The organism is Faecalicatena orotica (assembly GCF_905197545.1).
GTDB lineage: Bacteria > Bacillota > Clostridia > Lachnospirales > Lachnospiraceae > Faecalicatena_A > Faecalicatena_A orotica.
Genome location: NZ_CAJJZH010000002.1, coordinates 633,679 through 675,962, shown reverse-complemented (window position 1 = coordinate 675,962; position 42,284 = coordinate 633,679). Strand labels below are relative to the sequence as shown.

Annotated in this window: 47 protein-coding genes and 1 pseudogene (1 of these 48 running past the window's edge); 5 read left to right on the top strand and 43 right to left on the bottom strand. The window is 43.3% G+C overall.

Going from position 1 to position 42,284, the window contains the following annotated elements; translation table 11 throughout:
- Positions 1-174: 174 nt before the first annotated feature.
- From ispD to ABIN22_RS06740, 10 genes are all read right to left on the bottom strand, one after another.
- Entirely contained in the window at positions 175-879 is a 705-nt protein-coding gene (gene ispD, locus ABIN22_RS06785) for a 2-C-methyl-D-erythritol 4-phosphate cytidylyltransferase (protein WP_118622490.1), read from the bottom strand.
- Positions 880-927: 48 nt separating this feature from the next.
- The gene (tsaD, locus tag ABIN22_RS06780; protein WP_109733961.1) at positions 928-1,956 is read right to left on the bottom strand and encodes a tRNA (adenosine(37)-N6)-threonylcarbamoyltransferase complex transferase subunit TsaD; all 1,029 of its coding nucleotides are present in this window, start codon (positions 1,954-1,956) and stop codon (positions 928-930) included.
- A gap of 30 nt (positions 1,957-1,986) precedes the next feature.
- Positions 1,987-2,892: a ribonuclease Z gene (locus ABIN22_RS06775; RefSeq protein WP_118622488.1), complete on the bottom strand. Its 906-nt coding sequence runs from the start codon at positions 2,890-2,892 to the stop codon at positions 1,987-1,989.
- A 1-nt stretch (position 2,893) separates the two neighbouring features.
- The gene (locus ABIN22_RS06770) at positions 2,894-3,127 is read right to left on the bottom strand and encodes a hypothetical protein (RefSeq protein ID WP_109733959.1); all 234 of its coding nucleotides are present in this window, start codon (positions 3,125-3,127) and stop codon (positions 2,894-2,896) included.
- A gap of 65 nt (positions 3,128-3,192) precedes the next feature.
- Entirely contained in the window at positions 3,193-4,386 is a 1,194-nt protein-coding gene (gene tsaB, locus ABIN22_RS06765) for a tRNA (adenosine(37)-N6)-threonylcarbamoyltransferase complex dimerization subunit type 1 TsaB (RefSeq protein ID WP_118622486.1), read from the bottom strand.
- Positions 4,387-4,447: 61 nt separating this feature from the next.
- Positions 4,448-4,876 carry a tRNA (adenosine(37)-N6)-threonylcarbamoyltransferase complex ATPase subunit type 1 TsaE gene (gene tsaE / locus ABIN22_RS06760; protein WP_109733958.1) on the bottom strand — a complete coding sequence of 143 codons (429 nt, stop codon included), beginning with the start codon at positions 4,874-4,876 and terminating at the stop codon, positions 4,448-4,450.
- A gap of 19 nt (positions 4,877-4,895) precedes the next feature.
- Complete coding sequence (locus ABIN22_RS06755) at positions 4,896-5,402, bottom strand: YcxB family protein (RefSeq protein WP_346907495.1); 507 nt, start codon at positions 5,400-5,402, stop codon at positions 4,896-4,898.
- A gap of 8 nt (positions 5,403-5,410) precedes the next feature.
- Positions 5,411-6,589 (bottom strand): phosphoribosylaminoimidazolecarboxamide formyltransferase, encoded by a 1,179-nt coding sequence (locus tag ABIN22_RS06750; protein ID WP_346907493.1) that lies wholly within the window; start codon positions 6,587-6,589, stop codon positions 5,411-5,413.
- 14 nt (positions 6,590-6,603) lie between these two features.
- Entirely contained in the window at positions 6,604-7,317 is a 714-nt protein-coding gene (locus ABIN22_RS06745; RefSeq protein WP_346907491.1) for an IMP cyclohydrolase, read from the bottom strand.
- 161 nt (positions 7,318-7,478) lie between these two features.
- Positions 7,479-8,834, bottom strand: a complete 1,356-nt coding sequence (locus ABIN22_RS06740; protein ID WP_346907489.1) for a hemolysin family protein — start codon at positions 8,832-8,834, stop codon at positions 7,479-7,481.
- Between the two features lie 167 nt (positions 8,835-9,001).
- On the opposite strand from ABIN22_RS06740, the gene rpoN reads away from it, so the two are divergent.
- From rpoN to ptsP, 4 genes are all read left to right on the top strand, one after another.
- Positions 9,002-10,342 (top strand): RNA polymerase factor sigma-54, encoded by a 1,341-nt coding sequence (gene rpoN, locus ABIN22_RS06735; protein WP_346907487.1) that lies wholly within the window; start codon positions 9,002-9,004, stop codon positions 10,340-10,342.
- A gap of 86 nt (positions 10,343-10,428) precedes the next feature.
- Positions 10,429-10,848 carry a PTS sugar transporter subunit IIA gene (locus tag ABIN22_RS06730; RefSeq protein ID WP_346907484.1) on the top strand — a complete coding sequence of 140 codons (420 nt, stop codon included), beginning with the start codon at positions 10,429-10,431 and terminating at the stop codon, positions 10,846-10,848.
- Positions 10,849-10,870: 22 nt separating this feature from the next.
- Positions 10,871-11,146 (top strand): HPr family phosphocarrier protein, encoded by a 276-nt coding sequence (locus ABIN22_RS06725; RefSeq protein ID WP_118622476.1) that lies wholly within the window; start codon positions 10,871-10,873, stop codon positions 11,144-11,146.
- 13 nt (positions 11,147-11,159) lie between these two features.
- Complete coding sequence (ptsP, locus tag ABIN22_RS06720) at positions 11,160-12,815, top strand: phosphoenolpyruvate--protein phosphotransferase (RefSeq protein ID WP_346907482.1); 1,656 nt, start codon at positions 11,160-11,162, stop codon at positions 12,813-12,815.
- Between the two features lie 51 nt (positions 12,816-12,866).
- Here the strand turns inward: ptsP and ABIN22_RS06715 are convergent, their stop codons facing one another.
- The 22 genes from ABIN22_RS06715 to ABIN22_RS06610 form a co-directional block, all read right to left on the bottom strand.
- Positions 12,867-13,634: an SDR family NAD(P)-dependent oxidoreductase gene (locus ABIN22_RS06715; RefSeq protein WP_346907480.1), complete on the bottom strand. Its 768-nt coding sequence runs from the start codon at positions 13,632-13,634 to the stop codon at positions 12,867-12,869.
- 15 nt (positions 13,635-13,649) lie between these two features.
- Positions 13,650-14,828, bottom strand: a complete 1,179-nt coding sequence (locus tag ABIN22_RS06710) for an MFS transporter (protein ID WP_346907478.1) — start codon at positions 14,826-14,828, stop codon at positions 13,650-13,652.
- 62 nt (positions 14,829-14,890) lie between these two features.
- Entirely contained in the window at positions 14,891-15,367 is a 477-nt protein-coding gene (locus ABIN22_RS06705; protein WP_346907476.1) for a PTS sugar transporter subunit IIB, read from the bottom strand.
- Entirely contained in the window at positions 15,364-18,138 is a 2,775-nt protein-coding gene (locus ABIN22_RS06700) for a sigma-54-dependent transcriptional regulator (RefSeq protein WP_346907474.1), read from the bottom strand. Before ABIN22_RS06700 ends, ABIN22_RS06705 begins: the two co-directional genes overlap by 4 nt.
- A 284-nt stretch (positions 18,139-18,422) precedes the next feature.
- Positions 18,423-19,280, bottom strand: a complete 858-nt coding sequence (locus ABIN22_RS06695; protein WP_346907472.1) for an aldo/keto reductase — start codon at positions 19,278-19,280, stop codon at positions 18,423-18,425.
- Between the two features lie 29 nt (positions 19,281-19,309).
- Complete coding sequence (locus tag ABIN22_RS06690) at positions 19,310-20,074, bottom strand: SDR family NAD(P)-dependent oxidoreductase (protein WP_346907470.1); 765 nt, start codon at positions 20,072-20,074, stop codon at positions 19,310-19,312.
- A gap of 32 nt (positions 20,075-20,106) precedes the next feature.
- Positions 20,107-21,003: a class II fructose-bisphosphate aldolase gene (locus tag ABIN22_RS06685; RefSeq protein WP_346907468.1), complete on the bottom strand. Its 897-nt coding sequence runs from the start codon at positions 21,001-21,003 to the stop codon at positions 20,107-20,109.
- A gap of 35 nt (positions 21,004-21,038) precedes the next feature.
- Complete coding sequence (locus tag ABIN22_RS06680) at positions 21,039-21,581, bottom strand: hypothetical protein (protein WP_118622458.1); 543 nt, start codon at positions 21,579-21,581, stop codon at positions 21,039-21,041.
- A 52-nt stretch (positions 21,582-21,633) separates the two neighbouring features.
- The gene (locus ABIN22_RS06675) at positions 21,634-22,038 is read right to left on the bottom strand and encodes a PTS sugar transporter subunit IIA (protein WP_118622456.1); all 405 of its coding nucleotides are present in this window, start codon (positions 22,036-22,038) and stop codon (positions 21,634-21,636) included.
- A gap of 36 nt (positions 22,039-22,074) precedes the next feature.
- Positions 22,075-23,706 carry a PTS system mannose/fructose/sorbose family transporter subunit IID gene (locus ABIN22_RS06670; protein WP_118622454.1) on the bottom strand — a complete coding sequence of 544 codons (1,632 nt, stop codon included), beginning with the start codon at positions 23,704-23,706 and terminating at the stop codon, positions 22,075-22,077.
- A 90-nt stretch (positions 23,707-23,796) separates the two neighbouring features.
- Entirely contained in the window at positions 23,797-24,855 is a 1,059-nt protein-coding gene (locus ABIN22_RS06665; protein ID WP_346907466.1) for a 2-hydroxyacid dehydrogenase, read from the bottom strand.
- Positions 24,856-24,903: 48 nt separating this feature from the next.
- Positions 24,904-25,392: a PTS sugar transporter subunit IIB gene (locus tag ABIN22_RS06660; protein ID WP_118622450.1), complete on the bottom strand. Its 489-nt coding sequence runs from the start codon at positions 25,390-25,392 to the stop codon at positions 24,904-24,906.
- Positions 25,393-25,422: 30 nt separating this feature from the next.
- Positions 25,423-26,313 carry a class II fructose-bisphosphate aldolase gene (locus tag ABIN22_RS06655; protein WP_346907464.1) on the bottom strand — a complete coding sequence of 297 codons (891 nt, stop codon included), beginning with the start codon at positions 26,311-26,313 and terminating at the stop codon, positions 25,423-25,425.
- A gap of 201 nt (positions 26,314-26,514) precedes the next feature.
- Positions 26,515-27,372 carry a class II fructose-bisphosphate aldolase gene (locus tag ABIN22_RS06650; protein WP_346907462.1) on the bottom strand — a complete coding sequence of 286 codons (858 nt, stop codon included), beginning with the start codon at positions 27,370-27,372 and terminating at the stop codon, positions 26,515-26,517.
- 22 nt (positions 27,373-27,394) lie between these two features.
- Positions 27,395-28,342: a phosphotriesterase family protein gene (locus tag ABIN22_RS06645; protein WP_346907460.1), complete on the bottom strand. Its 948-nt coding sequence runs from the start codon at positions 28,340-28,342 to the stop codon at positions 27,395-27,397.
- Positions 28,343-28,359: 17 nt separating this feature from the next.
- On the bottom strand, positions 28,360-29,325 hold the full coding sequence (locus ABIN22_RS06640) for an aldo/keto reductase (protein ID WP_346907458.1): 966 nt from the start codon (positions 29,323-29,325) through the stop codon (positions 28,360-28,362).
- A gap of 161 nt (positions 29,326-29,486) precedes the next feature.
- Complete coding sequence (locus tag ABIN22_RS06635; protein WP_346907456.1) at positions 29,487-30,200, bottom strand: GntR family transcriptional regulator; 714 nt, start codon at positions 30,198-30,200, stop codon at positions 29,487-29,489.
- Between the two features lie 75 nt (positions 30,201-30,275).
- Positions 30,276-31,727 carry a PH domain-containing protein gene (locus tag ABIN22_RS06630; protein WP_346907454.1) on the bottom strand — a complete coding sequence of 484 codons (1,452 nt, stop codon included), beginning with the start codon at positions 31,725-31,727 and terminating at the stop codon, positions 30,276-30,278.
- A gap of 62 nt (positions 31,728-31,789) precedes the next feature.
- A complete protein-coding gene (locus tag ABIN22_RS06625) occupies positions 31,790-32,179 on the bottom strand; it encodes a GntR family transcriptional regulator (protein ID WP_346907452.1) in 390 nt (129 codons plus the stop codon).
- A 238-nt stretch (positions 32,180-32,417) separates the two neighbouring features.
- A complete protein-coding gene (locus ABIN22_RS06620; protein WP_243099462.1) occupies positions 32,418-32,969 on the bottom strand; it encodes a CarD family transcriptional regulator in 552 nt (183 codons plus the stop codon).
- Between the two features lie 124 nt (positions 32,970-33,093).
- Positions 33,094-34,008 (bottom strand): carbohydrate kinase family protein, encoded by a 915-nt coding sequence (locus ABIN22_RS06615; RefSeq protein ID WP_346907450.1) that lies wholly within the window; start codon positions 34,006-34,008, stop codon positions 33,094-33,096.
- Positions 34,009-34,033: 25 nt separating this feature from the next.
- Entirely contained in the window at positions 34,034-35,023 is a 990-nt protein-coding gene (locus tag ABIN22_RS06610) for an AraC family transcriptional regulator (protein WP_146203329.1), read from the bottom strand.
- A gap of 147 nt (positions 35,024-35,170) precedes the next feature.
- Here ABIN22_RS06610 and ABIN22_RS06605 point away from each other — a divergent pair, with 147 nt between their 5' ends.
- A complete protein-coding gene (locus ABIN22_RS06605) occupies positions 35,171-35,431 on the top strand; it encodes a hypothetical protein (RefSeq protein ID WP_346907447.1) in 261 nt (86 codons plus the stop codon).
- Between the two features lie 70 nt (positions 35,432-35,501).
- Here ABIN22_RS06605 and ABIN22_RS06600 read toward each other — a convergent pair whose 3' ends face one another.
- The 11 genes and pseudogenes from ABIN22_RS06600 to ABIN22_RS06550 all read right to left on the bottom strand — a co-directional run.
- A complete protein-coding gene (locus tag ABIN22_RS06600; RefSeq protein ID WP_346907445.1) occupies positions 35,502-37,460 on the bottom strand; it encodes a hypothetical protein in 1,959 nt (652 codons plus the stop codon).
- Between the two features lie 98 nt (positions 37,461-37,558).
- On the bottom strand, positions 37,559-37,723 hold the full coding sequence (locus ABIN22_RS06595; RefSeq protein ID WP_346907443.1) for a hypothetical protein: 165 nt from the start codon (positions 37,721-37,723) through the stop codon (positions 37,559-37,561).
- Between the two features lie 194 nt (positions 37,724-37,917).
- A complete protein-coding gene (locus tag ABIN22_RS06590) occupies positions 37,918-38,610 on the bottom strand; it encodes a response regulator transcription factor (RefSeq protein ID WP_346907441.1) in 693 nt (230 codons plus the stop codon).
- A gap of 209 nt (positions 38,611-38,819) precedes the next feature.
- A pseudogene (locus tag ABIN22_RS06585) lies at positions 38,820-38,980 on the bottom strand (DUF2442 domain-containing protein); the annotation flags it as partial.
- A gap of 246 nt (positions 38,981-39,226) precedes the next feature.
- Positions 39,227-39,952 carry a hypothetical protein gene (locus tag ABIN22_RS06580; RefSeq protein ID WP_346907439.1) on the bottom strand — a complete coding sequence of 242 codons (726 nt, stop codon included), beginning with the start codon at positions 39,950-39,952 and terminating at the stop codon, positions 39,227-39,229.
- Positions 39,953-39,969: 17 nt separating this feature from the next.
- Positions 39,970-40,785 (bottom strand): endolysin-like domain-containing protein, encoded by an 816-nt coding sequence (locus ABIN22_RS06575; protein WP_346907437.1) that lies wholly within the window; start codon positions 40,783-40,785, stop codon positions 39,970-39,972.
- On the bottom strand, positions 40,782-41,117 hold the full coding sequence (locus tag ABIN22_RS06570) for a hypothetical protein (protein ID WP_055062292.1): 336 nt from the start codon (positions 41,115-41,117) through the stop codon (positions 40,782-40,784). Before ABIN22_RS06570 ends, ABIN22_RS06575 begins: the two co-directional genes overlap by 4 nt.
- The gene (locus ABIN22_RS06565) at positions 41,110-41,475 is read right to left on the bottom strand and encodes a hypothetical protein (RefSeq protein ID WP_346907435.1); all 366 of its coding nucleotides are present in this window, start codon (positions 41,473-41,475) and stop codon (positions 41,110-41,112) included. The genes ABIN22_RS06570 and ABIN22_RS06565 overlap by 8 nt, the downstream gene beginning before the upstream one ends.
- Entirely contained in the window at positions 41,472-41,840 is a 369-nt protein-coding gene (locus ABIN22_RS06560) for a hypothetical protein (protein WP_003506207.1), read from the bottom strand. The genes ABIN22_RS06565 and ABIN22_RS06560 overlap by 4 nt, the downstream gene beginning before the upstream one ends.
- A gap of 48 nt (positions 41,841-41,888) precedes the next feature.
- A complete protein-coding gene (locus ABIN22_RS06555; protein ID WP_004605281.1) occupies positions 41,889-42,203 on the bottom strand; it encodes a hypothetical protein in 315 nt (104 codons plus the stop codon).
- Positions 42,193-42,284: the 3' portion of a hypothetical protein gene (locus ABIN22_RS06550; protein ID WP_346907433.1), read on the bottom strand. It continues 88 nt past the right edge of the window; the window shows 92 of its 180 coding nt (coding positions 89-180); the start codon falls outside the window, past its right edge — the gene reads right to left on this strand; its stop codon occupies positions 42,193-42,195. The genes ABIN22_RS06555 and ABIN22_RS06550 overlap by 11 nt, the downstream gene beginning before the upstream one ends.

Below are 42,284 nucleotides of genomic sequence, written 5' to 3'. Positions count from 1 at the left end.
GACAAACGGTTTTCAAGACCGCCTCGTTATGACCACTTCGATACCTCTCCATATTCTTATCAGTCTTTATCACTAATAAGCTCTGTTGTTCTGTCTGCTCTCGCGACAATGGTTATTCTAGCATATACATGAAATATATGTCAACACCTTTTTTACATTATTTTCATATTATTTTCACTCTTGGCTGCGGGCAATCATGACTTCTGCTATATCCAGGTCTTCTGGTGTTGTTATTTTTATGTTTTCATAAGAACCGCAGACCAGTTTAATCGGGTACTTCAACATCTGCTCTACCACCATCGCGTCATCCGTTACATTGATATAGGATTCCCGCATCAGCATAGAATATGCACCTTTTATTAAATGATTTTCAAAAACCTGAGGTGTTTGTATCATCCACAGGCTTTTCCTGTCCGGCGTGTTTTTCACAAATTCATTGTCATCCACCACTTTTATGGTATCTTTCACAGGCATGCCGACTACACAGGCCTTATGATGAATCACCTCCTGAAAAACCCTCTCTATAATCTCATGATTGACAAACGGGCGCGCACCATCATGGATGAAGACATATCCCTCTTCTTCCATCTCCTGTACTCCATTCCATACCGAATGATATCGCTGTGCACCGCCAGGCAATATCTTGGTAACCTTCGGGATCTCATATTTTTCTATGATCTCCCGACGGCAGTATTCTTCTTCTCCCGGCCCCGTAATCAGATAGATCTCGTCTATCACATCTGAATATGCAAAAGCCTTTAACGAATAATATAAGACCGGTTTTCCGGCGAGTTCGAGATACTGCTTATGTACTTTTGTCCCCATCCGTTTTCCCTGGCCTGCTGCCAGTACGATTGCTGTACAATGTGCCTTTTCCATATTCTCTCCTCCTCATATCAATGCCGGGTTCTGTATTCAGACCTCTGGTCAGCGTTCTCCAAGCTTCAGATTAGGTACCGCGTTTAAATCCCATCCGTGCCTTGTTCCTGCAAGATATTCGTAATAAGCCGCCGCACCGATCATAGCTGCATTATCCGTACAATAAATGGGCGACGGATAGTAAAACTGAATATCCCTCTCTTCACACGCTTTCTTCATCCCTTCTCTCAGGGCGCTGTTTGATGCCACTCCACCCGCAATCGCGAACTTATACATCCCGTATTCTTCCACTGCATGCATAGACTTTTCTACCAGAACGTCCACGACCGCCTTTTGAAAAGATGCGGCAATGTCCGCGGGATTATAAGTCAGGCCCTTCATCTGGCAGCCATTAATATAGTTCAGGACCGCTGACTTCAAACCACTGAAGCTGAAATCATAAGGTGCACCGTCTATGTTTGCCTTTGGAAAATTAACGGCCTCTGCATTCCCCTCTTTTGCCAGCCTGTCGATTTTCGGCCCCCCCGGGTACCCAAGGCCAATTGCCCGGGCAACTTTATCGTAAGCTTCCCCGGCAGCATCGTCTCTTGTTCTGCCGAGTATTTCATATTTGCCATATTCCTTGACACATACCAGATGGGTATGCCCCCCAGATACGACAAGACAAAGAAACGGAGGTTCTAATTCCGGATGTTCTATATAATTTGCCGAAATATGTCCCTCAATATGGTGCACACCGATTAAAGGCAGTTTCCTTGCATATGCAATCGCTTTTGCCTCTGCCACCCCCACAAGAAGTGCGCCGACAAGCCCCGGCCCATATGTTACCCCGATTGCATCTATGTCATCCAGAGTCGCCCCTGCTTCTTTTAACGCCTCCTCAATGACCTGATTTATCTTTTCTATGTGCTTTCTGGACGCAATTTCAGGCACGACACCGCCGTACAGTTTATGCAGCTCGATCTGTGAAGATATCACGTTAGACCGAACCTCCCGTCCATTATTGACAACCGCTGCGGCAGTCTCATCACACGAGCTTTCAATTGCCAGTATGTTTATACTTCTGATTTCTTTCATAAAATGCACCTCTGCTTTGGATGTTTCTTTTTACTCAAATGCCAGTTCTACAGACATCTTATCTTTCCCGGGTTTCGCATCCGGGAAAATTTTCCTCACCTCGTCCATGTACTCCTCCGGCCTTGTAAGCGAGGGACTGTAGTGCGTCAGCCACAATTCATTCACTTCCGCATCTTTTGCAAGCTGCGCCGCCTCATAAAAAGTCATGTGCCTGTACTCTACCGCCTTGGCAGCTTTTTCTTTTTCACCGTACATGCCTTCACATATAAACAGGTCCGAGCCTTTTGCATTTTCCCGGATAGAGTCAGTCGGTCTTGTATCTGTCGTATAAGTAAGCTTGATTCCTTTTCTCGGCGGACCAAGTACCATATCAGGCGTCATAAGCTTTCCATCTTCTTCTACGGATTCACCTTTTTGCAGACGGCTCCAATATTTCTGCGGCACCCCCTGCTCTTTTGCCCGTTCTACGTCAAACTTTCCTGCCCTGTCAATCTCCAGGGTATATCCGTAGCACAAAACGTTATGATTTACTTTAAACGCTTTTAAACGGTACCCATTCATTTCAAATGTCTGGGAGGCACCTTCAATCTCCACACACTTGATTGGGAAAGGCAGTTCCGGCGCAATCACCCTCAAAGAATTAACTACCCTTTCCAGACCTTTCGGCCCGATCAGGGTAAGGGGTTCCCGGCGGTCAGCATTCCCCATCGTCAGGAGCAGTCCCGGCAGGCCACTGATATGGTCCCCGTGATAATGGGTAAAACAGATCACGTCAATCGGCTTGAAACTCCAGCCCTTTTCTTTAATCGCAATCTGTGTCCCTTCTCCGCAGTCTATCAGCAGGCTGCTGCCATTAAACCTTGTCATCAGTGCAGTCAGCCACCGATAAGGAAGCGGCATCATCCCGCCGCTCCCGAGTAAACATACATCTAACATATTATCCCTCTATTTCTGCCGGCACCATAAACGAACGGAGCAGTTCGTCATAACAGGTTTCGCAAAGATCAAAGGAATGCTTCTCCCCGTCTTTTTCAGAGAAATATCCCCATGTGTAATCCACGCTGAATACGCCTTCTTCCGCCCGTCCATTTATAACCGGTATTTCTTTGCCACATTTATTACAAATAATTTTATTTACTTCTTTTGTTTCTTTCATCTGATACTGGCGCATACAAATTCCTCCTGTGTTGTGTGCTTTTGCTACGCCTTCATTATAACGGCCCGGCAGGCACTTTCCTAGTGGGAAGTGCTTCCAAGCTCCCTGCTCATCAGTACTGCATCCTCTTCCGGGTCTGTATAAAACTTCTGGCGGATGCCATCCTCTGTAAACCCTTCATCCTCATAGAATGAACGGGCCTCCATATTGCTTTCCCTCACATCCAAAAGCAGTTTATTGATTTTTCTTTCCTCGCAGATATTTTCCAGTGCCAGCATCAAATGGCCGCCAGCGCCCTGACGCCTCATCTCTTTGTCCACGGCAATACGGGCGATTTCCGCCTCTCCTGCCGCCTCGTAGGCAAGCATATATCCGACAAGCCTTCCGGCCTTTTCTGCCGCGATGCAGATCGTATTCGGAAGCTTGATTGTCTCCAGCACACTTTTCTCACTCCATGCGTCCGCAAAGACCTGATGTTCCATTTCTGCTACAGCCGCCGCATCCTCGGCACGAAGTGTCCTGCATTTGAGTTCCGCATTCTTTTCTTTCTCGGCACGTTCCCTCTCTGCCTGTGAGACTCGCAGGTAATCCGGCTGGTGCTCCATCGCACTTTCAAACTTCCCGGCCTTGAAATACTTAATCCCCAGGGCCCCTACAACTGCCGCGCGCTGACGGTTCATATAAGAAGGCGCAAAAGAATAAGGCACCTGAATATACTTATCAATCGTATCCCGGTAAACAGGCACACCGTCCCCTAAAAATACGACCGGCCTCCCGTAAGTATTCAGCCGGTGTATCAGATCATCGATGGAAACCGCCATCTGCATACGCATTACCTGAAATACCGGTTCAACCCGCCTTGTCCCTTCTTTTTCCCCTGCTTTTCTGGAAAATGTATAAAGCCCTGTATAGACCTGGTTTCTTCTGGCATCCATAATCGGGCAGATAATATCTTCACATCCGTACACCTGATAAGCCAGTCCGTCCGCCGTTGGAATATGGATCAGCGGCTTATCAAGTGCCAGTCCTAATCCCTTTGCCGTGGCAGAACCAATCCGAAGCCCGGTAAAAGACCCCGGTCCCCCGGCAACTGCAATTGCATCTATCGTCGAAAGATCCAGCTCAACCATCTTTGCCACCGCATCGATCATCGGCAGCAGAGTCTGTGAATGGGTCTTCTTGTAGTCTATGGTATATTCTGCGACTGTCCTGTCTTCCTCCACGACTGCCACAGTCGCCGTCAGCCCGGAGCTGTCAATTGCCAATACCCGCATAATTAATTTCCTCTCTATAATACAGACATACCGGTGCTGATTCCAACACCGGCATCCTTTTTCATGGTAGTTCTTCTATCGTAATTCTTCTGAACTCAAATCCCTGTTCCAGATCTTTTTCAATAATAATCTCCGTACGCTTTTCGGGCAGTATCTCCTCAATCAGGTTCGCCCATTCGATCAGGGAAACTCCCTCTCCCATCACGTAATCTTCGTATCCGATCTCATCCATTTCTTCAATGTCACCGATACGGTATACATCAAAATGATAGAACGGCAGACGCCCTTCTTCATATACCTGTACAATCGTAAACGTAGGGCTGCTCACGGGTTCCTCTATCTCCAGTCCCTGTGCAAATCCCTGTGTAAATACAGTTTTCCCTACTCCAAGATCACCGGTCAGTGTATACACCTGCCCCGGTTTTGCCTTCTGCCCCAGCCTTACTCCGATCTGGAATGTCTGCTCGGGACTCCTTGTTTCCAGTACCATGTCATATCCTCTTTCCAGTTTAGTTTACCTGACGGATCCGCACCTTATCAGGCGGCATATGGGTGGATATCACCTCTGCCACCGCCGCCCACTGTTCTCCTATCTGCGCCCTCGGGAAAATGACCGCACGAGTCTTATCCATATACAGTACCAGTGCCTGATTCGTAGATACAGCTCTCTGGAATTCTGACCAGGAACTCTCATTTTCAGATCCATACTGGGTTACCTTCACCCCGCTGTCCGTCAGTTCATAGTAAAGTGGTTCCTTAAATACAGGTGAAGCCTCAACCTGGCGTCTTGCCCGCATCCACAGCATAACAGGGGGATATACGATCATAAAGACCGCAAGGGCAGACAGAAGGACACCACTTGCAGTATTGCCGCCTTCTGCCTGTCTGATTCCCATCAGAAAAATCACTGCACCGCAGAGTACCCCCACAATTCCCGGGAGGTGTGTATAATTGTGATGCAGCATAAAACTGTACATAGTCTGCGTTGTCATTCGTATTTCAAACTTTACTGACATGGCATATCCTAGTGGTGGAACAGACGCAGGCCGGTAAAGGCCATAGCCATCTGATACTTGTTGCACACATCAATTACGTTATCATCTCTCACAGAACCACCCGGCTGTGCCACATATTTCACGCCACTCTTATGGGCACGCTCGATGTTATCCCCGAACGGGAAGAATGCATCAGAGCCCAGTGCGACATCTGTCAGCTTATCCAGCCATTCACGCTTCTCTTCCCTTGTAAATACTTCCGGCTTTACTTTGAATGTATTTTCCCATACGCCGTCAGCAAGAACATCCATGTATTCATCCCCGATATACAGATCAATCGCATTATCCCTGTCGGCACGTTTGATACCATCCCTGAACGGAAGCCCCAGAACCTTCGGGCACTGGCGCAGCCACCAGTTATCTGCCTTCTGCCCTGCCAGCCTCGTACAGTGGATACGGGACTGCTGTCCTGCACCGATTCCGATTGCCTGTCCTCCCTTTACATAACACACGGAGTTAGACTGTGTGTATTTCAGGGTGATCATAGAAATAGCAAGGTCTATCTTTGCTGATTCCGGTATCTCTTTATTCTCTGTCACTACATTTGCAAAAAACTCATCATCAATTACGAGTTCATTTCTTCCCTGCTCAAATGTGATTCCATATACTTCTTTGCGTTCTAACGGAGCCGGAACGTAGTCCGGGTCGATCTGGATTACATTATAATTGCCTTTTTTCTTCTGCTTTAAAATCTCAAGTGCTTCCGGTTCATACCCCGGGGCAATGACGCCGTCAGAAACTTCCCTCTTGATCAGTCTTGCCGTATCAGCATCACATACATCAGACAATGAAATGAAGTCCCCAAAAGAAGACATCCTGTCGGCGCCCCTTGCTCTCGCATATGCACATGCCAGAGGGGATAATTCTCCCAGATCATCCACCCAGTAAATCTTAGCCAGCGTCTCGTCCAGAGGAAGTCCTACCGCTGCCCCTGCCGGGGAAACGTGTTTAAAAGAAGTAGCCGCCGGAAGCCCGGTTGCTTTTTTCAGTTCGCTTACAAGCTGCCAGCCATTGAATGCATCCAGAAAGTTAATATATCCCGGACGTCCGCATAACACCTTGATCGGCAGTTCACTTCCGTCCTCCATGTAGATCCTGGAAGGTTTCTGATTCGGGTTACAGCCGTACTTCAATTCTAATTCTTTCATTTGTCTTTTGCTCCTTATTGATTTTTATTTACAATCTTTGTCTCATAACTGCCTGATTCAATATCAATATAACGTACAAAGAGGGAAACTTTGTTATCCTCGTTCAGGCTGTTCCATAACAGGTCTGTAAATGCCCCGATATCATCCGGAACAGAGATTAGTTTCGGTTCTCCCTCAAAACTCGGCAGCGGATTTCCGTCACACATATATGTATGGATAAAATGCCCTTCTCCTGCAGCCGGATTTTCATATGCAAATGTATAGCGGTTACAGCTTTCCGGATTTCCATTGTTGCTCTTTAATATCGACATGGCGTAGTTATAATTGCCATTCTCAAGATGCATAATTCCTGAAATCCTCGGTGTATAATTAGGGCCATCCGGCTCAAATTCCCTTGAGCGCAGGCTCTGTTCAAATGTCATCTGCTTATCCATACTTTCATAGATGGTGTCTGTCTGGTCCCCGTTCGTCACGATCGTCTTGTTCCCCAGAACACGCACCGGTGCATAGATAATCAGGCTTGGGTCTGTCAGTTTGGACTCGTCAAATGCCTGTGTCCTGATTCCTTCTCCATCCTCCACAAAAACCCGGTTACGGCTGTTCTCACTGCGTCCCATGATAAAATAAGCAGTCACAGCTTTTTTGCCGTCCTCACTCTTACCGATGATGATTCCTCTTCCAGGATAAGAGTTGCCCTTTAATTCCTGCTCGATTGATAACATTTTCATAAGATGGCTCTCCTTTATCTTCCATGTTTTTTCTAAATACAGCTTTATTATACCCGCGAACTAACGTAAGTTCAATAACTAAGCAGAGATTTTTCATTTCGCCTGCGGACTTTCCGGTTATTGTTAAAACCGGTCCGGGCATGATATCCCTCCGCAGCATTTTACGATAAGGAATCCTGATCCGTCTCTAAAGTACCTTCCGGGGATGCAGGAAGGACCGCCCTAGCCTTGCTGATACGGTTCCCCCCGACTTCTTCTATCGTAAACTCAACCCCGCCGGCAGTAAGCTTTTCCCGGCTGTCTTTATCCGGAATATATCCCAGCTGCTCGATCAGGTAGCCCGACAATGTATCATAATTTTCCGTCTTCAGTTTCAATCCCAGTTCTTCATTAATATCATCCACCAGCGCACCGCCGTCCAGCAGATACTCATTTTCACCCAGCATGATAATCTCCTGCACGACTTCCTCGTATTCTTCATTGATTTCTCCCATGATCTCTTCTACAAGGTCCTCCACAGTAACAATACCGGAAAATCCGCCGTATTCATCTACAAGAACAGCCATATGCCTGCGTTGTTTCTGGAGTTCACGGAATAATTCATCCGCATCCCTTGTATCCGGAACAAAAAATGGCTTTCTCATTAACTTTCTGATGTCCAGATTATCCCATCCGTTTTTATGAACCTCGATCATGACATCCTTTACATGCAGGATTCCTATAATATTATCGATGTTACCTTCATAGATCGGAATTCTGGAATGTCTGGATTCCAGCACCTCGTCCGCCAGCGTGACAAACGGTTCTTCCACATCGAGTGCATAAACATCGCGCCTCGGCACCATAACCTCACGTGCGCTTCTGTCATCAAATGAAAAGACGGAATTGATCATCTCACGTTCTTCATCCTCAAATGTTCCATTTTCATTTCCCGCCTTCAAAAGAGCTTTGATTTCCTCTTCTGTCACCGCCTCCTCCTGGTCTTCCGTCTTCATCCGCAGGAGCTTAAGCACTCCCTTCGTTGAGACAGAAAGCAGCCTGATAAACGGGGAAAGTATCTTTGAGATGTAATGGATAGGCATTACAGTAAACATACAGAAAGTCTCCGCCTTCTGCAGTGCAATCCTTTTCGGCACAAGCTCCCCGAACACAAGGTTGAAGAACATCAAAAGTAAGGTCACCCCGTTTCTGGCGATGGCCGTGCTGTAAGGTATGTGGATACTATCGAGCCATCCCGCAAGTACCGGGGCAATCCCCGCCGCTGCAGATGCACTGGAATAAAATCCCGCAAATGTAATCGCTACCTGAATCGTTGAAAGAAACTTCGTGGAATCCTCAAAGAGGCTCTGAATCACAACCGCCTTCTTATTACCCTCCTCCGCCAGACTCCGGATCCTGTTCTTGTTCACAGAAACCACAGCCATCTCGGCCCCGGCAAAAAATGCGTTCATGATAGTGAAAAATAATAAAAGTAACAATTGAAAAATAACCGTGTTCCCGTCAGGGTCTGAATCCATAAAAAATAACTCCTCCTAAAATGTTTTTAGAAGGAGTATATCATGAAGTTGGCCGTCTTGCAAGCGCTAATTCATTAACCTGTATCCCCCTATCCTTATGATCTTTACACTTGTCATGCTTTCTCACTGTATGCTACTATTTACTTATTAGAATAGGTGGTGTTTTTATGAATTTAAATTTGACTTTACAGCAGCGTCAGCAGATGTCTCAGGCGCAGATTCAGTCACTGGAAATTCTGGCTATGGACAGCATTGAGCTGAATCAATTTTTAAAAACTGAATATTTAGAAAATCCATTGTTAGACCATAGCGAAGAACCATACGGTGACAGCATTGCAGAACCTTTATCTGCTTATTACGGAACACAAAACAGCAGTGGTGCAGCAGGTTTCAGCTCTGTCGATGACGATGATGACCACTCACGGGATTTTGCCGCCCCGAAAGAGAATCTGCTTCGTGATTATCTTTTAAGCCAGCTAGACAGCAGACTTTATAGCAGGCAGGAATGGGGACTTTTTATTTATCTCATTGAATGTCTGGATGATAACGGCCTGTTTACCATGCCTGTCAAAGAAGCTGCCGAAAAAACCGGTGCTTCCGAATCACTGGTCCGGCAGTGTCTCGTTACACTGCAGCAATTAGAACCCTATGGTATCTTCTCCGCTGATCTCAAAGACTGTCTTCTCAGGCAGCTTGATGCATTGGATATGAATACCGAAATCCTGACACTTATGATCCGCTGTCATCTTCAGGATATAGCAGATGGCAAAATAAGTAACATATCCCGCAATCTGCATATTCCCACAATAGAAGTCCGCAAAAATATAGAACTAATCGCGCGGCTGAACCCACATCCGCTCTCAGGTTTCCACTCCGGTGAAAACAGCTTTATTATTCCTGACATCATTCTCAAAAAGGAGTCCTCTGACTGGTCCATTCAGCTGAATGATTCCTGGATTGAAAACTATCAGGTCAACGACTATTACCTTAAGATGATGGAGACTTCGACAGACCCTGATTTAATTACATATTTTAAGAGCAAACTGACCCGGGTACAATTTATTCTGGACAGTATCGAGCAGCGCCGAAAAACGGTTATTTCTATCACAAACGTAATTTTGGACATACAGTTGGATTACTTTGAACACCATGCGTCCCTCGTTCCAATGACCATGTCCGATGTTGCTGAAAAAGCCGGAATTCATACTTCTACCGTAAGCAGGGCTGTAAAAGGAAAGTACCTGCAATATCCGGGCGGCAGCATTTTTATGAAAAATTTATTTACTGCACCTGTCTCTTCCCATGAGCAGGGTAATATTACGTCTGCTCTGGTAAAACAATATATCAAAGAATATATTGCTGCCGAAAATAAGAAAAAGCCTTATAGTGACCAGGCACTAGCGAAACTGTTAGAAAATCAGGATATAAAAGTTTCCCGGCGTGCAGTTGCTAAATACCGTGAGGAACTGGGGATTAAGGGCAGTTTTGACCGACGCAGTTACCAGTGAGTATTTTGACTCACTAACTTGGCATGATTTTTGCGAAATAATAAATTGAGGCTACATATACAAATGTGGATCAAAAGGAGCAGCATATGAAGAGAACCTTTATTTTCATCTTAACGCATGGATTATGGGGACAGGAACTTATAAAAAGCACGGAAATGGTAATAGGCGGGCAAATAAATGATATTAAAGCCTTTTCCCTTATGCCTGACATGTCATTAAAAGACTATGAAGAGTCAATCTCGAAAACAATGGCTGATTTATCAGGATATTCATTCTTATTCCTCGTTGATATTCTTGGAGGCACGCCCTATAATATTGCGGCCTGCTATACACATGAATACGGCGCCGAAGCACTCTCCGGATTAAGTATGGATTTATTGATAGCGGTTTTGGATCTAAGGGAACAGTATCCCTGTACTAAACTTCCAGAACTTTTAATCTCCAGATTTCAGGACAAAGACGGACATGTCGCTGATTTAAAAAAGCTGCTTCTGGACTCAGACTAATATCAGCTAAGGAGGTACTACTATGGTAACCGAAAAAATTACTGTACTGAATCCTTCCGGTCTTCACGCAAGACCTGCAAGTAATTTTGTACAGACTACAGGACAATTTAAAAGCACAGTCCATTTTTCGAAAGGCGGTAATATATATAATGGAAAATCTATTCTTTCTGTTCTTTCAGCCTGTGTAAAATACAAAGATGAGATTGAGCTGCAGATTAACGGATCAGATGAAAACAAGGCTCTTGATTTCATCTCGGCTGCGATTAAAAATGGCCTGGGTGAAGAGATAAAAGGTTAGGAGGGAATGCATTATGTTAAAGGGCCTGAAAATATCTTCCGGAACTGCATTAGCTAATGTCATTGTTCTTAAAAAAAGTGCACTACTGGTTCCGGAATATACAATTACAGATGTGGAACAAGAGATTTCGAGATTTAACCATGCACATACCTGTGCTTTAGAAGAAAATCGCATTCTCTACGAAAAGGCATGCCAGACACTTTCTAAGGAAGATGCTGCAATTTTCCTTGCACACAAAGAAATACTGGAAGATGAATTTTCCCTCGTCATCCCAATCACGGATGCAATCCGTAATAATCACTGGAATGCGGCAAAAGCAACAGACTTTCAGTTCAATCAGATTATCTCCATGTTTGAGAACATGGGGGACGAGTATATGAAGGCCCGTGCCCTTGATGCAAGGGATATCCGTGAACGCCTGTTAAGACATCTGCTTGGAATACAGAACACTGATTTGAATAACCTTGAAGAAAACCATATTATTGTTGCCTATGAGATTACGCCTTCTGATACAGCACGCATGAATCTCGACAAGGTAGCCGGATTTATCACTGAAACAGGTGGTCCTGCCTCACACTCTGCTATTATAGCCAGAAATCTGGGCATACCGGCTGTAAGTATGATTCCTGATGCAGTACATGTATTACGCACCGGGATGCAGGTACTTTTAGATGGCACAAATGGAACCGTTGAAACAGAAGTTACTGAGGAAACCATAAACCGTTTTCTTAAAGCTAAGCAGGAAGAAACCGAGCTGCATGCACTTTATAACACCTATAAAGGTAAACCTACAATTACAAAAGACGGACATCAGCTGTCTCTTTTTGCCAACATCGGGGTTCCAAAGGATGTCGATAAAGTGTTAGATGCAGACGCAGAAGGAATCGGATTATTCCGCAGCGAATTTTTATATATGGACAGCGGCACTCTACCCGACGAAGAAACTCAGTTTGAAGCATATAAAGCCGTTTTAGAAAAAATGAATCCCAAACCGGTCATTATACGAACACTGGATATCGGAGGAGATAAAGAATTGCCTTCATTAAACCTAAGTAAGGAAGATAATCCTTTTTTAGGTTATCGTGCCATCCGGATCTGTCTTGACAGAACGGAATTATTCCGCACACAGCTTCGAGCTTTAGTAAGAGCAAGTTCTTATGGAAATCTGCAGATTATGTTTCCTATGATATCCAGCTTAGAGGAACTAAGGGCAGCGAAAGCGGTTTTGAATGAGGTTAAAACGAGCCTGAGTAAAGAGGGATTCAGCTACAGTGCACAAATCCCTGTAGGGATGATGATAGAAGTTCCGGGTGCTGCTGTTATGGCAGATGATTTTGCAAAAGAGGTTGATTTCTTCTCTATCGGAACAAATGACCTGACCCAGTATACACTTGCTGCCGACAGGGGCAACCCAAAGGTCGCCCACCTTTATAATCCACGCCATCCCGCAGTTCTGTCCCTGATCAGGTATACTATCGAAGCCGCCCATAAAAATGGCATTCCCTGCGGAATCTGCGGCGAATCTGCCGGAGATACAAAGCTTCAGCCCCTTTTCATCAGATACGGGATTGACGAACTCTCTATGTCTCCGACATCCATTTTAAAGTCCAGAATGGAAATCAGCAAATTAATCTACACCGACTATAACACAGGTTCCTATTTTTCATAATTCTAAAAATGGTATGTCAGCTAATCTTGTCTGACATACCATTTTTATACGCTATATTAATGTCCCGCCCGTACAATCAAGCAATGCCCCATTCATTATATTCCGCACGGCATCCGAGCATAGAAAAGCTGCGGCAGCGCCGATATCTTTAGGGGCAGCGAACTCCCCCGAAGGAAGTATTCTTCTTTTCTCTTCCGTTCTGGGATCTCCATTCCGATAATTCCGTTCTGTCTTCACATAACCGGGGATAATCCCATTAACCCTGATTCCTTTCGCTGCCACTTCTTTTGCCAGTGAACGGGTAAACACCGCAAGCCCGCCTTTTGCTGTCGCATAAGCACTATTATATATGCTGCTGGACAAAAAAGCGGACTTGGACAATACATTTACTATACTCCCGGACTGCTCTCTGATAATCAGCCTTTTTACAAATTCCCTGGACATAAAAAAAGCACTGTTTAATGTCCCTTCCTGACTATGCCGCCAGTCATCTGTCGCGATATCCTGAAAAGGAGTCTGGCGCACACGTGTATCTGCTGCATTATTTATAAGAAAACATGGTTCTGCCCCTTCGTCATCAAGATAGTTAAATAATCTCTTTACCTCCTCTTCCACACTAGCATCTGCCTTAACCGTCATGACGTTCACGCCATATCGCCTGTACAATGTCTGTGCTTCCCTATTGGCCCCTTCTTCGTCCGAACGGAAGTTCATAACAATATTACACCCTTCTTCTGCAAAAACCTTGCAGCATCCCAGCCCTATTCCTTTAGACCCGCCTGATATAATCACCATTTTTCCTCTTAATCCCAAATTCATATGCAGCCACCTTTCTTATAATTCTACTGCCTTTGTCATGAAAAAAGCTAATACACAAACTGCTGCGCTAAAACATGCTCCTAGTATAAATAGCATAAAATCATTGCCACCGGCTATCGGAGAAATAATATAACTGGGAATAATTACCGCCCCCAGTAATTGAAACGTTGAAATAATCCCCCCGGCCGTACCGGCCCTTTTTGCCCCGATTGCAGATATCCTTACGGGAAATGACATAAAAAGCGGCAGCAGTCCCCCTATACATATCCCCGTCATAAAAAGTCCTGCTGTAAGTACTGCCCCTGCCGGTAAGATATAAATTGAAGCACTTAAAGCCGCCCCTATGAGAGAAAGCACAATAATAACCGGCCTTATCCGCCCCACTTTATCTGCAAATACAGGCACCAGTATACATCCGGCCAGATATCCTATTGAAACCACTGAAGCCGTCGCTCCTGCGGATACAGACGTCATACCTTTATTCTCGAGTACTGTCGGAAGGTATGTGCTAATTACCATATAATTTCCAAAAGTACACATTATACCTATACTCCCTAATATAATATCGCGATTCATAACCGCCGTTTTCAGGTATGATAATGTATCCCCCTTTACACCATCCTCCATAGAAAGCACATCTTTTCTCTCCCTCATAAAAACTTTCCAGCAGACGGCAGTAACACTTGTGAGTATACCTGCCAGAATAAATGCAATTTTCAAGGATGGCAGCATTGCTGTTGTTCCCGTTCCAATTGTCATACCCAGCGCACTAACTGCTAAAAAAATCCCCACCGCCAGTCCTGTCTGTCTGACAGGGAACCATTCCCTGAAAATTTTTGCATTCGTTGCGTTTACAAAAGTGGCTGCAAATCCCGGACATAGCATACAAAGGTACAGCATTACATATCCTTTTGCAAAAATTCTGAGCCACAGTCCCGCCGCTGCAAGAATCAGACAGATTAAAACAATCCTTTTGGCACCTATTTTGTCAACAATCATGCCCGCCGGAAGACTACACAATATAGCAGGGACCATTGGTGCAGAAAACACCGTTGCATACTGCTGACGGCTTATCCCATAAATATCCATTATCTTCTGAGCCATCGGAGCCATCTGGTATTGGCAGTAACAGGCGCTGAGACCACACATACAGACCAGAATTAATATTACATATCTATATCTTGTTTTCTCCATATTTACCTACTTTCTAAAAAAAGGGAGCTTCCTTTACTTGTATGGAAACTCCCTTCTCTTGCTTATTTTATTATCCTTCCCAAATAGACTTTCTCACTGTCCGGTACCATCTGAACATACACACTGCTTCCCTTTTTTAAATAGTATTGAATCAGCTCCTTTTCTGAATGGTCCATATAAACATTTTCACATATTTCTTCCTTTCCCAGTGAATAAGGCATACGTGCAATATTAATCTTTTCAAATAAAATGCCTTTCTTTTCCAGACAAACTAATGTAGAAACCGTCCTGACCAAAATCATTGGTATATATTGAAATACTTCTTGTGAAAGAAACCGGGCCCCGTCCTCACATCCATACACATCCAGATTACATTCCTTCGGAAGCGACCTTTGCATGACACTAATCAATATAGGGTTCTCCATAATTGCGTCATCTATAATAATTACCCTTTTACTTTCATGTTTCTCCAGCCATTTAATCAGAACCTGGCCATGAATCAGCCTTTCATCAATTCTTACATATTTCAAGTACCTCATGATTTTCCCTCCCCATTTAAGAGTTCTACTATATAAGCCTTCTCGGTAAATGGTACCTCAATCCGAAACATCTTTTCTATCGTCTCTAATGTCTCACCTACTACTTTAAATTCCTCAGAATGATTTCGTTCATATTCTTCCACTTCATGGTATGGTAATATCTCTTTTCTAAGGAGCCGTTCTATCATACAGGCTACATGGATTGTATAGCGCACAATACGGTTTTCCTGATCTTTTATATCCAAACGTTTTTCGCATTGGTAAAATCCTTCAAGTATCATAGGCATAATCTTTTCAGCGTCCAAAAACTCCAGAAGTTCACGCATTGCAGCTGTAAGAACATGCTCATCAACAGCTCTGCCTTTCTTTTCAGAATAATTTTTCCCGGCATTTTTACCACTTAATATCCGCTCTAACCGTTCAATCCCGGAACCTATTACAATCTCATCTACAGAAATATAAGGTACTGCCCCCAATTGAATATCCGCCGTTCCTACAACTGCAAGAACCTCCTTTTCCTGATATCCTCCTAAAAAAATACCTTCTGCATCTTTTCCATCGATCCCAATACAACAAATTTCAATAGGGTCCTCTTCCTCTATACCTGTAATGGCCTTTACCATCTCTGCAATTTTTTTGGCGGCCCCCATTCCTGATATGCACGTTACCAGAATAGCTGCTCTGGTTTCACATGTTTCTGTGTTTTTCTGTCTCTTGTTCTCCTCTACCATACGTACCATCATCTGATCCAGATAATCTGCTACTTCTTCTATTTCTGAATCTTCTGAAGTACATTTGCGAACCGCTTCCAGTACTGTCAGTGTAGAGACCATCCCTACAGACTTTACAGGAATGCCCGTCTCCTCCTCCAGCCTTTCTGCAAACATATTCAGTGATCCCATATCCACCATTAAAAGCACCCCGCGCCCCTCATTCACACGAGTTACCATCTGTGCGGCTTTCCTGTATACCTCTTCCACATCTTCACTCAGCGGCATGTTAATAAACTTACAGTGACTGGTATCCAGAAGTCTGTTTGCGGCATCAGCTATACTTTGGGCAGTATTATCTCCGTGGGCAATTACTATGGTTCCGATTTTTCTCACTTCCCGGTCTTCTTCATTGGCACATAAAAATATGGTTGTATAACCGATTTCCCCTTTATTGATATTGATGTTCAGTTCTTCTTCCAGAATCTTTAATATGAGTTTAGCAACCTTTACTTCCTTCGGATGAGCATTTATAATTTCCTGCAGCCTTTCCTCAAGGATATCCCCTTTCTTATCCATCCCTTCTATCAGGGCATTGATATGAAGTGCAAAACCGATCTTTACATTATCGGACAGTTCCCTTTTCAGCTTCATTTCTGCAAATTCCAGGGCTTCCTCAATCGCATAATATACTTTTCCGGTAATTACTTTATTAAGTGCATCTTTACTAAATATTCTTCTGTCTTCATTTTCTTTCTCAATCATAGAAGAAATATAGTCTTTCATTTCCTGTTCTTGCTCTGCGCCCTTCTTTTTGGAGTAAAACTTCTGAAAAATCAGATATTTCTTACTGATGATATTCTGCCTGTTCTCACCCTGATCTGTTCCTATGGTAAATATGTAATGTTCTTCACCATGCAGAAGAAACTGGATCAGGCTGTTCCTCGACTCTGCTGCTTTATGATATCCCTGTTCTATATAAAACGGCAGCATCTGCCTGTCCAGATCTACTGTATGTTTTTCACCCACTTTATACTCCCAGAAGGCTCTTGCACATAAAAGCTGTATATCTGCTTTTATCTGTCCGATATTGCCTGTACATTCATATAAAAGCAGGCTTAGAATCACTTCTCTTTCTATTTTTATTGAAACAGATATTTTCTTCTGCTCCTGCATAAGGAACATCTCAATCATTTCCAGACGTTCCAATAAGGGACGCTCCTCCAGTGCCGGCAGCTGAATCACAACCGGCATCCGTCTCATAAATGTTTTTAACAGGACGACCCCCAGATCCTCTGTAGTAGCCCCTATAATCAGGACATTTGCCTCACGGTTCCGTTCCGTCTCCCCCAGCCTGCGGTACTTGCCATAATCCATAAGGCTGAAAAGCATCTCCTGCCCTTCTGGCGGAAGGCGGTGGATTTCATCTAAAAAGAGTATTCCTCCATCCGCTCTTTCAATCAACCCCGGTTTATCTCTGTCAGCCCCCGTAAATGCCCCTTTTTTATGTCCAAAGATCTGGGATACAATCAGCTGGGAATTTTCTGCGTACTCGGCACAATTGAATATCACAAACTCTGCATCTGGCTTGAGCATATTCATATGCCTGGCATATTCAAACATTTTCTGGGCAAACATTGTTTTTCCTGTACCCGTTGGTCCGTTCAGAAGTGTATGCAGACCATGAGGCGGATAGAGCATCGCAGCCTTCACCTGCTTAATCTGCATTTTTAATGACCCCTCTTGTCCAATAATATCCTGAAACGAAGGATTTACATCCTGTCTTTCTTCCGATGACGCCTGCTGTATCTTTTCGCTGTTTATAAGAAAAATATACTGGTCATAAGTATCCGGATCACTGAATCTGACTGGTCTTCCATCCTTTTTCAACAATTTTTCTGAAGCAGCCAGCTGGTTTAGCTCCTTGCTTACATTTCCGCGGTCCATCTTTAAAAGTTCTGCCGCCTCCTGTGCAGTTACTCCTGGCTCCTCATGCCTTTCAAGTGCCTGTAAAGAAAGCTCTTTTACCTTATTTAAAATTATATCTTGTCTTTTTATCATGGCCGCATCCCTTCCATCCCTTTATTGTTCTATCATCAAGCTTCTCCATTTCTTTTCGTTTAACTTATTTTTAAAAAGCAATAGTATTCTATAAGTATATCATACGAAAATTGTTTTCTACAAGATTGATTCACACAGATAGACATGGCTTTTATTTTCCATTCACTATTTAATTTTCAAAGTACATATTTTCAAATTCCCGCGGGGGACAAATATTCCGCAGTCTGCCTAAATACGCAAAGGAAACATATCTTTTATGATATGTTCCCCGTCTCTGCGCATAATTACCATAAAATAGGAAAATCATCCGGATTATATTCATCCACTATAGGAAGAAGAATCGGTCGCTGACATTCCATCTTATTAATTGTATCCATCTCCCCTTCTGTCAGTTCAAAGTCAAAAATATCAATATTTTGTTTAATATGTTCTGGTTTTACAGATCCCGGAATCGCTATAAATCCTTTCTGTATCTGCCATCTCAAAATAATCTGGGCCGGTGATTTTCCCCTTGTGTGCGCAATTGCGGCTATTTTCTCATCCCGAAGCAGAACTCCACCGCCTAATGGCTGCCATGATTCCACAGCTATTCCATTCTCCCGGCAAAAACCTGTAACTTCCAGATTTTCATAATAAGGCTGGCATTGTATCTGATTTACCATAGGAATAATTTCACATTCCTTCATAATTTTTTGAAAGTGCCTGACAAAAAAATTACTTACACCGATCGCCCTTATAATCCCGTCTTTATATAATTTCTCACAGGCTTTCCATGCCTCAAGATATAATGCTGGTTTAACCGGCAGCGGCCAGTGAATCAGATACAGGTCTAAATAATTTGTCTGAAGATCTTCCAGCTGCTGATACACTGTATCTATTGCATCCTGATAAGCATGTCTTAGTGTTCTGGATTTACTTGTAAGAAATATATCCTGTCTGCTTTTTGCATATTTCTGCAGGGAAATTCCCAGTTCTTTTTCATTCTTATAGCAATAAGCACTGTCAAATGACGTATAGCCGGCCTCCAACGCGCTGGATACAGCCGCATCCATTTCCTCCTGGGTATGTGCATTCATCATACCAATCCCAAGTTGGGGAATCTCCACACCATTTGCTAATTTCACAACCGGAACTTTATCCATCCTAGTTACTCCTTTCATCTATCCTTGTCCTAGAAGCCAAGCATCATCCCTCCAGTATAATCAACCGGGGCTCCAACAGAGAGCTGGTTCTGTTCACTCGCGAGAAAGGCAACCATCTTGCCAAATTCATATGGCTGTCCAAGTCTTCCTGTCGGACACCGTTTAATCCTTGCCTCCATTTCTTCCTTAGTCCACTTCGACATCATCTGGTTCATAACAGACCCCGGCATGATTCCATTTACGATAATTCCCTTGTCAATCAGGTCTACCGCCAGCTGCTTCGTAAGACCCATTTCTGCCGTTTTATTTGTCACATAGCATGCTCTGCCCTTCGTCGTTGTCGTAAGGGATGCCTTACTTAAAACATTCACAATGTAGCCTTTATGCTCCTTTGCAATCATTCTTTTTGCAAATTCTTTACACATCATGAACATACCTGTCACATTATTATCCAGACTTTCCTTCCACTCTTCCAGAGAAATGTCCCAGATCATTGTCGTGATGCCCCCACCCGCGTTATTAATCAAAACATCCAGATGTCCAAACGTCTCTTCTGCAAAATCAAAGATACGCATCACATCATCCGGCTTGCTGACATCAGCCTGAACGCCAAATATTCTGGCATGATATTTATCACGCATAGACTGAATAAAAGCCTCACTGCCTTCTTTATCTGACCGGTAATCTACAATCAGGTCCGCCCCTTCTTCTGCAAAGACTTCTGTTATCCCGCTTCCTATTCCTTTTGTACCTCCGGTAACGATTACTGTTTTTCCATGAAATCCTAAATCCATACCTATTTCTCCCTTCTATAAAGAATAGTGTGTTAATGTGACTGTTTTACCTCACCCTCATCAAATATAATCCTGCGATCTAAAATGCCGCCCCCGGCCTCCCAGACCTTTCCTGCACTCCCGCTGAATTCCACGACTTCCTTTAATCTGCGTTTGAATCCTTTTATCAAATTCGGATAAAACTCAAGGAGAAAATCCTTTTCCAAATCCATCTTCTGTACTTCCCGGGCAGCACTTGTCAGTAAGTCGGTATAGATATTCATTTTATTAATCCCCAGCTCACAAGCTTTCTTTAACAAGTCATCACCTGTTCCCGAGCTGCCGTGAAGCACCAGAGGCACATCCACCGTCTCTTTGATTCGCTCCAATATGTCAAACCTCAGCTCGGGCTTTCCCTTATATGCCCCATGTGCTGTTCCAATAGATATTGCCAGCTGATCGATGCCTGTCGCATCTACATAGCTCTTTGCCTGGTCAGGATCTGTATACAGAGAACTATCCTCTGCGTTCACATCATTCGCCCCTACATGGCCCAGTTCCCCCTCGACGCCCACGCCGACACTATGCGCAATAGACGTCATCTCTTTTACTTGTGCTACATTTTCATCATAAGAGAGTAATGACCTGTCTACCATAATTCCTGTAAATCCAGCCCTTATTGCTGCAATATTATGTGCCATACATGCACCATGATCCTGATTTACAGCTATCGGAACACTTGCACGTTCCGCAAGCTTTGTCAGTATTTCCCCCAAAAATATAATATCCGGGTGGCAGCCATAAACAAAATCCAAAATCATTGGTGCCCGCATTTCTTCAGCCACTTCTATTGCCGCCCTCGCCTCAATTTCCCAATTTACATTTGGTGCAATAACACAATAATTATCTTCATACGCTCTCTGCGTAATTTCCTTCATCGAAACTAACATTTTCTTCCTCCTGCTATTTTATGCGAGCTTCTCCTTTATGCCTGTACCTTCGATACATGATATTTTTTTGCCAGCAATTTTTCCGCACGGTTATAATTCTTTTTACTGATATAAAAATAGGATGGTCTGGATACATAAGGGAACCTCGACTGAAATACAAGCATCATTTTTTTATCAGCTATGGCTGCGTCGCTTCTAACATGGACGGAAAATGATTTTACGTTTTTAAAATACTTCGTACCACACATCGTCACAATTCCATTTTCATAAATTCCACATGCATCAGAAAAACAGGAAATTGTGATAACCGGGAAAAAGATTTTACTTGCCAGTGCCCCCATAATTGCTGTAAAAATCATGATGTGATAGGAAAACTCATTTCCTGTTTTATAAATGTAGTAGCCTGCAATCAGAAAACAGAGGCTGGTTCGAAAGAACTGGGTCAGCAGATCCATCTTTTCAACCGTACTTTTTACCTCCATTTCACACTTTCCGATCCTGCTGAAACTCATACGGTCAATTCCCAATTGTACCAGCACTAAAATAATAAAAGTCACTGCAAAAATAAAAATGTACATTTTCCCGGCTCCTTTCTTTTATCGAACATCCTTAGATAACGTTTAGATTAATCTAATTTTGTTCCTCTAGAAAATGATTCACGTTTATAAAAACTGAACTGCTTTTTTCTAAAATATGGGCATTCAGCGTTTCCGCATCTTCTATATCTTTTAGAGAAAGTACCTCCAGCAAAATAGGAAGACTGATCCCTGTAAAGTGATAAAATTTCAAACAATTCATTATGTGTACCACTGCATTGAACGGTGTTCCGAAAAAAACATCTGTAAAGACAATGACGTCTTCTCCCTGCTCTGTAAATTCTTTGATTTTTTCTGTGATATCTTTTTCAAACTTCTCAAGGCTCGCTTCCGGATATAACCCAAAAGCAAATACATCTTCCTGTGGCCCTACAATCATTTTTGCTGCATCCAGAAATGCTTTTGCCAGGTCGCCATGTGATGCTAAAATAATTTTCACGCTGCATTCCTCCTCTAATTTTTGTTTTGACCAGACCTAAACAATCCCTATCAAGGAACCTAACAGACCAAATATAACAACACCAATTAATACTTTAACAAATGACTTTCCTTTGCTTAACAGCAGATAGCAGATACCTAAAAACAGCAGTGTAAAGAAACTCGGAATTAAACCGTTTACAATTGATGCCACATCTGTTGCACCCATACTTGTCTCCCAGCCGATTTTAATATTCAGTGACACATAACTTGCTGAAAGTGCACCCATCATCATGATTCCAAGGACACCCGCACCATAAAGTACCTTATTAACGATGGGACTATTAATTAACTTTGCAATGCCTTTCCTTCCCTGTTCATATCCAAGTTTATCCATAAAAAGTGCTACAATTGTCATCCATCCAAACCACAATACATATGGAAATGCACCCAGTACATTGCCGGCCAGTGCAAGCGGATAACAAATTGACTTAAAAAGCGGCATCATGATAGATCCTTCGAAGCTGTCTCCAATTCCTGCCAGAGGTCCCATAAGACTTGTCTTAAATGTCTGGATTGCTTCGCCTTTTTCACCTGACGGATCACCATGTTTTGCAATGTCTTCCTCCATTGCGATAGATCCTGTAACCAGTGCAGCCCCCCATGACGGGTTTGTAATGAATGGCTGTAAATGCCTGAGTATTGCTGTTTTATAACCTTCACGGTTTTCCTGATAAACACGCTTTAACGGTTCCAGCATCATGTATCCAATACCCGTACCATAAAAGTATTCCAGACACTGTGAAATACGGAAGAAACAACAGAACTTAAATCCCCACCAATACAGATGCCCTTTGCTCTTAAATGCACAGCCATCTCCATAGATCGACTGTGATGTATCATCCTCTTCATATTCCTCCTCGTAGTCTTCTTCATCGTCCTCTTCAAATCTGGATGCGGAGAATTGAACATGCAAAAATGCGAGGCATACACCGATCAATGCAACAAACACGATACTTACTTTTCCAAGGGTTATTGCGTAAAATCCCACCAGAAAATATGGAAGAAGCTCTTTCTTTCCCATAAAGTTTACACAGAGCACTAACCCCAAACCAGGCAGCATCCCGCCAATAACAGATAATCCATTGCTAAGCCATGCCGGCAGCTGTGAGACAATATCCCCTGCCGCTCCTCCGAACAGCCAAAGCAGCAGAGTTAATGGTACAATTCGAAACAGCATTGATACCACAGATGGACCTAAAATCGCATCCACCCACAATTTCTTGTACTGTTCATTCTCTACATGTGTAACTGCACGCCGGTTCCACATACCGTTAACTAAACGACGACCATTATCAACAAATGTTCCTAATACTGCAAATGGTATGGAAAAGGCAACGGCAGTTGTTGCATCCAGGCCAAACTTTATAGATATCGGGACAGTGACGCATGCCGCGAGCACTCCGTCTGACGGCAGATTGCCTCCTACCGCTATATTTGATATGTACATCATGCCTATGGAGGCCCCTACAACAAGGCCTGTCTTAACATCTCCATACACAAGACCGATTAAAAAGCCAATTGTTACCGGGTCCTGCCATCCGGCCCCGATAAAAGGAATACTGAATTCACAATATGCTAAATAGTATAAAATACCTACAATAAGTGCTTCAAAAAAAGTAAACGACATACGGTTCTCCTTTCTTATGCTATGCACTGTTATACCCTGATGTATTTGTACAGCACACTACGCTCTCCCATTCTTCTCTTTACATAACATTTATTTAATCTGACTGTGCAGAGGCCTCCCCGCCATAAATTCCGAAACATCTGACATAATAATTTCCGCAGACACCACAAACATATTTCCTGCCATCCCTGCCATATGGGGAGTCAGGATTACATTATCCAGCGTCCTCAGTACGTGATCATCTGGCAGGGGTTCAGTTTTTAATACATCAAGCGCCGCCCCTCTTATTTTCCTTGCCTTTAATGCTTCAATCAATGCATTCTCGTCGACCAGACCTCCCCTTGCCGTATTTACCAAAAACGCACTTTCCTTCATGAGAGATATCTCATGTGCCCCTATAAGATTTTTCGTCTCAGGAAGGAGTCTTGCATGGACCGTTACTGTATCTGCTTTTGACATCACTTCATCCAATGACATAATTTCCACACCCAGATCTGCCACATCTTCTTGTTTGACATAAGGGTCATATGCAATAAACTTAAATCCAAAATTTTTAAGTCTGTGAAGTACTTTCCTTCCTATGATACCGAACCCAACCATACCAATCGTCAGGTCTTTATATAATTCCGGATGAAAATAGGGCAGCAGTTCTTCTTCCATACCGGGCTTCCAGAATTTATTTACGTAAGTAATCCCCCTGTTAATATCAAGAATCAATGCAGATGTAAAATCAGCCACCGGCTCTGATACCCTTCCTGGTGCATTGCAGACCGGAACCCCTTTTTCCCTGCATGCCTCCATGTCGATATTTTCTATTCCGCTTCTCATAACAGCTACCAGTTCCAGATTTTTCGCCGCGTCAAGTAATTGTCTTCCCACAGCTGAAAAGGATACGACAATAATATTTGCATCTTCTACCGCTTTTAAAAATTCCGGCGAATGTCTTACCCATCCCGGTCCCCTTGTCTCCACTTTAAGCGCGGCCTCCCGCCATCCATCCCCCTCACAGCCCAGACCATCATCGTATACCACTTCCAGATCATAGCCGTACTTATCTGCCGTACGTTTAAACACATCATAAACTGCACCTTTGCTGAATCGTTCGTAGTTTTCCTGATGTTCTGATACAACTAACATTTTTTTTGCCATTTCCTGCTCCTCCTTGTAATGCATTTCCTTTACGTTCAATGCTAATGCCTATTTTGTCATTATCTTTAAGATCGTTTCATAACTGTTTTTTGTATCTGTAATAGTCTGGTGATTATAAACATCTACGCCATCATTATGCAGTTCTGTCAGCATTTCCATTTCTTTATCATTTAAGCAAATGGTTGCTACAACATGTCTCCTGCCCTCTTCCATCGGAACTTGTGCCACATTCAAATGGTTAAATTTGAATCCAAGCTGGTAAGCTTTATATGCATTTTCCACATTTCTAAAAATCACGATAATATTTCCGGGTCCAAACTTTGTCTCCATGTATTCCTGTACACCTTTTTCGATAGGATACGCAACGACTTTAGTCCCTTTCATGCCTGTCTGCATAATCTTTAATGATAGTTTATCTTTTGCCACCTCGTTATCAAAAATCACTATTTTTTTTGCATTCAGTGCCCTGACCCATGTAAAAGCAACCTGCCCGTGGGCCAGCCTGTAATCCACTCTGCAAAGTGCTATTTTACCCATTCTGATTCCTCCCTCCTGGTATACGGTATCCTAACCGAATAAGTCACTGTTAACCGCATGAACACCTTCCGGTTTAGCCAGCCATGCTTTGCCTTCGGATCCATATACCTTCATCTTTTCTTTTAATTTTGCTTTTGCTGCATCCCGGGAAACATCATATACGGAATATGCTTTATTGCCCGACAGGTCCGCTCTCTGCACAGCCTCACTGGCTGCCTGACACAATTCTCCGCATATGTTAATTTTATTTATCCCCATAGAGCACGCTTTAGCAAGGGACTCATTGTCTGTTCCTGATGACCCATGAAGTACAAGTGGAAATTGATTAACTGCTTTTTTTATTTCTGATAGTCTCTCAAAATCTAAGTATGGCACAAAACCTTCCGGATATATCCCATGCGCTGTTCCAATTGCTACTGCAAGACAGTCAACTCCTGTTAATTCAATAAATCTTACAGCATCCTCTACACTTGTCAGTGCTGCATCTCTATCCACATCGTACTGGACTGCCTGACCTACATGCCCTAACTCTGCCTCAACAGAGAGACCTATTGAATGAGCAATATCAACAACTTCTTTAACCTGCTTGACATTTTCCTCAAAGGATAACGTCGAACGATCTACCATAACAGATGTAAACCCGGCCTGAATCGCCCTGTAAATCTCCGATATGTCTCCGCCATGATCCAAATTGATTGCAATTGGTACGGTTGCATTTCGGGCCAGGTCCCTTACCAGATGTCCAAGAAAGTACATATCCTTGCACCCTTTTGCACCGATATCCAGAATCAATGGCGCCTGCAGCTCCTCCGCCGCCTCTATAAACGCCCTTGCATCTAACTCACTAAAAATGTTGGGGGCTGCCACACCATAATTTTCTCTGCTGGCACGGTCCAGAATTGCCTTCATAGTCACTAACATGTTAAAACCTCCTTTTGATTTGATACACTCACTAATCCATCTATCTTTATATTACGCAAATACTGTGCCAAGTTAGTGAGTCAAAAGATAGAATTCCCCACTGTAAACAAGAAAGAACTCCATGCAGGGAGCATCCCCTTCACATGGAGTTCTTTGTGTTTCGTTTTCTTTTTGTTATCATGACCTGCCCTTATTATTCCCTCATTTCATAGGAGGAGTCCCAAATATCTCCATCTGCTCCTCAGCGCATTCCTTGACAGTTTTGACGATTAACTGCTGCAAATCAATATAACGTGGTTTTCCATTCTTTTCTTCTATGGCATTGTACATATTCGTTATTGTCTTAAGCATCATTTCTGTGAAAAAGTTCACTTTTGTAATTCCAAGTTTAATCGCATTCTGGAAATCTTCCTCAGGCAGTCCACTCCCACCATGCATAACCAGAGGAACGTCTACCCTTCTTCTGATCTCCTTCAGTCTCTCGTAATCCAATTTGGGTCTGCCGCGGTATACTCCATGCACGGTGCCCACTGCTACAGCCAATGCATCAACGCCGGTCTCTTTTGCAAAGGTTACCGCATTATCCGGATTCGTAAAAAATTCTTCTTTTGCCACACTGCCCTCAGGATTCCCCTCCGGCGCAGCCACATGTCCGATCTCAGCTTCGACCTCTACATTACACGCATGGGCAATCTTTACAATCTCTTTTGTGATTGCTATATTTTCTTCAAACGGAAGCCTGGAGCCATCAAACATAATAGAGTTACATCCCGCATGAATGCCCTTCATGCAAATATCAAAGCTTTGTCCATGATCCAGATGATATACAATATTACCTGTAGACTTTTTTATTCGATCCAAATTAAAGTCATAAAATGATTCCATATCCTGCATATCAAAATAATAACTGGGAAGCATCATGATAAGTGGTTTGCCTGACTCTTCCGCTGCACGGGCCAGACCTTCTGTATAATTAAAATCTGCCGTATTGAAAGCTCCTACTGCATATCCCTGCTCCATTGCAGGCGTTAAAACTTTACTCAATTTTATTAATCCCATAATCCATTCCTCTTTTCATTGCCTATTTTTCAAAAATATCTTTTGGGTTTTCTACCAACAACTGCTCTACATCACGATCCGAAAAACCTGCCTCTTTCAATCTGGGAATCACAAACCGGTGAATATATCTCAGGTCAATCGTTTCATCTTCCATTTCTACTCTCGCTTTTCTGTCGTATTTATCATTATTTTCATAACAAATGTGGTCATGTGAAATGATAATCTGCCGGATATATCCCCGTTTCAGTAATTCAATCAATACGGCCATTCTATTTTCAAATGTATTGTGTTTATCCTGGCCAAATCTGTCCAGTCCGATATAACTTCCCCGCTTCAGGATTTTCTCTAAATATTCTATCTCGTTTGAATCACCGCAATGCCCAATCACAACATGTCTTAAGTCAACGCCAGCCTTTTCAAAAACATCCTGCTGCTTCAAACCACTTTCGTTGTGGGGATAAGTATGGGTAAAAAGAGGCAGTCCGCTTGCCATCTGTGCTTTTGCACAAGCCCAAAGCTGTCGTTCATTATGGGGTGTAACCCCTTTTTCTGTCGTCGCACACTTAATTACTGCCGGACGAATTCCGGTTCCCTGTATTCCATCATGAATTTCTCCCATTAGATATTCAAGCATAGTTTCATCGCTTGCCCCTCTGAAAAACGGTTTATCATCTGCATAAAATCCCGTAGCACAAAAAACATGAACTCCCGAAATCTCAGAAATACGCCTCATGATGTTTACATCCCGTCCAAGCCCCCATGTACTTAAATCCCCAATCGTATGGATTCCATATTGTTGGCTGATCACCCTGAGCTTTTCACCGACTTCCCTACAAACCGCTTCAAAATCAAGCCAGCCGGGGATCCCCATCCTGACATTCCAATCAGTTGCAACAAGATGCTCATGCAAGAGGGTACATCCTAGTTCTTTTGTGGAAATCTCACCGCAAACTGTATAAATCTTTTTCATAGTTTCTACCCTTCCATTTAATCAGCCATTATTCTATCGATTGAATCATCCAATTCTTTCATTTCTTCCTCATTCAATTTCCAGTTTAATGCAGCACAGTTTTCATCTGCCTCTGCTTCATTGCGTACTCCCATGATAGAGGAAGTCACTATTCCTTTCTGAATATTCCAATTCAATGCGATCTGTGCAAGCGGCACGTGGTGCCTATTATCAGATATGGCATCCATAACCTTTAATAATTCCATAACTTTTGAAAACTTTGGTTCTTCAAAGAAGTCATAAAATCCTAGTCTCGCATCCCCTGGTTCAAAGTTTGGCAGTTTTCTGACCGCCCCTGTCAGGATTCCTGCTCCAAGTGAACCGTAGCTCATAGTTCCAACGCCCAAATCATAATATTTCTTTAAATCTGCTTCCCTTGTTTTATTCACCATCGAATACGGGAACTGCACAACATCAAGAACCCCCAGTGAATACAACTGGCTCAGCATCGGCTCTGTAAAATTAGAGATTCCGGTATATCTTATTTTTCCTGCTGCCTTCATCTCCTTCAGCGCTTCTGCTGTTTCTTCCAAAGGTGTGTTTACATCCGGCCAATGAATCAAATAGACATCTATGAAGTCTGTCTGAAGACGTCTTAAAGAATCATCAACCTGTTTCATCAGACTTTTCTTACTGCTGTCACGAATTGCGCCTTTGCTGAAATCCTTATGTGCCTCATCGGGCCATCTGATTCCACATTTTGTGAGAAGGATAATTTCCTCTCTTTTTCCTTTTAGTGCTTTGCCGAGTACTTCCTCTGCATGCCCCATCCCATAGGTTGGCGCGCAATCTATAAAGTTGACACCATTATCAATCATTTTATGTATTGCCCTTATAGAGTCCCCGTCATTTACCTCTCCCCAGTTCTTGCCGCCAATAGCCCAGGTACCTAATGCAACTGGTGATACCCTCAAATCAGTTTTTCCTAATTGTCTGTATTCCATTACATTTCCCTTCCTTTCTTATTACATTTTTCGACTTCATTTTCTTTATTGTATCATTTATAATACATTTGTCAAGATATGCTATAAATAATTGTATTTTATATGCTACAATTTTACGCAAAAAAACGTTCCATAAAGGAACGTTTTTCATTCATCAAAGCTTAATGCTCTATAATATAATCAAATTTTTCTGTTAAAAAAAAAGTTTCTGAATACTCTGCCACCAGATTATTTTCTGTCAGTGCCTTAGTCAGAATATGCACTAAAGGCTGCGGCTCATCCATCTGAAGGTACAGCATCATCTCATCATCAGGCATGCAGGCGTTGATCGCTTCTCTGGTATTTAATATTTGATAACAATACTTCTGTTCCATTGTCTTTCTCAGAGAACCCTGTACAAGTTCCCACGGATTAAATTCAGGAAACATTGACTCCAACAGCCATATCTTCTGCAGTGCGAATGGTTCTCCATCCGCAAGCCTCAGGCGGTATATCATAACTACCGGAGCATTCTGGCTGCAATCCAGTCCGGCCTTTACTTTATCATCGGCCTTCTGAAGTTCCATCTTCAGAATCTTAGAAGTTACTTTTATCCCTCTTGAGGTTAAAATCTCATAAACACTTTCTTTATGGCTCCAATTTTCAAAACTGCCTTCATTCACGTAATACCGTTTATTCGTTTCGTGCACTACATATCCGCTTTGTACGAGTTCCTCCAGCCCTTTCCTTACAGTCACGCGGCTGACATTATAATGCCCGACATACCAGCCTTCCGCTCGAAGCTTTTCTCCGGGCTTCAATTCTCCCTTTATGATCTGACTCCGAATCTCCTCTGCAAACTGATGGTATAGAGGTATAGGACTATTTACATTCATAATTTCACCTCAAATTGTATCGTATATAATACAATTTTAGCATGTGTACTTTCACATTGCAAACATTTTATTAAACTACCGCGACTGCCCCTTCATTGATTCCGATTCCGCGCCATGAAGTGCACCAGATTGTCTCAACAGCAGCAGTTCTCTGTACCACTGCTCTGCTTCTCCTTCTTTCTGGCTGTTAATATACACCGTATAATCCGGCAGTTCAATTTTCAAAATAGGAGAATAATCTCTGAAGATATACATCCTCAGTTCGCCTGCTTCTTTCCCCTCAAATTTTCCAAGCATCTGCTTATTATCCGACATCCCGTTTGTCCTTGTGAAACTGCCTTCCGGCAGTTGGTCCACCAGTTCTATATCCTTAATCTCGTCTACATTGAAATCAATCGAATAAAATGGTGCAGATACCGTTACTTTCTCTCCCTCGACTTTTAAATACCGGGGAGTCAGGTCTATTTTTAAAAACATGGCGCACATCCATACCAGCATGACGCCAACAACTGCCACCATACCAATTGTCAATATTTTGCCTGCCGGGCGGGCCATATTCGTAGTATAGTTGGCGCTGCAGAACCGGTCCTGCACCCACAGCCTCTTATCGTTCGGATTGCTGTACCATCCGTTTTTCCAGTAAATATCGTCATCTAAAAACAATGGTTTATCATCTGTGTCCAGAATTTCTTTCTTTTTAAAACTTAGGTAATACATGCCTGCTAGCACTGCCAGTCCAACCGCGGTATGGATAGAAATATAGCATATGAGCGCCCAGCTGCCCATCCATTCCTGTTTTACCGTAAAATAAACAAACACGGCATAGGCTGCCAGGTTCGCATAATTCCCCGAAAGCCAGACCATTGAGAAAACACGTTTTTCCAACTGGTTGACCTGAAGATTTATCTTTGAGTCATTGCTGTAAACCTTATTGCGCACCCTGTTTGTCACCAAATGCATACAGAAAAACAGAAGGAACATCGATCCAAAAATAAGGATAAATATCCAGCTTGCAGAATACTTCATAAGCCTGCTGATCCCCGGGACAAAAGTAAGCGCTGTCCCGGCTGCCAGTACAGGGAGATGCCACAGGACAGAGAATGGAAGTTTAGCGCCGGACGCACTGACATTCGTATCAACCACAACGATTTTACTGCCGGATGCCCCCTGCCACCCCCGCTTCACTTTTAAATCATACATTCTTCTGTGATCCCTGAATAAGAGAAAAAAGGCTCCACAGCAAAAAAACAGCAGCCACAGGCACCACAACGTAATAAAGGCAGAAAAATAGAAAAGATTCAAAAAACATATTGCAGTGGAAATGATCACGTTCGCAGCATAAAACCATTTTGACCGCTTATTGTGATCCTCCAGAAACGCCTCCACTTCCGGGTCCTGCATCGCATAAGCCGGAATGTGCACTCCCAGAAGCATCCCCTCACTATACTTTTTCTTCCGACCGTAGACAGCCATAAAAATAATTATGATAAATAGATCAATAAATGCAAACATGAGTGAAAATATCATCTGCCATACCTCCGCTGATTCTGTCTTATGATACTGCTTTTCTTATAATGCTCCCCTGTCTTTTATACAGCCTCCCATTCAGGACTCATGCCGGAGAATATCTTCTCGCAAAGGGCCAGAAACTCCGACTGTTCCACGCCTTTCAGCCTTGCCTCGGCACTCAGCAGTTCCAATTCTTCTTCCAGCTTTTCTCTGAATGCCCCGCTTACATCCTCTGCCGGCCGGACAGTAGCGCCGTGCCGCCGGTCTATCTCAATAAATCCCTCTGCTTTCAAAACCTGGTAGGCTTTGTTCACTGTCATAGTATTTACCCCCGCGTCAAGTGCCATCTGGCGCACGGTAGGGAGCTTTTCACCGACCTTAAGCTCACCCTTTCCGATTCCCATAACAATCTGATTCCTTAGCTGAACATAAATAGGAACCTCCCCAGCCATATTCAGTTCTATAATCAAAACATCCACCTCCTTAAAACCAGATATCCGCAGTAGTCTGCTTTATAAGATAGCTTTTATATACGTTTATTACTTTTTGTATTATTCATTATAATACAAATAATACTTTTGTCAATTCCATTTACACAAGTTATCTATTATTTTACAACAAAAAAATGGAGCCGGGCTCCTGTGCATATGAAAAAACTTTCATGCGCAGGGAACGGCTCCATTTTCCCATAAAACATCTTTGTCTTCCTTACAATATATGTTGTTCTGCTTCCTCCTGAATGAATTTCTCTACCTTGTTAACCGGTATCTCCAACGCATAAGCTAATTCACTGTATAGTGCATGCTCGATCAGCTGCCGGTATTTTTTGTCCATACTGGTGACAGATCCCCTGCTCACTGTGCGCTTATACAAGGTCTTCAATACACAAATCCACTCTTTGGGGCTGTAGTTTGAGATACATTCCTTATACTCTTTTTCCCTCAGCTTTTCATTCTGGATCCAGAGAACATCTATGGCGTCGATGTTATGAATCAGTTCCAACGCCTCATCCCGTTTCAGCGGCTTTCTGACATTTACATTGTCCTCAGCAGGGACATATGCCTTCTCTTTGGAATCATCTAATGACTGAAGGGTATAATATTTCTTCTTCCTATCCGCAAACGAAAAATTCAGGGTGCCGACATTTTCGATTTTATAAATACCCTTACACTTGTAAACAACAACTTCACCCGGTTTCATGCTGTACATCCTTCCTTTCAAAGCGTCATCCTGCTCCTGATTATAAATATATTTTATCATTTTGCAGCTTTTCCTGTAAGGATTTTTCTACCAGAAGATTAAATTTCGTCAATTTACAATATAGCTGAGTATGCATTATTTGTGCACTTTTCGTATTGGCAGGATAATTTTACACATACTCCCATCAGTTATCATTTTGAAACGACCAGTCTGCCGCACCTATCCGGGCTACCGATTTTGCACCGCATTGATTGGCATACTTTGCACATGCCTCCAATGAAAAACCTTGGTGCAGGCCATAAATAAATCCGGCTGCAAAGCTGTCTCCCGCACCTGTCGTATCCACACAAACCACATCTTTTTCAGCAGTTATCCACATTTCACACTCTTTGTTTTTCACAAAGCAGCCATCCGCACCACATTTGATTACAACATTCTGAACCCCTGCATCGAGAAGGCATTTTGCCGCCTCTTCCACCGAGCTGCTTTGCGTCACCAGCATTGCTTCTTCTTTGTTTGGCATCAGATAATCAATTAACTTAAGAGATTCCGCGATATCCGCGGCCGTCTCCCCATTTTTACATTTCGTCATATCCGCGCATACTGTCATTCCCTGAGATTTTGCCTGCCTGAAGATGGATGCCATCTCTGCATCATTTATCATCGGAAACACAAAAATACTTGCAAAACATAAGATCCCGGCATCTTCCGGGAAAGGCAGCATAATATCGCCCGGTGAAAGTTTCCTCAGGCTGCCGTGGGGATTCGTCAGAAATACGCGTTCTCCGTCTTCTTTTACGAGCACTACGTTAATCCCTGTGTCCATCTCTTTACGCTTACAGCGTGTATTGATTTCAATTCCCGTCTGTCTGCAGTGATTCCAGAGCATCTCCCCAGCCATATCACCGCCGATTACAGTTTCCAATCTTACGTCTACTCCAAGTTTTGAAAGAATGGTCGCCTCATTCAAGGCATCCCCGCCTACTGACATATGAATCGTCTCGGCCGGATAAGAACCCGTCTGAAAGACATCCAGCTCTGCCGGTGACACGAGTATGTCGACAATCGCCGCACCTGCTATGACTACTTTATTTTTCATTGCACCGTATCTCCTGTTTCTTATTTTACTGCATAGTGTTCTTATGAATCTGCCTTTGGTACTCTTTCGGGGACATCTGATAGGTCTCTTTGAATATCCTGAAGAAATGACTGGGACTCGCATACCCGCATGCCTCCGAGACCTCATAAACCGAAAGGGCTGTATCTGCCAGCAGCCGCAGGGCCTCCTTAAGTCTGGCCTCCTTCATAATCTCCCGGCAGTTCCTGCCCGTATGCTTTTTAATGTACCCGGTCAGATAATTTGCATTATATCCAAGCTCCGATGCCATCCTTTCCATGCTTTCATGGATGCAGTGTTCCTGAATATACTGAATGATTTTCAGCGCATTTTTATCAATTCCCGAGTAACTGTACCGCCCGCTTTTTACAAGGCTGTCAAACAACAGAAGCAGCCACGCCTCCAGAGAAAATGTCTGGTGAAAGCCAGCCTGTGTATATTCCTCTACCATATTATTCATAAATACAGGAATCTCTCTGCTGTATCCGGTTGAGAAAAACATGTATTTCTGCTTTCCCCGATTATCATGGCGCAGAAATTCCGATATTGGGTTATTATCCATAACAAACTCTTTCAGTGTTCTGGAAAAAAGCTCTTCTTTTATGCAGATATTAATCAAAAGCGCCTTGGGGTTGATGCAGCGTATTTCCTGCAGTGCATACTGGTTAAGCAGGATCATATCGCCGGGGCTCATATAGAGTTCCACATCATCGATCACATTGAGAATCTCCCCCTGGCACACATAACTCATTTCAAAAAAGTCATGATTATGCCTCGGGAAATCTTCTGTCACTTCATGGCCTAATATATAAATATTTTCATTTTCAGGAAACCCCGACGTTAGATTCTGCAGATCATGGATAAAATAATGCTGCTCTAACTCATTATAATTATGTTTCAGCATTTCCCGGGGAAGTATCACTTGAGACTGCTCCCCCGGATTTTTCTGAATTTCTTTTACAACCGTGAGTGACTCTGTTATTTTGTTCTGCTTCATATACACCAACTCGTACCTTCCGAAGTAATCAGCAAGTTAATATCACCTGAGAAAATCACACTTTTTTCTGTGAAACCATTCTGTTTTGATTCCTCATTTTACCATATAATATTGTTAGAATCAATAAAACTTCAGGAGGTGCCGGTTATGACAACTTATGAGATTCATCTGGATACAGTACAAAATTTTTCCGATTATATCTATATGCTGGAGCACTTTTCTTTTCGCGGCATGATCAGGGCCGGAAAGTGTTACATGGAACCCGGAGATTTAATTTCCTTGTTTGAATGTGCATTGGGGGATACCTTTTTGCTCCAGATAAACTGCGGGGACAGAGATGAGCTGGATGCGCTTGAGGAATATCTGAAACAGACCGGGCTTCTTTTGGAATATAGGTGCATAGCTTAAAAAGATGCCGCTCAATCATCTATAAATGATGATTTTGCGGCACACTTCCATATTTTAGCAAATTGCTTTTCTATACTCTTTTCTTCTTTCTGACATAACTTATCACGGCAATGGCTCCCACTCCTGAAATCAGTAGAAGAACAACCCAGACATGCATATTACTGTAATCCCCTGTTCGTGGAGTTCCTTTTCCTGTACTAGCTGCAGGTTTGGAAGTAGTCTTGTTAGTTGTTTGAGTAACAGGCTTCTTTTCCAGTCCATTAATTGCATCCTCTATTGCTTTCGCCATAGCATCCACTTCTGACTGTTCTGTGATATTTTTTCCTCTCACAACCGCTTTTATAGCCGACTCTACCGCCGTAAAATCCTTGTATTTGGATTTGTCCAGTTTCTCTGCTTTGGCAATTGCTTCGTCTACTTTCGTATAATCCGCATCTTTATACTTCAACCCACTAATCGCATCTTCAATTGCTTTTGCCATTGCATTTACTTCCGCCTGCTGGGTAATATTCTTGCTCCGGTCAACTGCATTCACTGCCGATTCTACCGCCATAAAATCTTTATACTCTTCTTTTTTCAATGCATTTGCTTTGGCAATTGCTTCATCTACTGCCTGATAATCAGCCGGTAAGATATCAAGTACTATATTAACTTTATGCGTATCCTGATTAAAGGTCACAGTAAATGCCTCTGTTTTAGATGCATAATTTTCGGCATTTACTGCTGCACTGTAATCCCCCGGAATAAGAAGATATGTTCCATCTGACTGAGGAGCAATTTCTGTATCCCCCTGCATGACAGTTAAATCAGCCCCTGCTGGTTCAGTATGAATCGTAACAGTTAACGGCAGCGGGGCGGGCACCGGATAGTCTGTCCCCCTGATAAAAGCATTCTCTGAAGCATTCAATGCTGCAAGAAAATCCTCCGACTGCATTTCAGCAGCGGTCCGTTTTTCGCCCTGATCCAATGATGGATCGTCTTTCATGAACGTATTTCCGTAACGGCCAAGACCAAAACTCCCGTTTTCCATATAATAGCAATTATCTAATACAAGATTGTCACTTAGCTGCCCTGCCAGATTTCCATAGGTGGCTTTCATATCGACCGGTTCACCTATATTATAGCAATTCCTCATTTCAGTCCTGCTAGCGTAGCCACAGACTCCTCCACAATAATTCCACTCAGAACTATTGGTACCTATGATACTGCCCGTATTGACACAATTAGTTATCTGGGGATTATTATAATAGCCTGCTTGAAAATAGCTTTGACCAGCAATCCCGCCCAGATAAGTAGTTACCCCCTGCAGGCTGCTATTGTTCTGACAGCGGTCAATAATACCTGCATTAACTCCAGTAATACCACCAACTGGTGATGCGTTTCCGTCACGTAGATAAATATTACCATGATTAGTACACCCGGTCACTTCTCCATAATTTGCCCCAACAATCCCTCCCAGAGACGAAGCGTTAACTGTCGGGTCAGCATCAAAAGACATATTCACAGCACTTGTACATCCGATGATTTTACCATAATATGAATATCCTGCGATACCACCGCTATAATAGTATTGTGAAAATTCCCTGCAGATAATATCACCTGTTACATTGACATACTGAACAGTCCCCCCAACAATTCCAAACAGGCCATAGGCTCCTACTTCGTTGTAGTCTTTTGTAAAATTTGTAATACTCATATTCGCTACAGTAAATCCATTGCCGTTAAACAAACCAGAGTAAAAATTATCATTATCCCGGTAACCAATCGGTACCCATTCATTTCCCGCAAGGTCAATATCTGATACAAGCCAGACTTCTCCATTCCCATTATAACTTCCCGAGTTCACCAAATAAGCAAACTGCGCAAGCTGTTGCGGCGTGGATATCGCTCCATCTGTCCACGCAGTATCCCTGTTGGATTCGTCTGACCAACTCCCCCCTCCATCTGCAAGTGCTGTTACAGACGGCACCAAAAACACTGCAGCCATCAGACATACGCACACCATAAACGCTAAAATCCTCTTTTTCATGTTCTTTCTCCTTCCATTTCTTAATAATTATCTGCCTCATCTGGCAGAACCGGACATAAAAACATACACCCGGCTTGTATAATGCAAAAACGCGCCGCTCACCAGGACAAAGTCCCGGTGAACGGCGCGTTTAATGCCAATATAATAACAACATCAGAAAAAAACAGACCCTTATTATCTACCTGTCTGTCTGTCTGTCTGTCTGTCTGTCTGTCTGTCTGTCTGTCTGTCTGTCTGTCAAAGTATATGCGATTTTTTATCATTGTCAAGACCCTTTCGTAATTTTTATTCTTTTTTAATAAATTTAATAAAATAAGTTATAAAAAAATAAAACAGAAGGCCCGAAATAGCTTTCTGTTCAATTACTCCATTTATTTTCCTTATTCTACCACAAAAGACACAAAAAAGTGTGAAGGTTGAAAAGTTTATACCTTCACACTTTTGGCACTGTTCTTTTTTACTTCACAGGTCCGAACCGATATCCCACCCCGCACACTGTTTCGATTGTGTAGCCGCTGCCCTGAAGTCTTACACGCACACGGGATAAATGGCTTTTTATGACGCGGGCATCATGGATAACAGGCAAATTCCAGACAGCTTCATATAAAGCTTCTTTAGAAAATGTAGTACCCTCATTTTGTATCAGAAACCGCAGCAGCGCAAATTCCTTGGCATTAAATAGCAGGTCAGTCCCGTTCAAATAAGCTCTTCCTGACACCATCTCCAGCGTAAGCGGCCCCCGTACGAGAGTTTTCGCCTGCTCTGCCGCCCTCTGGTTCATGCGCGCGAGCCGGAGATGAGACTTGACACGGGCCACAAATTGCTCCATGTCATAAGGTTTTGTAATATAATCGCTGCCACCTGCCGCCAGCCCCTCTACGATCTCATGATTTTCATCTAAAGCGGTAAGGAACAACACCGGAGAGACTGTAAAATCCTGTACCTCCCGGCAGAAATCAAGGCCACTGCCATCAGGCAGCATAATGTCCAGCACCAACACATCAGGGGACTGCCCGGCCAGCTTTTGCCGCGCCTCACAAAGACTTTCAGCACAAAGCACCGTGAATCCCTCTTTCTCCAGGATACGTCTGTTGATGCGCAGTATCTCTTTGTCGTCCTCTACAAGGAGGACAATCCCATTGTCATCCATTTCCAGCCCTCCCCATGTTTCGATAAGATTTATATATAGATTATATACGATTATTTGTACTGTATCAAGTGTGGCTGGTGGGGGGCGTGTTTGATAGTTCCCCACATATTCTGATAACTTTCCGGGACGCAAAAGCACTCGAAAACATTGTGTTTCCAAGGGTTCTGATAATTCTTTTATATACAGGCATACTATCTTCTATCCATATATTAAGCTATCTTTTCTTTCACAAACGGTAATTCGTATAATGTGTCTGGGTCAATATCCAAGCACATTGTATTATCCCGGTTCCCACAAATATCCCATGCAAGAGTATCATTCATTACCGTACAGGAATCTGTAAAACATCAATATCTTTCAGTGGACGAAATCTTTAACATATATTCTTAACAACATATCTTTGACAATATAAGTACCACAGCAATCACTTCAAAAAAACCCACAAACTTGATGTCTGTGGGTTTCCATGCAATAAATATATGCAATTGCCTATCTCTTGCATAATTCCGACCCTTGAAAAATAAGGCTTTTCAAGGATTTTGTCAGTTACCCGTGTGTTACTCAAACCACTCGGAGAGTTCTCCCGTTGTTTTATTATAACACACCCGTCCGGAACTTACACCTCAATGATGCGAACATGCTCCGGCTGACCGGACAGGAAAATTCCGTCGATAGTCTCAAGCATTTTCTTTCCCTCTACTGTGTGAATTGCCTTGATATAATACGACTGTCCTCTCACTGCACGTCCGCAGATACTTTCATTGCCCCATGATGCAGAACGACGGAGATTCAGAGCACCATCACAATCAACGATCGCTCTTGTGGTCTTTTCCGGATAGATTGTGTCAGAATCGGACACCTGTTCCTCTGTTTTTCTTGCATCGTCTCCGGATGTCTCCTGCCCTGCTGCATCGTCTCCATCACCGGATGTCTGCTGTCCGTTCTCCTGCTCGCTATTTGCCCCATTCTGCCCGTTTTCCGGTTCTACTGGTGTATTTCCTCCAGTGCCTCCGTTTTCGTCGTCTGTGGACGCTCCTGCGTTGCCCTGCTGCCCCTCTGCATCCTTTTCATCGGTGAGGGTTGTTGCTGCTTTGAGTTCCTCTGCGGTCATCGTGCCGACCTTGTTCCCGTCTGCATTGTAGGTGTTCACGCTACCGTCGGGATTTGTCTCCAGTGCTCCCTCCGGAACATTGTCCGTGAGTGAGCCGATGACGTTTCCGTTTTCATCCCACACAACCAGTTCCTCGTTTTTTGCTGCTGCTTTCAACGCTCCCTCGATTGTCTTGTATTCCTTGCAGTCCTCTTTTTTGAACTCCGTTCCTTTGCCTAAATAGTATAACATGTTTTCGCCCTCCTCTGCTACTTTTTGAGATATTTGCTCGACGCAAATCCCACCACGTTTTTATATGCTACATACAACCACTTCACTCCGGACACATCCGTGTAATATCCATAACACTGACACGTCTCTCCGCTCTGCATTGTCGTCAAGACTTTCTTGTCTTTTCCTGTTCCTGCTCCCGACCGTAGATTCAACGCTCCTGCTCCCGTTACCTTGTACGTTCCTGCAAGGCTCTTGTTGAACCCTTTTGCGGTCTCCAGTTTCACGTTGCTATTGATTTGAACTGTCTGCGATGTACCTCCTCCGGATGCCTTTGCTCCATTGGTGAGGTTCGTCGCCACATGAGCACCATCGTTCAACAGAATGTCACCCTCAAGCAAATACGCATCTGATGTCAGATATTTTTTATCTGTCAGCACCTCGAATCCTGCTGCCTTGAGTGCTGCCCGCAGGTTTCCGGTATAACATGCAGTGCTCACATTTTTCAGTTTCTCATTTTTCAGTCTATATCCTGCACCTTTTACGATTGCAGCAACACCGGACGAACAGTCAGCCTCGCACGGAACTGTGATTTGAGCAGGGTCGAAATTTGAATCCGCAAGGTTCGTCCAAAATGTTCCCCTGTGCGACTGACAATATCCGACCATATTGTTGACTGCTGCTGCCTTTGCCATCTGTGCAATGAGTTTTCTCGTTGCTGCATCCGGATGACGGAGAACGCATTTCCACGGTCTGTTATACCAGTTTATAACCTGCCACTCTGTTCCCGTCTGATCTCCGGCTTTTCCTCCGGAATATTTTCCTCTCTCGTCGTGTCCGCAATTTGAAATCATTTCTTTTCCTCCTTTTGTTTCTTATCTCCGGAATCATCTATCACTGACATAATGAATATAAAAGCCAGTATGAACGGAACTCCTATCCATATCACCGCCACCAATACCGACAAAATGAAAAATGTCAGTTTGACCATGATTCTGTCCTGTTTCGTTTCCTGTTCCTCGTAGTATTCCGGAAACAACTCTTTTTCCCGCTCCTCTTTTTCGGACTGCCTTTCAAGCATCCAAAAAATAACAAACGTCAAAACGAATGTAACTGCTGCCCCGATGATGTACACCGTCACCATCGTGCTCCAGTGCTGTGACATGAAAATCTCAATTTCACTCACTGCCCTCACCTGCCTCGTTCGCAATGAGTTTCTGCACCGCCTCATTACTGTCAAGCATCGTTCTCATTTGCTCAAGAGCCTCGTCCACCATCATGCTGAATATGTCGAATGTGATGACCTTTGCAAGCCACTCAAACCTTGCCACAAACATGTCGTACACATACCGGAGTTTGAGTTTTCCTGTTCCTGCTCCTAGTTCCTTTTCTGCTTTTGTCACCGCATACAAGAGCCACTCTCTGACCTTGTTCAACTGCTTATCAGATGGCATTTTCACAAAAGAATAAATTGCGTACCCGATAGAGCCTCCCACTGCTGCTATTGCCACGATAACAAACCAATTTTCAACGATGAATTTCATCCCTGCACCTCCTCATTATTGTCTGCATTGATGTCATCCGGTTCGTTCTCGTGCTGTTTTCCTGTATCTTTCTTTGTAACCGTCTTTACTGACTTAATGAGTGCCATCGCACCGCCCTCCACTGACAGGAATCGAAATACATTCTCTGTCAATGTTGATGGTTCAGCACCCACTCTCACAAACACTATAATCGCCACAACTGTGTAGATAAATGCTGCAAGAATCATACAGATAACAACACGATTCATGAACTGACCGGAGACTTTGTTTTTCCGCTTTGCTGCCCGCTGTTCTATCCGGTACAATTTTCTTTTATGCCGGAAATACATGCGACGCTCTGCGTTCGTCATCCTGCTTTTGTTCACTTGTTGCCTCCTTTATGTGGTTGATTCTTGCCTGTTCCCGCCCTCCTGTTATTGGTCGGTCTTAATGTTCAAATTCATCCCGTCCAGTCTCTTGTGATACGATTTCAATGACTGCTCAACTATGAGAACCCTGTCGTGTAAATCCTGCACCTCTGCCCGTGTCTCTTTGTAGTCACGTTTGATGTCTTTGACATCGTCGGCAATGTTCTCCAGTTTTGTCATCATGAGTGTGTTCGCTGTCGCACGTTCCTCCGTCTCCTGCTCTGCATCCTTTTTGTCATTCCGCTTTTTATTGGAAATCCCGAAAAAGATTGCAAATGCGACGGAAATCCCGCTCAACAACAATGAGAGTTCAATCGTCACTCTGCTGCTCCTTTCCGAACGCTCCCACGTCGTCGGTGTCGCAGTATCGTCTCATGTGGTACTCAAGGACATCCAGTTTCC

Coding starts and splice junctions, on each gene's coding strand:
- ispD (WP_118622490.1), bottom strand. CDS start 879: ATGGAAAAGGCACATTGTACAGCAATCGTACTGGCAGCAGGCCAGGGA.
- tsaD (WP_109733961.1), bottom strand. CDS start 1,956: ATGAAAGAAATCAGAAGTATAAACATACTGGCAATTGAAAGCTCGTGT.
- ABIN22_RS06775 (WP_118622488.1), bottom strand. CDS start 2,892: ATGTTAGATGTATGTTTACTCGGGAGCGGCGGGATGATGCCGCTTCCT.
- ABIN22_RS06770 (WP_109733959.1), bottom strand. CDS start 3,127: ATGCGCCAGTATCAGATGAAAGAAACAAAAGAAGTAAATAAAATTATT.
- tsaB (WP_118622486.1), bottom strand. CDS start 4,386: ATGCGGGTATTGGCAATTGACAGCTCCGGGCTGACGGCGACTGTGGCA.
- tsaE (WP_109733958.1), bottom strand. CDS start 4,876: ATGGTACTGGAAACAAGGAGTCCCGAGCAGACATTCCAGATCGGAGTA.
- ABIN22_RS06755 (WP_346907495.1), bottom strand. CDS start 5,402: ATGTCAGTAAAGTTTGAAATACGAATGACAACGCAGACTATGTACAGT.
- ABIN22_RS06750 (WP_346907493.1), bottom strand. CDS start 6,589: ATGAAAGAATTAGAATTGAAGTACGGCTGTAACCCGAATCAGAAACCT.
- ABIN22_RS06745 (WP_346907491.1), bottom strand. CDS start 7,317: ATGAAAATGTTATCAATCGAGCAGGAATTAAAGGGCAACTCTTATCCT.
- ABIN22_RS06740 (WP_346907489.1), bottom strand. CDS start 8,834: ATGGATTCAGACCCTGACGGGAACACGGTTATTTTTCAATTGTTACTT.
- rpoN (WP_346907487.1), top strand. CDS start 9,002: ATGAATTTAAATTTGACTTTACAGCAGCGTCAGCAGATGTCTCAGGCG.
- ABIN22_RS06730 (WP_346907484.1), top strand. CDS start 10,429: ATGAAGAGAACCTTTATTTTCATCTTAACGCATGGATTATGGGGACAG.
- ABIN22_RS06725 (WP_118622476.1), top strand. CDS start 10,871: ATGGTAACCGAAAAAATTACTGTACTGAATCCTTCCGGTCTTCACGCA.
- ptsP (WP_346907482.1), top strand. CDS start 11,160: ATGTTAAAGGGCCTGAAAATATCTTCCGGAACTGCATTAGCTAATGTC.
- ABIN22_RS06715 (WP_346907480.1), bottom strand. CDS start 13,634: ATGAATTTGGGATTAAGAGGAAAAATGGTGATTATATCAGGCGGGTCT.
- ABIN22_RS06710 (WP_346907478.1), bottom strand. CDS start 14,828: ATGGAGAAAACAAGATATAGATATGTAATATTAATTCTGGTCTGTATG.
- ABIN22_RS06705 (WP_346907476.1), bottom strand. CDS start 15,367: ATGAGGTACTTGAAATATGTAAGAATTGATGAAAGGCTGATTCATGGC.
- ABIN22_RS06700 (WP_346907474.1), bottom strand. CDS start 18,138: ATGATAAAAAGACAAGATATAATTTTAAATAAGGTAAAAGAGCTTTCT.
- ABIN22_RS06695 (WP_346907472.1), bottom strand. CDS start 19,280: ATGGATAAAGTTCCGGTTGTGAAATTAGCAAATGGTGTGGAGATTCCC.
- ABIN22_RS06690 (WP_346907470.1), bottom strand. CDS start 20,074: ATGGATTTAGGATTTCATGGAAAAACAGTAATCGTTACCGGAGGTACA.
- ABIN22_RS06685 (WP_346907468.1), bottom strand. CDS start 21,003: ATGTTAGTTTCGATGAAGGAAATTACGCAGAGAGCGTATGAAGATAAT.
- ABIN22_RS06680 (WP_118622458.1), bottom strand. CDS start 21,581: ATGTACATTTTTATTTTTGCAGTGACTTTTATTATTTTAGTGCTGGTA.
- ABIN22_RS06670 (WP_118622454.1), bottom strand. CDS start 23,706: ATGTCGTTTACTTTTTTTGAAGCACTTATTGTAGGTATTTTATACTAT.
- ABIN22_RS06665 (WP_346907466.1), bottom strand. CDS start 24,855: ATGGCAAAAAAAATGTTAGTTGTATCAGAACATCAGGAAAACTACGAA.
- ABIN22_RS06660 (WP_118622450.1), bottom strand. CDS start 25,392: ATGGGTAAAATAGCACTTTGCAGAGTGGATTACAGGCTGGCCCACGGG.
- ABIN22_RS06655 (WP_346907464.1), bottom strand. CDS start 26,313: ATGTTAGTGACTATGAAGGCAATTCTGGACCGTGCCAGCAGAGAAAAT.
- ABIN22_RS06650 (WP_346907462.1), bottom strand. CDS start 27,372: ATGGGATTAATAAAATTGAGTAAAGTTTTAACGCCTGCAATGGAGCAG.
- ABIN22_RS06645 (WP_346907460.1), bottom strand. CDS start 28,342: ATGAAAAAGATTTATACAGTTTGCGGTGAGATTTCCACAAAAGAACTA.
- ABIN22_RS06640 (WP_346907458.1), bottom strand. CDS start 29,325: ATGGAATACAGACAATTAGGAAAAACTGATTTGAGGGTATCACCAGTT.
- ABIN22_RS06635 (WP_346907456.1), bottom strand. CDS start 30,200: ATGAATGTAAATAGTCCTATACCTCTATACCATCAGTTTGCAGAGGAG.
- ABIN22_RS06630 (WP_346907454.1), bottom strand. CDS start 31,727: ATGATATTTTCACTCATGTTTGCATTTATTGATCTATTTATCATAATT.
- ABIN22_RS06620 (WP_243099462.1), bottom strand. CDS start 32,969: ATGATAAAATATATTTATAATCAGGAGCAGGATGACGCTTTGAAAGGA.
- ABIN22_RS06615 (WP_346907450.1), bottom strand. CDS start 34,008: ATGAAAAATAAAGTAGTCATAGCAGGTGCGGCGATTGTCGACATACTC.
- ABIN22_RS06610 (WP_146203329.1), bottom strand. CDS start 35,023: ATGAAGCAGAACAAAATAACAGAGTCACTCACGGTTGTAAAAGAAATT.
- ABIN22_RS06605 (WP_346907447.1), top strand. CDS start 35,171: ATGACAACTTATGAGATTCATCTGGATACAGTACAAAATTTTTCCGAT.
- ABIN22_RS06600 (WP_346907445.1), bottom strand. CDS start 37,460: ATGAAAAAGAGGATTTTAGCGTTTATGGTGTGCGTATGTCTGATGGCT.
- ABIN22_RS06595 (WP_346907443.1), bottom strand. CDS start 37,723: ATGATAAAAAATCGCATATACTTTGACAGACAGACAGACAGACAGACA.
- ABIN22_RS06590 (WP_346907441.1), bottom strand. CDS start 38,610: ATGGATGACAATGGGATTGTCCTCCTTGTAGAGGACGACAAAGAGATA.
- ABIN22_RS06580 (WP_346907439.1), bottom strand. CDS start 39,952: ATGTTATACTATTTAGGCAAAGGAACGGAGTTCAAAAAAGAGGACTGC.
- ABIN22_RS06575 (WP_346907437.1), bottom strand. CDS start 40,785: ATGATTTCAAATTGCGGACACGACGAGAGAGGAAAATATTCCGGAGGA.
- ABIN22_RS06565 (WP_346907435.1), bottom strand. CDS start 41,475: ATGAAATTCATCGTTGAAAATTGGTTTGTTATCGTGGCAATAGCAGCA.